Genomic DNA, 57,671 nt, shown 5'->3' with positions numbered 1-57,671 from the left:
CGGCGAGGCCGGGCCCGGCCGCACCGTCAAGGTCCAGCTGGCGTACGAGGAGAACAACCCCTGGATGGAGGCGCGGATCGACGCCTGCGAGCCCCCGAACCGGCTGGCCCTCTCCACGGTCGACGAGGCCGGCGCCTGGCACCTGGAGCTGCTGCTCACCGCCGTCGGCGGCGAGACCGAGCTGCGCTTCGTGCACCACCTGACGACCACCGAGGGCGTCGGCGAGGTCGGCCCGGGCTGGGAGTACTACCTCGACAACCTGGTCGCCGCCCGCGACGGCCGGCCCCTGCCCGATTTCAACGACTACTACCCGTCGATGAAGCCGTACTTCGAGGCCCTGCGGGAGTCCTGAGGCTGCGACCCTAGGATGGCGGTCATGACCAGTGACAAGACCGCTGACCAGCTGCGCCAGGAACTCAAGGACGTCGACGAGGAGCTGGCCGAGCTGCGCCGGCTGGCCGGCGACGTCACCGCCCGCCGCGGGCGGGACAGCGACACGTCGATCGAACTGCAGGAGCCGGAGGAGATCGCCACCGAGCTGACCGGCCTCGCCGAGACCGAAGCCGTCATCGACACCCTCGAGCAGCGCCGCGAGCGCATCGAAGCGCAGATCAAAGAACTGGGCTGAGGGAACGCCGGGCAGGGCGGGCAGGGCAGAGGGGCAATACGACCTTAAAGCGACCTTAAAGATCATCCTGGATGGGGTGGATCGGCGGGCTGCTTCCAAGGATGGGCTGGTCCGGCTCACTACGGAGGCAAGTCAGAGATGCGTCGCCAACGAAGTTTCATCCTGTCCGGTGTGGTCGCGGTCGTGGTCGGGATCACCACCTGGATCGCCCTCCCGGCGTCGGCCGCCGCGGCGACCGCCACGCTGCGTACGGTCTCCGACTGGGGTTCGGGCTGGCAGGCCGAGGTCACGATCAAGAACACCGGCGCCGACGCGATGTCGTCGTGGAAGGTCGAGGTCGACCTCCCGGACGGCGGCGCGATCGGCAGCTACTGGGACGCCGACCTGGTGACCGCGGGCAGCCATCGCACCTTCACCAACCGGGGCTGGAACGGCAGCGTCGCCGTCGGGTCGACCGTGACGTTCGGCTTCGTGGGCTCGGGCGGCAAGCCGGCCAACTGCAAGCTCAACGGCGCGCCGTGCTCGGGCGCAGGCGAAGCGACCCCCACGACGGCGCCGACCGTCGCGCCGACGACGAAGGCCCCGACCACCACCGCGCCCACCGTCGCGCCGACGACGAAGGCGCCGACCACGGCGCCCACGACCAAGCCGGCCGATGTTCCGCCGGCGGGCAGCACGCTTCCGGTGGCGGTCAGGAACGAGACCGGGCGGGGCGACAACGTCTTCCTGTACGTGCTGGGCACCAACCTGACGACCGGCAAGCTCGGCTACGTCAACGCGGCCGGCGCCTTCACCGCGTGGACCGGCGGCGGGCCCGTTCCGGCGCCGGCCCCCGACGTAGCCATCGCCGGCCCGGCCGACGGCGCGACGACCACACTGAAGCTGCCGAAGAACCTCTCCGGCCGCCTCTACATGTCGTTCGGGCAGAAGCTGGACTTCCGGCTCACCACCGACGGCCTCGTGCAGCCGGCGCCGTGGGCCGGCGGCGACCCCAACCGCGACATCCTGTTCGACTGGAGCGAGTTCACCCTCAACGACTCCGGTCTGTGGCTCAACAGCTCGCAGGTCGACATGTTCGCCGTGCCGCACGTGGTCAGCGTGACCGGCGGCGACGGGCGCACCGCGAAGACCGGGGAGGTCAAGGCGGGCGGCCGGCAACGGGTCATCGACGCGGTCAAGGCGTCGCCGGACTTCGCCCGGAGCGTTGTCACCCGGGGCGACGGCACGGTGCTGCGCGTGCTGGCGCCGGGCAAAGCGGCCGACGCGGGGCTGATGAGCCCCACGTACCTGGACTCGTACATCACGAGCGCCTGGAACGCGTACGCGGGAAAGAACTTGACTGTCGTGCCGTTCACCGACCGGCCGGACACCAGGTTCCTGGGCCGCACGACCGGCAACGTCATGAACTTCACCGACAGCGCGGGCCGGACGGTCGCGTCCTTCACGAAGCCGTCCACCGCCAACGTGTGGGGCTGCGACGGCGCTCTCGGGGCTCCGAACGACCTGGTCGTGGGGCCGATCGCCCGGACGCTGTGCGCGGCGCTGACCCGCACCACGCTGGGCCGGCTCGACACCCAGCCCAGCGGCACGGCGGCCGACTTCTACCAGGGCAACCCGGCCAACCTGTACGCCAAAGTGATCCACGACAACATGGTGGACGGTAAGGCGTACGCGTTCGCCTTCGACGATGTGCAGAACCAGGAGTCGCTGGTCCACAGCGGCGACCCGCGAACCGCCGGGATCACGTTGTCGCAGTTCTGATCCGGTGAGTCGTCTGCGATCCGGCACCGTCGCCGTTCCGAGCGTGGGGTTCGGGACGACGAGGGGAAGGTTGCCGTCCTGAGCGTGGGGTTCGGGACCGACGACGGGAACGCAGATGGATGAGACGGGAGCGCCGGCACCACCGTTGCGGGAGGGGACCGCACGGTGGCCGGCGCTCCCTTTGCCTATCTGACCGGTGAAAGGTAGGTCGTGAGCCAGTCGACCGTCTCGCGCAGGTAGTCCGCGCGCGACGAGCGGTGCAGCAGCTCGTGGCCCTCGCCGGGGAAGAGCAGGTAGCGGTGGGGCACCCCGCGCTCCTGCAGGGCCCGCACGACCTGTTCGGCCTCGATCAGCGGAACGTTGCTGTCGTTCTCGCCGTGGACGACCATCAGCGGCGTCCGCAGCCGGTCGATGCGGGTGATCGGCGAGAGATCGGCCAGCAGCTCGCGGTGGGCGACCGGGTCGCCGTACTTCGAGACGGCGGCGGCCGCGATCCACGGCTCGGTGTGCTCGTAGAAGGTCGCGAAGTTGGACATGCCGCAGACGTCGATGCCGACCGCAAACAGGTCGGGGAACGTGGTGAGGGCGGCCAGGGTCAGATAACCCCCGTACGAACGGCCCATGATCCCCAAGGTGGAGGCGACGCCGGACTCCGTCAGGTAGCGGGCGCACGACCGCACGTCCTCGATCGCCGCGTAGCGCAGCCCCAGGTTGTCGGCGTTGACGAAGCTGCGGCCGAAGCCCGACGACCCCCGCACGTTCGGGGCGAAGACGGCGATGCCGCGGTCGGTCAGCGACTGGAAGAGCGGCCCGTGACCCGGCCTCTCCTGCGCCTCGGGGCCGCCGTGGAACCACAGCACAGTCGGGTGCGGCCCGTCGCCCGCCGGCCGGAACAGCCAGCCGGTCAGCATCAGCCCGTCGTGCGCGGCGAACGTCTCGAGCGTGGGCCGCACCGCGTTCGGCGCCGCCGGATCGGCCGACACCGCCTCGACGCCGGTCGCCGACGAGACCCATACGCCGTGCGGCTGGCCCGGCCCCTCGGCCGTGAAGGCCAGCGCGGAACCGTCGAACGACCACGACGGGCCGCTGACGACCGAGCCCGGCAGCGGGGTCACCGGCCGCCGCGCGCCCGAGTCGAGGTCGATCAGCGTGAGTTCGGACAGCCCGCCCCGCACGTTCCACAACACCGCGGCCGTACGCCCGTCGGCTGTGATGGTGAACGACTCGACCTCGTCGGTCTCGGACGCGGCCAGCACCTCCACGCCGCCCTTGGCCACCCGGATGAGCGCCGGCAGTTCGCCGGACTCGGTGCGGGCGTACACGGTTTCGCCGTCCGGCCCGAAGACCGCCTGCTCGCCGGCCGTGACGAACTCGTCGACGCCGGTCAGCAGGTCGCGGACCACGATGTGCCGGTCGCCGCGCGGCCCCACCCGCAGCAGCGCGCGGTCGCGGCCGGGCGACACGTCGAGCAGCGAGATCAACTCGCCCCGGGCGACCACCGACCGCTCGCCGGAGACGGCGTCGATCAGCAGGGCCGTGGTGAGGTTCTCGGTCAGCGCGAGGAGCGACCGGCCGGGCAGCCAGCGCATGTTGTCGGCCGTGCCGTCGCTGAAGCCGCCCACCTGGTGCAGCTCCGAGCCGTCCGGCCGCACCAGCCACACCTCGTGCCGGGGAGCGCCGCCCGGAGCCACCAGACAGGCCAGCCAGCCGCCGCCGGTCGACCACTGCACCGCGGCCACCGGGGCCTCGCCCGTGTCGACCAGGAACGTCAGCTCGCTGCCGACCGGCTGCACCCACACCTGGGGGCGGCCGCTGCGGTCGGAGACGTACGCGGCGTGCCGGCCGTCCGGCGACAGGGCCGGCGACCAGCTTCCGGAGACTTCCGAGGGAAAGGAGCCCGTCTCACGATTCGTCCAGCCCATCGGCAGCACGGTGACGTCGACACGGTTGAACTGACCGGTCATACGGGTCCTCCCTCGTTGTCTAGATTCCTTTGTCCTGCAGCCACATCTCCAGCAGGGCGAGCTGCCACAGCTGGTTGGCGCCGAGCGTGGTGCGCGGGGTGTTCGGGTCGGCCAGCAACGCGTCGACGTACTCGGGCCGGAAGAGGCCCCGATCGCGGGCGGCCGGTGCGAAGAGTGCGTCCCGCACCTTGTCGAGCATCGCTCCTTCGAGGTGCCGGATGCCCGGAACCGGGAAGTAACCCTTGGTGCGGTCGATCACTTCGTCGGGCACCACCCCGCGGGCCGCCTGCTTGAGCACCCCCTTGCCGCCGTGCGCCAATTTCAGAGCGGGCGGGCAGGCCGCGGCCAGTTCCACCAACTCGTGATCGAGGAACGGTACGCGAGCCTCGAGGCCCCACGCCATAGTCATGTTGTCGACCCGTTTGACCGGATCGTCGACCAGCATCACCTGCGAGTCGAGTCGCAACGCCGCGTCGACCGCGGTCTCGGCGCCGTGCCGGCCGAAGCTCGCGGCGACGAACTCCCGGCTGACGTCGTCGCCGATCAGCCACTCGGGGCTCAGCTGCCGGGCGAGGTCGGCGTGCGGGCGGTCGAAGAACTCTTCCGCGTACGCGTCGACGGCCTGGCCGTAGGGCACGTGCTCAAGTGGCGGATACCAGCTGTAGCCGGCCAGGATCTCGTCCGCACCCTGCCCCGATTGTACGACCTTGACCGACTTCGAGACATCCTCGCTCAACAGGTTGAACGCGATGCAGTCGTGCGACACCATCGGCTCGCTCATCGCCGCCACCGTGCGGTCGACGGCGGGCAGGAACCGGTCCTTGCCGATCCGGATCTGGTGATGCACGGTGTCGAACTGCTTCGCCACGATGTCGGAGTAGGCGAACTCGTCGCCGGTCTCGCCGCCCGCCGCCTCGAAGCCGATGCTGAAGGTCGTCAGGCCGCGCTGCCCCTGCTCGGCCAGCAGAGCCACGATGTAGCTGGAGTCGATGCCGCCCGAGAGCAGCACGCCGACCGGCACGTCGGCCACCATCCGCCGCTCGACCGCCACCTTCAGCTTCTCGTGGATCAGCTCCGGCCACTCGGCGTCCGCGACCTCGGGCCGGCGCGTGAACGACGCCTCCCAGTAGACCTGGTCGGTCGCGGTGCCGTCGGCCCGGATCACCCGGACGGTGGCCGGGGGAAGCTTGCGGACGCCGTTGACGATCGTTCGCGGCGCCGGCACCACCGAGTGGAACGTCATGTAGTGCTGCAGCGCGACCTTGTCGATCGACTTGTCCACGTCACCGGCGGCCAGCAGCGCGGGCAGCGTCGACGCGAAGCGCACCCGGCCCCGTGTCTCGGCCAGATAGAGCGGCTTGATGCCGAGCCGGTCGCGGGCCAGCACGACCGTACCGCTGTCGTGCTCGACGATCGCGAAGGCGAACATGCCCAGGAAGTGCTGGACGCAGTCGGCGCCCCAGCGGTGGTACGCCTTGATGATGACCTCGGTGTCCGAGGTCGAGAAGAACTTGTAGCCGTACCCCTGAAGCTCCTCGCGCAGCTGTTTGTAGTTGTAGATGCAGCCGTTGAAGACCAGCGAGAGGCCCAGTTCGTCGTCGGTCATGGGCTGGCCGCCGGCCTCGGAGAGGTCGATGATCTTCAGGCGGCGGTGGCCGAGCGCGATCGGTCCGCGCGCCCACAGGCCCTCGCCGTCGGGGCCGCGCGATTCCAGGCAGGGCAGCATCCGGCGGACCGCCTCGCTGTCCGCGAGGTGCCCGTCGTACCGCAGTTCGCCCGCGATTCCGCACATGATTTACCGAACCTCCCTGTCGTCGGTTTCGATCAGGTCACCGGGCCGTAACACGCCGGTCACCCGAGCAACCAGGTGTCCTTCGAGCCGCCGCCGCGCGACGAGTTGACGATCATCGAGCCGGCCGGGGCGACCCGGGTCAGCGCGGCCGGGGCGACCACCGACTCGCTGCCGGTGAAGACGAAGGCGCGCAGGTCGACGTGCCGGGGCGCGAGCTGGTGACCGTCGAAGACCGGGTGCGTCGAGAGGTTGACGACCTCCTGGGCGACCCACCGGTGCGGCGCGGTGCGGATCTGCCGGCGTACGGCCGCCAGGTCTTCCGGCGAAGCGTGGGGGCCGATGACGATCCGGTCGCCGCCGTAGCCGTCGACCGGCTTGCAGACCAGCTCGTGCAGGCGGTCGAGCACCTCGGCCCGCTGCTCGGGCAGTCCGCACAGATAGGTCGGCACGTCGGCCAGCAGCGGCTTCTCGCCCAGGTAGTACTCGATCAGCTGGGGCACGTAGGCGTACACGGCCTTGTCGTCGCCGATCCCGTTGCCCAGCGCGTTGGCCAGCACCACCGTGTCGGCGTGCAGGGCGGTGACCAGGCTGGGGCCCAGCGGCATGCCGTCGGCGCCGGGGGAGTGGACCAGGCTGTCCTCGCCCATTCGCAGATAGATGACGTCGACCGGGTGGCGCTTGCCGTCGCGGATCCGGAACACGCGGGTGTCGTCGACGAACAGCTCGGTGCTGCGGACGACCGGGACGCCCATCTCCTCGGCCAGCATCCGGTGCTCGAACCAGGCCGAGTCGTCCGGGCCCTGGCTGAGCACCACGATCTTCGGGTTGTCGCCGGCAGCCGGTCGGGCGGCGTCGGTCAGGGCGCGGCGCAGCAGCTCGGGGGTGCGCTCGACCGAGATCAGGCCGTCCGGCTCGGGCAGCTCGGGCAGGACGCTCTGGGTGAGGCGGCGGTTCTGCATGGCGTACGCGATGCCGGACGGCACCCGCAGGTTGTCCTCGAGCACGCACCACTTGCCGTCGGCGTCGCGCACCAGGTCGACCCCGGCCACCTGGGCCCGGACCCCCTCGTGGGCGACCAGGGCGCCGCTGGGGCGCAGCTCGGGCGAGCCGTCGAGCACCCACTCGGGCACGATGCCGTCCTGGACGACGTTGCGCTCGCCGTACACGTCCTGAATGAACAGGTCGAGCGCGCGCACCCGCTGCACCAGCCCGACCCGCAGCCCAGCCCAGTCCGCCGCAGGCACGATGCGCGGCACCAGGTCGAACGGGAACAGCCGGGTGGCAGCCTCGCCGGCCACGCTGAACGTGATGCCTCGCGCGCGCTGCTCGTCGTCCTTGGCGTCCTCGCGGCGGCGGAGGCCGGCCGACCCGAGGGCCGTCAGGACATTGGTGATGCCCGCGTATGCCGGATCGACCTCACCGCCCGGGAAGGCCTCGTCACCGGCGGCGGCGTACGGGAACAGCCCGGCCGGAACCGTCTGCCCCTCGGGGCCGATGCCGGTGGCGCCGCCGCGCGTGTCGGCCACGACGAGGTCGACAACGTCGGAGATGCGGCCGCGGCGGGCCAGGGCCCGGCGCTGGCGGGCGGCCGAGCTGCCCCGGCTGAGCGCCCGCACCGACAGATCGAAGACCTGCTCCCAGTCGCCCAGCTCCTCCAGCTGAGGCCGCAGGTCGCCGACGAGCCGCTCTACGGCGACCGCGGCCGGCACCGGCTGCGGCGAGCGCGGCAGGTCGAGCAGGTCGCCCTCCAAACCGGAGCGGGCGGCGCGCCACATCGCCGCGCGGTGCACCGGCGGCCGGGTGGGCGTGAAGGGGCGACCGGCGCGGTAGTCCTGCTGGGCGCGCAGCACGAGACCCCGGAACAAGCCGGCGATCAGCACGACCGTGTCGACGTCGGGGCTGGAGTCGGTGACGCGCAGCTCGACCGTGGGCACGTGGGCCGACGGGCGCACGTCGAAATAGACCATCTTGGGGTCGGTGATGGTGCCCGAGGCGATCAGGTCGGCCACCAGCTCGTCGAACTCGGCCGCGCTGTTGAGCGGGCCCGGGTCGCCGGCGGTCGGCCAGCGCAGCCAGACCAGCGAGCGCACGCTGGCATAGCCCGAGTCCTCACCCATCCAGAACGGCGAGCTGGTGCTCAGCGAGAGCAGCGTGGGCAGCGCCGAGGCGACCCGCTGGGTGACCGCGACCGCCTCGTCCCGGTCGGGCACCCCGACGTGCACCTGGGCGCCGCAGATCAACTGCTCCCGGGCCAGCATCTGGTAGTCGTCGAGCATCCGCCGGTAGCGCGAGGTGGGCGTCACGGGGAGTGACTCCAGGTCGACCAGCGGGACCGTGCCCGAGGCGACCAGTCCCAGCCCGAGCGACTCGGCGACGGTGATCGCGGTGCGCCGGCGATCGACGATGGCGTCGCGCAGACCGTCCAGCGTGATGGCCACCGGAGTGTTCGTCTCGACCACGGAACGGTGCAGTTCGGCCGAGAAATGTGCCGGGTCGAGCCGGTCGAGGATCTCCTGCGCCCTCGGTACGAGCTCACGGGTGACCAGGTCAACGACGTGCAACTCCTCCTCGACACCGAGGTCGAGGCCGTGGCTCGCCGTAGCATCACCCGAGGTGACGCTCAAAGACTCCGTCATGGGACCGCCCTTCTCCTGGCCCAACTCTGCCTTGTCGGAGCCTCGCCATCACATGTGCCGAATCTGTCACGTGCCCGTTTCACATCAGTGCCATGCATGACTGTGACGACACAGCAGGCAGTTGCCAAGCTGTGTGCCCCGTCCAACCGCCCCGCCCACCACCCATGGCCGGACTGAAGGCATTACCTCCGGTAACCTCGGGCCGAACTCTCTCCAGGAGGTTGTTTGATGAGCAATGTCGTCGTGGTGACCGGATCCGCCGGTTTGATCGGCTCCGAGTCGGTGAGGCACTTCGCCGGCCTCGGCATGGACGTCGTCGGCATCGACAACGACATGCGCAGCTACTTCTTCGGCAAGGACGGCTCCACCCGGTGGAACCTGGACCGCCTGACCAAGGAGGTCGGCGACCGGTACACCCACCACGAGATCGACATCCGCGACCGGGACGGGCTGGCCGCGCTCTTCGCCAAGCTGGGCAGCAACATCGGCCTGGTCATCCACGCCGCGGCCCAGCCCTCGCACGACTGGGCGGCCAAGGAGCCGTTCACCGACTTCGACGTCAACGCGGTCGGCACGCTCAACATGCTGGAGGCGGCGCGCGCGCACGCGCCGAGCGCCCCGTTCATCTTCACCTCGACCAACAAGGTCTACGGCGACACCCCGAACCGGCTCCCGCTGATCGAGCAGGAGAGCCGGTACGAGCTGCCCGCGGACCACCAGTGGCACCAGGGCATCGACGAGCAGATGTCGATCGACCAGACCCTGCACTCGGTCTTCGGCGCCTCCAAGGTCGCGGCGGACGTGCTGGTTCAGGAGTACGGCCGGTACTTCGACATGCCCACGGCGGTCTTCCGGGGCGGCACGCTCACCGGACCGGGTCACTCGGCCGCCGAGCTGCACGGCTTCCTGGCGTACGTGATGAGGTGCGTCATGGAGCAGCGGATGTACCACATCTACGGGTACAAGGGAAAAATGGTGCGGGACGCCATTCACTCGCACGACCTGGTGTCGGCGTTCGAGGCGTTCCACAAGGCGCCCCGCGTCGCCGAGGTCTACAACATGGGCGGCGGCCGCTTCTCGAACTGCAGCCACATCGAGGCGTTCCAGATCGCCGAGCAGATCACCGGCCTCGAGGCGCGCACCGACTACGTCGACCAGGCCCGCACCGGCGACCACCAGTGGTGGATCAGCAGCACGGCCCGGTTCGAGCAGCACTACCCGGACTGGAAGCTGACCTACGACGTGCCGGCGATCCTGCGCGAGATGTACGAGGCGAACCAGGATGTCTGGAAGCCTTCCGTCAGTTAGCTGTGGCTTGGCTGAGCGCGCTCGCGTCGTAACTGCGCGTTAACTCTTTATGGGTACATTGCCGGAATGTCCGTCTTGAAGGCATTCCGGCATGACGTCCCGGCGTCCATCGTCGTCTTCCTGATCGCCATCCCGCTCTCGCTCGGCATCGCCGCCGCCTCCGGTGCGCCGCTGCTGTCCGGGCTCATAGCGGCGGTCGTCGGGGGCGTGGTGGTGGGCCTGCTCAGCGGGGCGCCGTTGCAGGTCAGCGGGCCCGCGGCCGGGCTCACGGTGATCGTGGCCGGGACCATCGGTGATTTCGGACTGGCCGGCACCGCCGCCATCGTCGCGCTGGCCGGTGGCGTACAGATCCTTCTTGGCGTCGCCCGCCTGGGCCGCGCCGCCCTCGCCCTCTCGCCCGCCGTCGTGCACGGCATGCTGGCGGGCATCGGCCTGGTCATCGCGCTCAGCCAGATCCACGTGCTGCTCGGCGGCGACGCCCAGAGCGAGGCCTGGAAGAACCTGCGCGACCTGCCCGCCCAGATCGCCGGCGGCCACGGCGTCTCGACACTGCTCGGCGTGCTCACCATCGCCGTCCTGCTGTTCTGGCCGCGCCTGGTGAAGACCTCCCTGCTGCCGGCCGCCCTCGCCGCGGTCGTTGTCACCACTGCCCTGGCCGCCGCAATCGGCGCCGACGTCAAGCGGGTCGACCTGCCCGACCAGCCGCTCGACGAGCTGATCCTCCCGCGCTGGCCGGACGCCGGACTCGGCCCGATCGCCGTGGCCGTGCTGACCATCGCTCTCGTCGCCAGCGTCGAATCCCTGCTCTCGGCCGTGGCCGTCGACCGCATGCACGACGGCCCGCGCGCCGACCTCAACCGGGAACTGGTCGCCCAGGGCGCCGGCAACGCCGCCTCGGGTCTGCTCGGCGGCCTGCCGATCACCGGCGTGATCGTGCGCAGCTCGACCAACGTGGCCGCGGGCGCCCGCACCCGGATGTCGGCCGTCCTGCACGGCCTGTGGATCGCGGTCTTCGTGCTGCTGTGCGCGCCGCTGCTCGAGACGATCCCGATGGCCACGCTGGCCGCGGTGCTGGTCGTGGTCGGGTTGCGGCTGATCAGCCTGGCCCAGATCCGCACCTACATCCGGCACCGCGAACTGCCGACGTACCTGATCACCGCCGTCGCTGTGGTGGCGACCGACCTGCTCACCGGGGTCGCGCTCGGGCTCGGAGCGGCGGTGCTGACGATGCTGTGGCGGCTCGCCCGCTGCGAAACCCGCGTCGTGGCGTCCGGCCCGGGGGAGTGGACGGTCACCGTCAGCGGCTCGCTGGCCTTCGTCGGCTCGGGCCGGGTCGCGCGGGCGCTGGCTCTCGTGCCGGCCGGTGAACACGTCACGATCGAACTGCACCTCGACTACCTTGACCACGGCGCCTTCCAGGTGATCGACGACTGGATCTCCACGTACGAGAAGGCCGGCGGCAAGGTCACGATGCGCGAAACCAACGACGAGTGGTTCGCCCGCGCCACGAACGGCCGCCTGGGCGACGGCAAGACGGCCCCCGCCCGCCGCTTCGGTTCGTGGACGCAGTGGCAGGACCGAGACCGCCAACGCCGCGACGCGATGGAGGCGGGAATCCGCGAGTTCGAACGCAGCGTGGCCCCGCTGGTGCGCCCCCACCTGGCCGGCCTGGCCCGCGACGGGCAGCAGCCGGAACAGCTCTTCATCACCTGCGCGGACTCTCGCCTGGTCCCGAATCTGATCACGACCAGCGGGCCGGGCGACCTGTTCTGCGTGCGGAACGTGGGCAATATCGTGCCGCCGCACGGGGCCGGGGACTCGTCGGTGGGGGCGGCCATCGAGTTCGCCGTGGGGGTGCTGGGGGTGGGCACGATCACGGTGTGCGGGCACTCGGGGTGCGGGGCGGTGCGGGCGCTCATGAAGGGTGGCTTCGCTGAGGATCAGGCGCTGGGACGGTGGCTGGCCCAGTCCGGCGCGGACTTCTCCGACTGCGCCGACGAGGAACACTGCGTGACGGCCAACGTGGCCCAGCAGCTGCTGAACCTGCGGACGTACCCGGTGGTCCGCGACGCCGAGGCCGAGGGGCGGTTGACGCTGACCGGCCTGTATTTCGACCTGGCGGAGGCCCGCATGTACGCGGTCGACCCGGATCGTGGCGTGCGCGAGCCGCTCCCCGTGAAGGCGAGCAGCCCGTAATCGTGCCCGCCGACGCCCGCAGAGCCCACCCGCAGAGCCCACACGCAGAGCCCACCCGCAGAGCCCACCCACCCAGGGGGTAGGCCCCCGCTCGACATTATCGTCGAGTTCGGCGAGATCACGTTGGCGCCCTGTGGACAGACTGACTTTGTGGACAACTCTCTGCTTCGGTCGGTCAGGCGAGTTGATCGACGCCGGGGCCGCTGAGGTCGGGCAGGGCGGCGGGGCGGCCGGTGATGGCCAGGCCGAGGGCTTCGATCGGGCCGGTCACGGTTGCGCCTGTGCCGCTGGTCCAGTCGGTGTCGGTGGCGATCAGGTGCAGGCCGGTCAGGCGGCCGGGCGGCACGAGGGCGGGCGCGGCGCCGGGCGAGCAGAGGTAGTCGAGCAGCAGGCGCCAATGCTCGATCGGCACGTCGGCGGCGAGACCCAGCGGCCGGGCGATGTCGCGCAGGTGCACGCACGTCTCGGCGAACGGTCCCATCGGCCCCACCCGGGGCGGGTTGACCCGGTCGCCGGCGTGCGCGCGCAGCAGGGCGATCAGTTCGGCGCGCGGACGCCGGGCCAGCTTGCGGGTGAAATGGTCGACCGTCCGGTCGGTGTCGCCGCGGAACCGGAGCGACGCGAGGAAGAACTGCCCGAAACCGACCAGCATCGGCTGTACGAAGTGGGCGGCGAGGTGTCGTACGGTCCAGCCGCGGCACAGCGTCGCCGATTCCCACTGCGCGTCGTCGAGGCTGTCGAGCAGATCGGCGATCATCAGCCGGTTCCGGCGGGTCAGCTCGTAGATCATCGCTCGCCTCCGGCCCGCCGTCGCACGTCCCGGTTGAGGCTCCGCAGCACCTTGACCGCCGCGGAGATCTCGTCGTCCGTGCATTCGGCGGCCATCGCTTCCAGGCGCCCCAGCTCGTCGGCGCGGATCCGCTCGAACCGGGCCGCTCCCGCCGCCGTCAGCGCGATCAGCACCGACCGGCGGTGCGCCGGATTCTCGCGCAACTCGATCAACTTGAGCGCGCCGAGATCGTTGACGTGCCGCTGAATCCCCTGCCGCGCCAGATCGAGCCGCTCACCGATGGCCGGCACGGTGGCGGGCCCGTGCTCGGCCAGAATTTCGAGCACGGCCCGCATGCCCACGGTCAGCCCGTCGGCCGCGAGGTCGGCCTCGACCACCCGAGCCGAATTGAGCACGAGCGGACGCACGTTCCGCAGCACCTCGTAGAGAAGCCTGCCCCGTTCCCCAACATGACAACAATGATGTCATATTGAGGTTCGCCGGGCCGCCCGCGGACGACGCCGACACGGTCAGGCCTTCGCGGGCGGCGGCGATCTCACCAGCCGCGGTCCACCGATCTCCGGCTCAGGCTGCCGAGCCTTTGCTCAGGAGTTCCGCGAGTGTCGTTGCGGGATGCCCGGTCAGGTCGGGGACGGCCGTGCTCACCGCCGCCAGCTCGCCCTTCGCGATCGCGGTGTAGGTGCTCACCCACGCCTCGACCTGCCAGTCCGGCGCGCCGTAGGAGGCCCTCGACGCGTACGCCTCGGGAATCGACTCGGCGTGATAGCGGACCTGCCGCCCGGTGGCCGCGGCGATCTCCGCCGCCACCTCGGTGAGGCTCAACGCGGCCGGACCGGTCAGGTCGTACGTACGCCCCTCATGCGCACCCGGGTCGCGCAGCACAGCCAGCGCGGCGTCCACGATGTCGTCCTGAGCGACGACCGCCGCCCGCCCGTCCCCCGCCGGCCCGCGGATGACGCCGTCCTCGCCCACCATGAACGGCAGGAAGTCGGCATAGAGGTTGTCCCGCAGAAACGTGAAGGCGAGCCCGCTGTCCCGGATGTGTTCCTCGGTGGCCCAGTGGTCGCGGGCCAGCGTGAAAGAAGCGTCGGCCGCCGCTCCCATGAACGACGTGTAGACCAGGTGCCGCACCCCTGCGCGCACGGCCGCATCCACAAAACTCCGATGCTCCGTCACCCGATCCGGCGCCTCGGCCGCCGACACCATGAACACGGTCTCGGCGCCCTCCAGCCCTCGCCGCACGGCGTCCCCATCGCGATAGGCCGCCACAGCCACGTCAGCGCCCTCAATGTCCGGCGCCCGCCCCGCATCCCGAACGAGCAGCCGCTTGGCCCCGTCCAGCCTGCGAGCCACCCGTCCGCCCAACCGCCCACTGGCCCCCGTGATCACCATCAAACCCATCCCCCTTTTGTACGCTGCCCAGCCACCCGCCGCCCCGCGGACGCTCAGCCGCCCACCGCCACCGCCCCGCGGGCGCTCAGCCGCCCACCGCCTTGCGGACGCTCAGTCGCTTGACCGCCGAACCTGAAGGACGTCGGCCGTTCGGGCGGATCTTGAGCGCGGATGGTGTACCCCGTCCCGTTCGGGCCGCGGAGCGTCGGGAAATCCGATTTGGTGACCAGGACCGTTCAAGGGCGTTTGTCGGCGGCTCTCCGCGACCGCCCCGGGCGCGGTGGCATCGGCTCCGTTGACAGCAGGAACGAAGGAACATGATGAGCGCTTCTCTCCGGCGTGGATTGGCCACGCGGCAGTTCGCAGTGGCGGCGGTCTCCCTGGTGGGCGGATTCGCCGGCCTGTCGACGGGCCTGCCGCCGGCTGCCGCAGCGCCCAAGACCACGATCCCCGGGAACGGCACCTACCTGGTCAACAAGGATTTCCAGGCCGGCGTCTACCGCTCGGTCGGCAACAGCGCCTGCTACTGGCAGCGCGCCACCAACACCACCGGCGCGACGAGCAGCATCATCGCCAACGACATCGGCGACGGCCAGCGGATCGTCTACGTCAAGCCCACCGACAAGGTCTTCAAGACCAGCGGCTGCAAGACCTTCACGCGCGTGACCCCCGCCGCCATGAGCACGAAGTCCACCAGGACGACGATCCCCGGCAACGGTGTCTACTTCGTGGGCTCCGACTTCGTCCCCGGCACCTACCGCTCCTCGTCCAACAAGGAGTTCTGCTACTGGGAACGATCCCGCTCGGCCGACGGCGCCTCCAGTAACATCATCGCCAACGAGATCTCTCAGGGGCAGCTGCTGGTCACCATCCCGCCCGGCGGCATCTTCAAATCCAGCAGCTGCACCACGTGGACCAAGATCACCTGACATCACCCGCGCCGGTCGGGCAAGGCGTCCCGGCCCGCGGCAGGTGGTAACGCGGCCGGCGAACCTCTTGATCAGGTGCCGAGGTAGCGCAGGACCGCCAGGATGCGGCGGCTGTAGCCGGTGGTGTCGGCCAGACCGAGCTTCTCGAAGATGGCGTTGACGTGTTTCTCGACGGCGCTCTGCGAGACGAAGAGGCGGTCGGCGATGGCGGCGTTCGTGTAGCCCTCGGCCATGTGGCGCAGGACATCGCTCTCGCGGGCGGTGAGCCGGCTCAGCGGATCGGTGTGGCTGGTCGCGGACATCAGCTGCCGCACGACCTCGGGGTCGAGCGCCGTGGAGCCGGCGGCGACCCGGGCCAGGGCGTCGAGGAAGTCCTCGACCTGGGCGACCCGGTCTTTGAGGACGTAGCCGACGCCCTCGGAGCGGTCGGCCAGCAACCGGGCGGCGTAGCGCTTCTCGACGTACTGCGACAGCACCAGCACGGCCATGCCGGGCCAGCGGCGGCGGATCTCGAGCGCCGCGCGCAGCCCGTCGTCCGTGTTGGTGGGCGGCATGCGGACGTCGGTCACCACGATGTCCGGCTGGTGTGTCCCGACGGTCTCGACGAGCTGGTCGGCATCGGCGACCGCCGCGACAACCTCGTGGCCCTCGTCGCCGAGCAGCCGCACCAACCCCTCGCGCAGCAGCGTCGAATCTTCCGCCAGCACTATGCGCACGGCAACAACCGCCGAACCGCCGAGAATCGCCCGTCGCGGAGCGGCCTATGTGGGACGCGGCAGGTCGTCTCGGGTGCGACGGGGAGGCATTTGCCCGCACGCGGGGCAAGGCTGGGTCGCGGGGCAAGGCTGGGTCGCGGGGCAAAGCTAGGTCGCTGGGCAAGGCTGGGTCGTGGGGTGAAGCGGGGCCGCGGGGCGTTGCCGGTGTGGGACGTCAGTGGCATGGCAGCGTCACCTGGATCGTGGTGCCGGCCGCCTCGGGGCTGGTCAGGGTGAAGTGGCCGTCGAGCGCGGCCACGCGGCGGGCCAGGCCCTGCAAGCCGCTGCCGGTGGGGTCGGCGCCGCCCCGGCCGTCGTCGCGGAGCGCCATCGCGATTCGCCCGTCGTCGCCGGTGATGTCGATGTGGATCACGGTTGCGCCGGAGTGCTTCGCGGCGTTGGTAATGGCCTCGCAGGCCACGAAGTAGAGCGCGGTCTCGACCTGTGGCGGCGGGCGATCGGCCAGGCGGTAGTCGATGCGGACGGGAACGGCCGAACCGTGCGCGACCATGCCGAGCGCGTCTTCGAGAGTGCCGTGGTCGAGCGCCGACGGGTAGACGCGCCAGGCGACCTCGCGCAACTCGTCGAGCGCTCGCTGCGCGTCGTCGTGGGCCTGGCCGAGCAGCCGGGTCGCCTGTTCGGGATCGTGGCTGCGGCGGGCCCGGCCCAGCACCATGCCGAGGGCGACGAGCCGCTGCTGAAGTCCGTCGTGCAGGTCGCGCTCGATGCGCCGGCGTTCCGCGTCGACGGCTGCCATCACGCCCGCGCGGGTGGTGGTGAGCTCGGTGATGCGCTGCTCGAGATCTTCGCGGTCGCCCGGTTGGAGCAGGTTGCCGGCGAGCCACCGGTCGAGCCGCAGCACGCTGGCGACGGCCTGGATGTTCAGGGCCAGCAGCGCCGAGCCGATGACGATCTGCATGACGAGCTCGGCCCCGCTCATCTGCCCGGTGACGACGGCCTGTGTCACGATGCCGGCCAGCACCAGCCCGACCAGGAGCAGCCCGGCGCTGACCGCCCCGAGAGCGGCCGGCAGCAGCCGGGCGACCAGGTAGCCGAGCATTCGCGGGGCATCGGCGCTCATGGGCGGAAGCGACAGCCGGCGCAGCTCCCAGGCGACGATCTGCCGAGCGCTCTCGAGGACGCCGGCCCGGCCCCGTGACCGCCACGCCAGCCCGGCCACGACCAGGAAGAGGACCTCGCCGGCGCCGCTCAGCGCCCCGAGCGACACCACGGCCAGCGGCTGCGCGGCCCGGATCAAGAGGCGAAGCCCTCGGCTCATCGCGTGGTCACTCGGGCGAGCGGCCAGGTCGGAGCCCGCCGGCCCGGACGGGTGAACGCGAGGAAGCATCTCGGTCACCGTACGCGATGGCGGCGAGTCAGACGGACGGCGACGAAGGCGGCCACGGCCACCGCGCAGGCGACGATCACGGCCTTCTGGAAGGTGGAGGCGTAGGCCTCGACCTCGTGCCAGTTGGCGCCCAGGTAGTAGCCGGCCAGAACGAAGGCCGAGTTCCAGATCAGGCTGCCCACGGTGGTGCAGAGCAGGAAGACAGGCAGCGACATGCGCTCGACGCCGGCCGGGATGGAGATGAGGCTGCGGAAGATGGGAATCATGCGGCCGAACAGCACAGTCTTGGGGCCGTGGCGATGGAACCAGGCTTCCGTCCGGTCGATGTCGCTCAGCTTGATCAGCGGCAGGCGGGCGGCGATCGCCCGCAGCCGCTCGCGGCCGAGCAGCACGCCCGCGTAGTAGAGGGCGACCGCGCCCACGACCGAACCCAGCGTGGTCCAGGCGATGGCGCCGATCAGGCTCATGCGGCCCTGGCCGGCGGCGAAGCCTGCCAGCGGCAGGATCACCTCGCTGGGGATCGGCGGGAACAGATTTTCCAGCGCCACGGCGAGGCCCGCACCGGGCCCACCGAGGCGTTCCACGAGGCCCGTCACGAAGCCGGTGAGGCCGCCGTCGGCTGCATACGTCGAGGTCATGGCGAAAACGCTAGGGATCGGCGGCCGGCTCGGCCATGAAGCCGGCCGCCGAAGTCACCTGCGGAAAACCACACCCCGATTCGGGTGCCGGCCCCAGTCCGGCCGACCGGCCGAAGGAGCAGAGTGGCGAGCGGGAAGGGCAGGTGACTCAGGAATGAGGGCAGGTGTCGCGATAGTCGGAGATCGTCGTGCCGACCCGGGGCGCGGGGCAGAGGAACTGCTCGTAGCGCACGTCGTCGTCCACGAAGCGCTTCAGCCACGAGATGCTGTATTGCGCGATCGTGGTGTTGCTCGAGTTCGGCGCGAAGTGCGAGGCGTTGTTCAGCTCGAGATAGGCCTTGTCCAGCGAGGCGGGCAGGCTGTTGTAGAACGGGATCGCGTGCGACGAGACGCCGGCCACCGAGTCGTTCTCGGCGCCGATCACCAGCGTGGGCGTCCTGACCTCGGGCCAGGTCTTGTCGAGGTTCCACGGCGTCAGCGGGACGGCCGCCTGCAGCTCGGGGCGAGACTTGGCGGCTTCCAGGGTGCCGCCGCCACCCATCGAGTGGCCGACCACGGCCAGGCGGCTCGCGTCGATGCGGGTGCGGACGGTGCTGCGCTGGGTCAGGTAGTCCAGCGCGGCCAGCAGTTGGCGACCCCGGCTGGCGGGCTGGTCCGAACGGGTCAGGGTGTCGATGTTGAAGACCACGAAGCCCTGGGAAGCGAGCCGCGGCGCGAGCCACGCCATGCTCGACCGGGAAGCGGTGTATCCGGGGGCGATCGCCACCGCGCCGAACGTGCCGGCGCTGGTGCTGGTCGGGTAATAGATGTCGCCGCCGCCGAATCCGCTCGCCGTCAGCGACGAGACGCTCGTCTGCGAGACGGCGAACGAGCCGCGGGTGGCCTGGATGCTCGACAGGGTGGGGGCCGGGCCGCGCTCGAACGGGTTCGTGGCGGCCTGGGCCGACGGCACCAGGGTGACGCCGCCGACGGCCATCGTCACCGCGGCGGCCGCGCCGACCAGGTTGCGCGGGCGAAGCAGGCGGCGGGGCCGCCGGGCGGTCTGAGTGGGCTGCATGAGGGCTCTCCTCGTCAGTCCCGCGGACGAGCGGGATCGGATCGTGCCGAAATCGATCCTGAGGGCCCTCCGATCCGTATTTCAAGGCGAGCGGAAATCGTGAGACGGCGGTCGCAGCGAAAGTCTTCGATGTCCGGGCGGCAGGGCAAAGACATCTGCCGGCGGAACGGGCAAAGACGTCTGGCGGCAGAGCAAAGACGTCTGCCGGCGGAACGGGCAAAGACGTCTGGCGGCAGAGCAAAGACGTCTGCCGGCGGAACGGGCAAAGACGTCCGGCGGCCTTGCGGGCAAAGACTCCGGCGGCATTACGGACAAAGGAGCTGGTGGGGATGAGATCCGGCGAAAGGAAACCGCACATCACTTCGGAAGATTGGTACAGTGATCATCGGGTCGGATGCGGGCGATGGTGACGGTAGTGGGCGATGAAAAGGCGAGCCGCCGGGTTGTCACTCGCGAACAGGTGGTGCGGGCCGGGGTTGAGCACTTTCTCAGCCGATCCACAATAGACATGGAAGATCTGGCCGTTTCCATGGCCATCAGCCGGGCCACGCTCTATCGGGTCGCCGGCAGCCGGGACGCCCTGCTCGACGACGTCCTGCGGGCGCTCACCGAAGCGATGTTCGCCGAATCCCGGGAGGCGCGCACGGCCGCGGGCTTCGACGGTGTGGTCGAGATTTCCCGGCATTTCGGCGAGCTACTGCGGTCGCCCGTCCTCGAGACCTTTCTGCGCCAGGAGTCCGAGGCGGCATCGCGAATATTATTCACACCAGCTGGCGGCGTGCACGAGAGTGCGGTCGCCAATCAGCTCGCGGTATTCCGCGAGACCGGGCTGACTGACGAGTTGCCGCCGGGCACCGACCTTCCGCATCTGGCTTTTCTCTACGTCCGCATGGTCGGCGCGTTTCTCTATGCCGAGTTCTTCACCGGCAAGAAGGCGGATTTCGACGAACTCGTCCCCGCCCTGCGCTCCCTGCTGAACGCGGCCCACTGACGGGTCAGCCCGGGATTCCGATCTCCGTGCGTACGGCGTAGAGCTCGGGGAAGAAAGTCAGGTCGAGCGCTGCCTTGAGGAAGCCGACCCCGCTGGAGCCGCCGGTGCCGCGCTTGAAGCCGATCGTGCGCTCCACCGTCTTCAGGTGGCGGAACCGCCAGAGCTGAAAGTTCTCCTCGATGTCGACGAACTCTTCGCAGGCCTCGTACGCTTCCCAGAACTTCTCGGGGTCGTTGTAGATGCGCACGAACACCGGCACCAGGTCTTCGTTGTAGCGCCAGGGCAGAGTCACGTCGCGCTGCAGCAGCTCGCTCGGCACGTCGTGGCCGTGGCGGTGCAGGTAACGCAGGAACTCGTCGTACACGCTGGGCGCCTCGAGCGCCTCGGTCAGCATGGCGAGGGCGCTCTGGTCGTCGTTGAACAGCGACAGCATCCGCCTGTCCTTGTTGCCGAGCAGGAACTCGACCGCGCGGTACTGATACGACTGGAAGCCCGACGACGTGCCCAGGAAGCTGCGGAACTCGGCGTACTCGCTGGGCGTGAGCGTGGCCAGCACCGACCACTGCTCGGTGAGCGTGCGCTGGATGTGTTTGACCCGGGCCAGCCCCTTGAGCGCGGGGCGCAGGTCGTCCGCGGCGATCCGGCGGGTCACCGCGCGCAGCTCGTGCAGCACCAGCTTGAGCCACAACTCCGAGGTCTGATGCTGCAGGATGAACAGTAGTTCGTCGTGGTGCTCGGGCACGCTCACCGGATGCTGGGCGTTCAGCAGCTCGTCGAGGTGCAGGTATCGGCCGTACGAGAGGTTGACCTTGAAATCGCGGACGACGGAGTCCTCGATCGGCCGTTGGTCGCCTTCCACGGTAATCCCTCCTCAGATCCTCACCTGAAGAGAATCACACCAGCTCAGGCATTGGACAATGAGCCGTCGGCCAGGATCGGGCCCCAGTACGCCCACTGCCCGTCGGAGCGGACGAAACGGCTGCGCTCGACCATGTCGCCGGGCTTGCCGTGGTCCTTGTAGTGGGCCCGGAACTCGACGATGCCCTCGGTGTCGAACAGGCCGCCGCCGCTGGACTCGATGATGTCGAGGCCCGTCCAGCGCAGCCGCGAGTCGGGTTCGATGCGGGCCGGCCGGGTCTTCGGGTGCCACGATCGGAGCACGTAGTCGTCGTCGTCGAGCGCGAAGGCCGAGTAGCGCGACCGCATCAGCGCCTCGGCGGTGGCCGGGGGAGTGCCGAGGTGGGCCGGTTCGCAGCACTCGGCATAGGGCAGCCCGCGGCCGCAGGGGCAGAGCTTCGTCTTCGACGCCATGCGCTTATTTTCTCAGGTCACCACCCCGTGCCGGACGGCGATACCGAAGCGCGCGGGACCACGTGGCCGGCGCAAGCGAACCGCGACACCGGAACGTCGGGCGAACGGAGAGTGACGACTTAAACGCGTCAGCAAACACGGCCCGCAATCATGCGGAACAACCTGCAAGACCGAACAGCGGATGCCGAACGTCGTGAAAGCGCGCGTTCGAATTTTGCAGACATTTGACGTACGCTGCCTGCGTGACCAAACGTCTGGCCGAGGTGGCCAAGAAGGCGGGCGTCAGCGAGGCGACCGTCAGCCGGGTGCTCAACGGTCGCAACGGTGTGAGCGAGGCGACCCGCGCGTCCGTTCTGACCGCGCTCGACGTCCTGGGCTACGAGCGCCCGACCAAGCTGCGGGGTGAGCGCGGCCGGCTGGTCGGTCTCGTCCTGCCCGAGCTGCAAAATCCGATCTTCCCGGCGCTGGCCGAAGTGGTCACCGCCTCGCTGGCTCAGCGTGGCTTCACCCCGTTGCTGGCTGCCCGCACGATCGGCGGCGTCCCCGAACGCGACTACATCGAGATGCTGCTCGACCATCAGGTCTCCGGGGTGGTCTTCGCCGGCGGCTCGTATGCCCTGGCCGATGCCGAGCACGGCCATTACCGGGCGCTGACCGACCGTCGCATGCCGGTCGTCATGGTCAACGCGGGCGTCTCCGACCTGGGCTTCCCGCACATCTCGACCGACGACGCGGTGGCTGTCGAGCAGGCGTACGGGCATCTGAGGTCACTGGGTCACGAGCGCATCGGCATGGTCATGGGCCCTGAGGACCACGTGCCCTCGCGCCGCAAGCTGGCCGCCCTCGAGGGCAAGCAGTTCCTGGTCGAGCGCACGAGCTTCTCGATGGAGAGCGCGCGCCTGGCCGCGGCCAAGCTGATCGACCGCGGCGTGACCGGCATGATCTGCGCTTCCGACGTGCTCGCGCTGGGCTCGATCCGGGCCGCCCGCCGGCTCGGCCTCGACGTGCCGGGCGACGTGTCGGTCGTCGGCTTCGACGATTCGGCGCTGATGACGTGCACCGACCCGCCGCTGACGACCGTCCGGCAGCCCATCGAGCTGATGGGCCAGTCGGCCGTCGACCTGCTCGTCAACCAGATCGAGGGCAGCGGCGTCGAGCCCGACGAGCTTCTTTTCGAGCCGGAGCTGGTGGTGCGCGGCTCCACCGGGCCGGCACGAAAGCGCGACTGACCAGCAAGTTTCTTTCCTGAAGGGCGGGCCCTGGGGCCCGCCCTTTGTCGTGCGCGCCCACAGCGATGTTAGTCGCGTTTTTTCTTTCTTCAGTCGGCTTCTTGCGGTGAACCGGTTGGACTTTGTATCGTCACGTCCACGAAACATGCGAGACCCAAGTCACATGATCACGCTTGAAAACGATGGCCATGGATAACCGTTCCCGAAGGGATGGACAGATGTCCGTACCGCAGTACCGGAAGGCAGCGGCGCTCGCGCTCGTGGCCGGCCTGGGGCTCAGCCTCACGGCGTGCTCCACGAAGAGCGACGACGACGGCGGGACAGACGCCGCCGGCAAGGTCACCATCACGGTCGACTGCCAGCCGGTCGGCGCACAGAAGGAACTGCTGGCGAACTGGAACGCCGATGTCGCGGAGTTCCAGAAGCAGAACCCCGACATCACGATCAAGAGCGTCAGCGTCGGCGAGCAGTGCAACAACCCGCCGGACTTCACGGCCCGCCTGGCCGGCGGCACGATGACCGACGTCTTCTACGGCTACATGACCGATCTGCAGCAGGTGCTCGACAGCGGTCAGGCCATGGACATCACCCAGTACGCGACCAAGGACACCATCCCGACCTGGGACAGCGTCGATCCCGCCCTCAAGGAGGTCTTCACCGAGGAGGGCAAGCTCTACGCCGTACCGGTGAAGAACTACTCGATGGGTCTGGTCTACAACAAGGCCCTCTTCAAGAAGGCCGGGCTCGACCCGGAAGCCCCGCCCAAGACCTGGGCCGAGGTTCGCGCCGCGGCCAAGAAGATCGCGGGGACCGGCGGCGGCGTCGCCGGCTACTCCGAATACAGCGCGGGCAACACCGGCGGCTGGCACTTCACCGCGTTGAACTACTCGCAGGGCGGCAAGATCCTCAGCGAGGACGGCAAGAAGGCCGAGTTCAACAACGCCCAGGGCAAGCAGGTCCTGCAGAACCTCAAGGACATGCGGTACGGCGACAACAGCATGGGCAGCCGTCAGCTGCTGCAGTGGGGCGACCTGCTGACCAACGCCGGCGCCGGCAAGGTGGGCATGTTCATCGGGGCGCCCGACGCGACCCAGGCCATCGTGAGCCAGTTCCAGGGCAAGTACGAGGACTGGGCGATGGGTCCGATGCCCGGTCAGGACGGCCCGGCCAAGGGCACGCTGGGCGGCGGCGAGGGCTACTTCTTCAAGAAGGACCTCACCGGAGAGCAGGTCAAGGCCGGTCTGAAGTGGATCGCGTACCAGAAGCTGACGCCGGGCAAGGGCCAGCTCGACTACGTGCGGGCGAAGCCGCAGAACTACCCGGTCGGCCTGCCCCAGCCGCTGCTGTTCACCAACGGCAGCGAGGCTCAGAAGCAGGAGCTCGAGCTGCGCAAGGCCAACGCGAACGTCGACACCGCGAACTTCAAGGCGTTCGAGGAGAACCCGGTGCCGATCGTGGGTGAGCCGCGGAACGCGCAGGCCATCTACGCGGTCCTCGACTCGGCGATGTCGGGGGTTCTGACAAACCCCAATGCCAACATCGACTCCCTGCTCAAGACGGCCGAGACGAAGGTCAACCAGCTTCAGGCCGCCGGTAGCTGATCACGGAGCGCGGGAGCCGGACCTCCGGTTCCCGCGCCCTCAACCCAGGAGCACCAGTTGGCGATCATGACTGCGCCGGGCGTCACCACGCAGACCGTGCCGGCGCCGGCCAAGCCCAGCGGCAAAGCCGCACGCCGAATCAAGGACAACCTCACCGGGCACGCTTTCCTGATCGGGGCGGTCGTCTGCTTCGCCCTCTTCATGTGGTACCCGATGATCCGCGGCATCGTGATGAGCTTCCAGCGCACCCGGCGCGGCGAGACCACCTGGGTCGGCTGGGACAACTACACCCGGATCGTCGCCGACCCCAGCTTCTGGATCGCCTGGAAGAACACGTTCCTGTTCACGATCCTGGCCCTCGTCGTCGGCTATGTGCTGCCGTTCTTCGTGGCGATCCTGCTCAACGAGTTCCGGCACGCCAAGGGCTACCTGCGGATCCTGGTCTACCTACCGGTGATGCTGCCCCCGGCGTCCGCGCTCTTTCTCTTCAAGTACTACGCGTACGACCCCAGCGAAGCCGGCCTGTTCAACGCGATCCTCAAGTTTCTGCACCTGCCCACCTCGGAGTGGATGCAGTCGCCGACCATGACGATCCCGGCCATGGTGATCGCCTCGACCTGGATGAACCTGGGCAGCGCCGTGCTGATCTATCTGGCGTCGCTGCAGAACATCCCGGGCGAGCTGTACGAGGCGGCCGAGCTCGACGGCGCCGGCATCTGGCGCCGCATCTGGAGCGTCACCATCCCGCAGACCCGGCTCATCCTCGCGCTGCTGGCCATGCTGCAGATCGTCGCCACCATGCAGCTGTTCATCGAGCCGCTGATCCTGGCCAACGGCGCCGGCACCCAGGACTCGGCGACCTCGGTGGCCTATCTGATCTATCAGCACGGCTTTTTCCAGAACGACCTCAACGGCGCCGCCGCCCTCGGCGTGATCATGCTGATCGTCCTGGCCGCCTTCTCCGCCGTCTACGTGCGACTGACCACGAAACAGGACTAAGAGGATGAGCCGAACTCTTATCTCGCAGGCGCAACTCCGCCGGGGCCGTGGCCGGTTCCTCTACTGGGCCGTGCTCGCCGTCGTGGTCGCCGGTTTCACGCTCGTGTTCCTCGGGCCGCTCTACTGGATGGTCACGGGCGCGCTCAAATCGGGTCAGGAGATCGCGCAGACGCCGCCCACGCTGTGGCCGCGCGACCCGCAGACGCAGAACTACGTCGACGCGTGGAACAACCTCGACCTGGCCAAGCTGATGTTCAACACGTTCTACTACGCGGCCGGCGCGGTCTTCTTCCAGCTCGTCTTCGACACCGCGGCGGCGTACGCCCTGTCGAAACTCCGCCCGGCCTTCGGCAACGTGATCCTGGCGGCGATGCTGGCCACGCTGATGATCCCGGCCATGGTGCTGATCGTCCCGCAGTACGTGACGGCGATCGACCTGCCGATTATCCACGTCAACCTGCTCGACTCGCCCTGGGCCATCTGGCTGCCGCTGATCGCCAACGCGTTCAACATCTTCCTGCTCAAGCGGTTCTTCGACTCGATCCCGGAGGACCTGATCGCGGCCGCCCAGGTCGACGGGGCGTCGCCGCTGCGCACGCTGTGGTCGATCATCCTGCCGATGTCGCGGCCGATCCTCGGCGTGGTCTCGATCTTCGCGGTGACCGCGGTCTGGAAGGACTTCCTCTGGCCGAAGCTGGTGATGCCGTCACCGGAGACGCGCACGCTCAGCGTCGGCATCTACGCCTTCTCGGGCGGCACGCCGCAGAACGTGGTGATCGCCGCCTCGGTCATCGCCGCGATCCCCACGGTGATCATCTTCCTGCTCTTCCAGCGCAACATCATGTCAGGCCTGACGACCGGCAGCTTGAAGGGCTGACCAGGTTCCCGAAGAAAAGGGGCGGTCCGCACCAGGACCGTCGGACCCACTGTGCACAGAAAGCGGGTTGCAGTGTCTCTCAAAGACTCCCAGTGGTGGCGCGACGCGGTGATCTACCAGGTCTATCCGCGCAGCTACGCCGACGCGAACGGCGACGGCGTCGGCGACATCGCGGGCATCCGCGCTCGGCTGGGACACCTGCGGGACCTCGGCGTCGACGCGATCTGGATGAGCCCGTGGTACCCGTCGCCGATGGCCGACGCCGGCTACGACGTGGCCGACTTCCGCGACATCGACCCGGTGTTCGGCTCGCTGACCGAGGCCGAGGCGCTGATCGAGGAGGCGCACGCGGCCGGCATCCGCATGATCGTCGACATCGTGCCCAACCACATCTCCAGCGAGCACCCGTGGTTCAAGGCGGCGCTGGCCGACCCGGACGCGAAGGAACGCGACTACTTCTGGTTCCGGCCCGGGCGGGGCGAGAACGGCGACGAGATGCCGACGGACTGGCGAGGGGAGTTCGGCGGCACCACCTGGACCCGTACGCCGGACGGGTCCTGGTATCTGCACTTGTTCACGCCCGAGCAGCCGGACCTGAACTGGGACCACCCGGACGTGCGAGCCGAGTTCGAGAGCATCCTGCGGTTCTGGTTCGACCGCGGTGTCGACGGCATCCGCATCGACTCGGCGGCGCTGCTGCTCAAGGACCCGGCTCTGCCCGAGGTGCTCGAGGACAGCCCGCACCCGTTCCACGACCTCGACGGCGTGCACGAGGTCTACCGCTCGTGGCGGCGCATCGCCGACTCGTACGGCGGGGACCGCGCCCTGATCGGCGAGGTGTGGATGCCCGAGGTCGAGCGGTTCGCAAACTACCTGCGACCGGACGAGCTGCACGCGGCGTTCAACTTCGACTTCCTCGGTTGTGCCTGGGATCCGCGGCTGATGCGGGAGTGCGTCGACCGTACGCTGCACGCCCACGCCGCTGTCGGAGCCCCGGCGACGTGGGTGCTCTCCAACCACGACGTCACCCGTCACGTCACCCGCTACGGTCGCGAGGACACCACCTTCAGCTTCGACAACAACCTCGACGGCACCCCGGTCGACCTCGAAGTGGGCACCCGCCGGGCCCGCGCGGCCGCGTTGCTCTCCCTGTCGCTGCCCGGTGCGACCTACATCTACCAGGGCGAGGAACTCGGGCTCTGGGAGAACGAGAACATCCCGCCCGAGGAGTTCCAGGACCCGATGTGGGGCCGGCGCGGGCACAGCCGCGACGGCTGCCGGGTGCCGCTGCCCTGGACCGGCGACGAGGCGCCGTTCGGCTTCACCACCGCCACCCCCTGGCTTCCCCAGCCGGCGGAGTGGAAGGACCGCACGGCCCAGGCCCAGACCGGCGACCCCAACTCGATGCTCGAGCTCTACCGCTCGGCGATCGCCCGCCGCCGCGAGGAGTCGTTCTCGGACTTCGCCTGGCTCGACCTGGACCCGGCGGTGCTCGCCTTCTGCCGCGGCCAGGACTTCGCCTGCGTCGTCAACATGTCGGGCGCCCCCGTCGCCCTGCCCGCCCACCAGTCCGTTCTGCTCGCCAGTGGCCCTCTCGACGGTGACCGCCTCCCCCCGGACACCGCCGTGTGGCTGCGCATGACCTCGTAACACCCCGGGGGCTGGCCACCTGAGAAAGGGATTCCCCATGGCCAACCGCAGATTGTGGTGCGCGCTCGCTGCCCTCACAGCGAGCACCGCCATCGTTTTGAACGCGCCGTCGGCGCAGGCCGCCGGCCTGTCCCCGTTCGACATCGCCGGTCGCGGCGCGACGGTTCCCTTCGTCGAGCAGGAGGCCGAGAAGGCCGCGCACACCGGCACCTCCACCGGCACCAGCCGGGTCTACGGCCGGCTGTCGTCGGAGGCTTCCGGGCGCGAGGCGATCACCCTCGACGCGGCCGGCGAATACGTCGAGTTCACCCTGACCAAGCCGGCCAACGCGGTGACGTTCCGCTACAGCATTCCGGACAACGCCGCCGGCACCGGCCGCGACGCCACGCTCGACGTGCGGACTGGCCCGACGCTGATCAAGACGGTGCCGGTCACCTCGAAATACAGCTGGTACTACGGCTACTACCCGTTCTCCAACAACCCGGGCGACCCGCTGCCGCACCACTTCTACGACGAGGCCCGTACGCTCTTCGGCACCACCTATCAGGCCGGCACCAAGATCCGGCTGCAGGTGTCCTCGACCGCGCAGTCGCCGACCTTCACCATCGACCTGGCCGACTTCGAGCTCGTGCCCGATCCGATCGCGAAACCGTCCGGCGCCATCGACGTGGTGGCCGACTACGGCGCCGACCCGAGCGGCGCCACCGACTCGACAGCCAAGTTCCAGGCCGCCGTCAACGCGGGTGCGTCCTCGGGCCGGGTCGTCTATGTCCCGCGCGGCAACTTCACCCTGTACAGCCACGTGATCGTCGACCGGGTAACGCTGGCCGGCGCCGGCCCCTGGTACAGCGTCCTCGGTGGGCGGCACCCCACCCAGCGCAACCTGGCCGCGGGCATCTACGGCAAGTACAACAACGAGGGCGGCCCGAGCCAGAACGTGGTCGTCCGCGACCTGGCGGTGATCGGCGACATCCGCGAACGGGTCGACAACGACCAGGTCAACGCGTTCGGCGGCGCCATGTCCAACTCGACCATCGACAACGTGTGGATGCAGCACACCAAGGTCGGCGCCTGGATGGACGGGCCGATGGACCGGTTCACCATCAGGAACAGCCGGATCCTGGACCAGACGGCCGACGGCGTGAACTTCCACATCGGCGTCACCAACTCGACCGTCACCAACACCTTCGTACGCAACACCGGTGACGACGCGTTGGCGATGTGGGCCGAGAACGTGCCCAACGTCGGCAACTCGTTCACCCGCAACACGATCGTCGCCCCGATCCTGGCCAACCACCTGGTCAGCTATGGCGGCCGCGACATCGTGATGACCGACAACGTGGTCAGCGAGTCGGTCTCGAACGGCGGCGGCCTGCACGTCGGCAACCGCTATCCGGGCGTCACCGGACCGACCGCGGTCGCCGGCACGTGGACGCTGGCCCGCAATACCCTGATCCGGGCCGGGAACTCCGACTACAACTGGAATTTCGGGATCGGCGCGCTGTGGTTCTGGGGCGACCAGGGGCCGATCACCGGCGCCGCCATCAACGTCACCGACACCGACATCCTCGACAGCTCGTATGCGGCCATCCAGTGGATCGGCAACCAGACCACCGGGCTGAACCTGACCAATGTGAACATCAGCGGCGCGGGCACGTTCGCGCTGCAGGCACAGGCGCCGGCCTCGGCGCGATTCACCAACGTGCGAGCGGCGGGGATCGCGCAGAGCCAGACGGTTTACAACTGTGCCGGCGCCGGGCTGCAGATCGCCGACGGCGGCGGCAACTCGGGATGGTCGACCGCCAACTCGTATTGCGGCCCGTGGCCCGCCCCGCAGTACGGCACCACGCCGACCTCGCCTCCCACCACCCCGCCGACGACTCCGCCCACCACCCCGCCCGCCGGCAACCTGGCCGCGGGCCGTCCGGTCACGGCGACCAGCCAGACCGACGTCTACGGGCCGGGCAACGTGACCGACGGCAACGCCGGCACCTACTGGGAGAGCCGCAACAACGCCTTCCCCCAGTCGATCACCGTCGACCTCGGCCAGAACCGCTCCATCGCGCGGCTGGTCCTCAAGCTCCCGCCGGCCACGGCGTGGGCGACCCGCACCCAGACGCTGTCGGTGCTCGGCAGCACCGACGGCAGTTCGTTCTCCACCCTGAAAGCGAGCGCCGGCTACGTCTTCAACCCGGCGAGCGCCAACACCGCCACCGTCACCTTCCCCGCGTCGACCGCGCGCCACGTGCGGCTGACCTTCACCGGTAACACCGGCTGGCCCGCCGGCCAGCTCTCCGAGTTCGAGGTCCATCCCTCCTGAGCCCGTCCCGCTCTGCCTCTCCTCGAAGAAAGGTGCGCCCCCGCATGTCCAGATTGAGAAGACGACTGCTCGCCGTGTTCGCCGCGGCCGGCATCGTGGCCACCGTCCTCGTCGCCCCTTCACCCGCCAACGCGGCCGGCCCCAACCTGGCCGCCGGCAAGACCTTCAGTGCCAGCAGCTTCAACGACGTCTACGGCGCCGGCAACGCCGGTGACGGCAACGCCAGCAGCTACTGGGAGAGCAACAACAACGCGTTCCCCCAGTGGGTCCAGGCCGACCTGGGCACCGCCACCCAGGTCAACCAGGTCGTCCTCAAGCTGCCCCCGGCCACCGCGTGGGCCACGCGGACGCAGACGCTGTCCATCCAGGGCAGCACCGACGGCTCGTCCTTCTCGACCCTCAAGGCCAGTGCCGGCTACGCCTTCAACCCGGCCAGTGGCAACACGGTGACCATCGACTTCACCGCGGCCGCGGCTCGCTTCGTGCGGGTCACCGTCACCGGCAACACCGGGTGGCCTGCCGCGCAGCTGTCCGAGGTCGAGGTCTACGGCCCCGTCTCGGGCGGCGACACCCAGGCGCCCAGCGTGCCCGGCAATCTCGCCTTCACCCAGCCCGGCACCGACCAGATCCGGCTGACCTGGTCGGCGTCGAGCGACAACGTCGGCGTCACCGGCTACGACGTCTACGCCAACGGCGTGCTGCGCACCAGCGTGGCCGGCAACGTGCTCACCTACACCGACTCGCAGCCGGCCAGTGCCACCGTCTCGTACCAGGTGCGGGCCAAGGACGCCGCCGGCAACACGTCGGCGCTGAGCACCACGGTCACCCGCAACGGCACCTCGGGTCCGGGCACCAACCTGGCCCAGGGCAAGCCGATCGAGGCTTCGTCCACTGTGCACACGTTCGTGGCTGCCAACGCCAACGACAACAACACCGCCACCTACTGGGAGGGCGGCGGTCAACCGGCGACGCTGACCGTCAAGCTCGGCTCGAACGCGTCGGTGTCGTCGGTCGTGGTCAAGCTCAACCCGGACAGCTCGTGGGGCGCCCGCCAGCAGACGTTCTCGATCCAGGGACGCGAGCAGAGCGCGAGCACCTTCACGACAATCACGGGCGCAGCCTCGTACAGCTTCAACCCGGCCGCGGGCAACACCGTGACCATCCCGGTCAGCGCGACCACGGCTGACCTGCGGCTGTCGTTCACCGCCAACTCGGGCGCACCGAGCGGTCAGGTCGCCGAACTGCAGGTCATCGGCGTCGCGGCGCCCAACCCCGACCTGACGATCACCGCCACCGCCACCTCGCCGGCTTCCCCGGTCGAGACCGACGCGGTCACCCTGTCGGCCACCGTGCGCAACGCGGGCGGCGTCGGCAGTGCCGCTTCCAACGTCAACTTCTATCTGGGTACGACGAAGGTCGGCACGGCCACCGTCGGTGCCCTCGCGGCGGGCGCCCAGGCGACCGTCTCGGCCACCATCGGTGCTCGCGACGCCGGTTCGTACCAGGTCGTGGCCAAGGTCGACGAGTCGAACACGGTCATCGAGTCGAACGAGGCCAACAACTCGTACACCAGTCCCACGAACCTGGTTGTGACCCCGGTCAGCAGCTCCGACCTGGTCGCGTCGGTGGTCAGCTGGTCGCCGGGCACCCCGGCGGCGGGCCAGACGGTCACCTTCTCGGTCACCCTGAAGAACCAGGGCTCGGCGGCCTCGGCCGGTGGCGCCCACGGCATCACCCTCACCGTGCTCAACGGCTCGTCGGTGGTGCGCACGCTGACCGGTTCGTGGACCGGCACGCTCGCGGCGGGCGCGTCGTCGCCGGCCATCAACCTGGGCACGTGGACGGCGGCCAACGGGCGTTACACCGTACGCACGGTGGTGGCCAACGACGCCAACGAGCTGCCCGTGAAGCAGGCCAACAACACCAGCGAGAAGCCCTTCTTCGTCGGCCGCGGCGCCAACATGCCCTACGACATGTACGAGGCCGAGGACGGCCAGACCGGCGGCGGCGCGGCTGTCGTCGGGCCCAACCGGACGGTCGGCGACCTGGCCGGCGAAGCCTCCGGGCGGCGGGCCGTGACGCTCAACCAGACCGGGGCGTACGTGCAGTGGACCACCCGGGCCGCGACGAACACCGTGGTCGCGCGGTTCTCGATCCCGGACGGCACGAACAGCTCGATCAACGTCTACGTCAACGGCACGCTCAACAAGACGCTGCCGCTCACCTCGAAGTACGCCTGGCTCTACGGCAACGAGACCGCGCCGCAGAACTCGGGCACCGGACCGAGGCACATCTACGACGAGGCGAACATCCTGCTCAACGGTTCGTTCCCGGCCGGCAGCACGATCAAGCTGCAGAAGGACGGGGTCAACTCGGGCAGCATCGCGATCGACTTCATCAACCTGGAGCAGGTCGCGCCCAAGGCCAACCCGGACTCGGCCCGCTACGTCGTGCCGACCGGCTTCGACCAGCAGGCGGTGCAGAACGCGCTGGACACCGCTCGCCAGGACACGACCAAGCTCGGCGTGTACCTGCCGGCCGGTGACTACCAGACGTCGAACAAGTTCCAGGTGTACGGCAAGTCGATCCGCGTGGTCGGGGCGGGCCCCTGGTACACCCGCTTCTACACGCCGTCGACGCAGACCGAGACGGACGCGGGCTTCCGGGCCGACAGCACCGCCAACGGGTCGACGTTCGCCGACTTCGCGTTCTTCGGCAACTACACGATCCGCATCGACGGCCCCGGCAAGGTCTTCGACTTCGCCAACACGGCCAACATCACCATCGACAACATCTGGACCGAGCACGTGGTGTGCCTCTACTGGGGCGCCAACACCGACAACATGGTGATCAAGAACAGCCGGATCCGGAACACGTTCGCCGACGGCGTCAACATGACCAACGGCAGCACCGGCAACCTGGTCGACAACAACGAGGCCCGGGCAACCGGCGACGACAGCTTCGCGCTGTTCTCGGCGATCGACGCGGGCGGATCGGACGAGATCAACAACGTCTACTCCAACCTCACGTCGATCCTGACCTGGCGGGCCGCGGGCCTCGCGGTCTACGGCGGCTACGCCAACACGTTCAAGAACATCTACATCGCGGACACCCTGGTCTACTCGGGCATCACGATCAGCTCGCTGGACTTCGGCTACCCGATGAACGGGTTCGGCGCCAACCCCCCGACGGTCTTCGACAACATCTCGATCGTCCGGGCCGGTGGCCACTTCTGGGGCGCACAGGTCTTCCCGGCCATCTGGGTGTTCAGCGCGTCGAAGGTCTTCCAGGGCATCCGGGTCTCGAACGTCGACATCATCGACCCGACCTACTCCGGAATCATGTTCCAGACCAACTACGTGGGCGGGCAGCCGCAGAACATCGTGAAGGACACCATCTTCACGAACGTCACGATCACCGGTGCTCAGCGCAGCGGTGACGCCTACGACGCCAAGTCCGGCTACGGCATCTGGGCCAACCCGATGCCCGAGGCCGGCCAGGGCCCCGCGGTCGGCTCGGCGACCTTCACCAACCTGCAGATGAGCAACAACTACCGGGACATCGAGAACCCGACCTCCACCTTCACCATCATCCGTAATTGACCCTGCTGTGAACGAGGGGCCCGCGTCCGTCCACGCGGGCCCCTTCGGGTCGGCCCTGGCGTTCCGCCAGCGGCGCGCGCGTCGCTTGCGTACATTCGTCGGCGTGGAACGCATCGTCCTGCCCGACGGCCGTACGCTCGAATACCTCATCGAAGGCCCGCCCGGCGGCCTGCCGCTGGTGCTGCATCACGGCACCCCGTCCGGCGCTGTCCGCTACGGCCCGCTCTTCGAGTCCGCCCAGCGGCACGGCCTGCGCCTCGTCGAGGCCAGCCGCCCCGGCTACGGCGGCTCCAGCCCCCACCCCGGACGGCGCGTGGCCGACGTCGCCGCCGACACGGCGGCCCTGCTCGACAGCCTCGGGGCGGCCCACTTCGTGACCGTCGGCTGGTCCGGCGGCGGCCCCCACGCCCTGGCCTGCGCGGCCCTGCTGCCCGGCCGCTGCGTCGGCGCCGCGACCGTCGCCGGTGTGGCGCCCTACGACGCCAAGGGCCTCGACTGGCTGGCCGGCATGGGCGACGAGAACATCGCCGAGTTCCAGGCCGCGGCGGCCGGCGTCCAGCCCCTCGACAAATTCCTCACCGGCATGGCCGGCGATTTGTCCCGAGTCACCGCCGACGACGTGGTCGCGGCCTTCGGCGACCTGCTGTCCGAGGTGGACAAGCGCGCCCTGACCGGCGGCCTGGCCGACTACCTGGCCGAGTCGACCCGCTACGCCGTCTCGGCCGGCATCGCCGGCTGGCGCGAGGACGACCTGGCCTTCCTGGCCGACTGGGGTTTCACCCTGGCCGACATCCGGGTGCCGATCGCGGTCTGGCAGGGCGAACAGGACCGCATGGTCCCGCCCACCCACGGCCACTGGCTGGCCCACCACGTGCCCGGGGCCGAGGTGCACCTGAGCCCCGACGAGGGCCATCTCTCCCTGATCGCCGATTTCGACCGGATCGTCGACAACCTGCTCGCCCACATCGCCGTCTGAAGTCCGCTTCACGAGGGCCGCAGCCCCGTGTCCACAAATGAGCCGTTCTCAGCCGCGGCCCGGCTTGTGCCACCGCTTTCCGTTCGGAGACAGGGGTCGGCGGCCCAGGGCCTCGGCAAGCGTGTTCCCGCGGCCCAGCATGGCGGCGGCGCCGGGCGCGAGGTATTCCGCGACCTCGTAGATGCGGTTGCGGTCCGCCTCGAGGTGACGTGTGTGAATCGGCTCGTGATGCATGATGCGATTGCGGAACAGCCGGAGACTGTTGAGGTGGAAGTGCATCTCGCGGCGTGACCTGCGGTAGCCGGGACGGAAGGCGCGATAGAGGGCGGGCCGCCACATGGCCGATTCGTTGCTGCGGCTCACCAGCGAGACCCAAAAGCCGAACGGCATCGCCGCCACGACGTCATCCGATTTGGGGACGCGGCCAAGGGTCCGGTTGAGCCGCCGGTAGGCATCGGTGATCAGGTTGGCGCCTTCGCCGGCAGGCTGGGCGGTCGTCCACCAGTTGGATCGCGCATAGTGGAATTTCAGCTCGTCGTGAAGGGCATTGCGCAGGACGATCTCCAGGCAGTGGAGCGCCGAGTAGAAGGCAGCCGAGACGTCGACGTTCCACCCGTAGAGGTGCACCGCTGCCGTCTCGTCGCCCTCGCATGTTCGAACATATGGCTCGAATCGCGGCAGGGAGAGAGACCTCTTGATCCACTCGGCGTTGAGCTCAGGTGCGGGCACGTGCTTCCTCCGGGAGGTTCAGAACTGGCCATCGCTGTGCTAACCTTTCGGACGTGCGCCCCGGGATCCGCCTCTGCTTGCATGCGGCCCGGGGCATAGCTATTTCTTGCTGAGTCGTTGTCCAGCAAGGCTTTGAGCGTGTGGGGGCCGGGCTGCCCTCCTTGTTCGATCGCATCGTCCGAGATCCTCGCGCCTAGTCGCTTGCTTACTAGTCGCCTGCACTCTAGTCGCTTGTAACTTCGTTGGCACGTGCGTACAACTGGACATCGAAACGCGCGCCCTCCCGGACGGGTGAGCGCGCGCTTCTGTTGTCGAGCGGTCAGACCTCGACCGGGGAGAGCTCCGGCAGCGTCTCGGGGCTTCGCTCGGGCTCGGGTCGCGAGGCTCGAGCCGCCGGCACCAGCAGGGCGACGAGGAAGGCGGCGGCGGCCACCGCGGTCAGCACGAGGAACGCCTCGGTGTAGCCGGACTCGGCGGGCAGGCCCTGGGGGCCGGGGTGGCTGGTGATGATCGAGCTGACCACGGCCGTGCCGATCGAGGCGCCGATCGTGCGGATGTTGGTGTTCATGCCGCTGGCCACGCCGGTCTGGTGCCGGGGGACGCTCTGCACGATCAGGTTGACCAGGGACGAGTAGACCAGGCCGAGGCCGATGCCGAAGACGCCGCCGGCCACCGCCACCTGCCACGGGGCACCGTGGCGCAGGGCCAGAGCCAGCGTGGCGATCGTGCTCAGGGCGGCGCCCCACAGTAGCTGCGCCTTGCTGCTCGCCCAGCGGGTGAGCGGGCCGCTCAGGGAGCCGAAGACGGCCATCGTGACCAGCATGGGCAGCATCAGCAGGCCGGCGCCGGTGACCGTGGCGCCGAAACCGAAGCCGGACTCGCGGGGGAGTTGCATCAGCTGGGGCAGGAAGGCGAACACGCCGAACATCGCGGCCCCGAAGAGCAGGGCGACCAGGTTGGCCGTCCACACCGCGGGCAGGCGCATCATACGCATGTCGATCAGGGGCTCGGACGACCGGAGTTCGGTCAGCAGCCACGCGGTCAGCAGCACGACCGCGGCGGCGAGGAAGCCGAGCGTACGGGCCGAAGCCCAGCCCCAGGCGGTGGCCTTGCTCAGCGGCAGCAACAGCGCGACCAGCCAGCCCGACAACAGGGCGGCCGACAGCCAGTTGACGCGGCCGGGGGTGCGTACCGGGGAGGCTGGAACCAGCCGCCAGGCGAGCAGCCCGACCGCGATGACGACGGCCAGCGGCAGCCAGAACAGCCAGCGCCAGTTCAGCGCGCCGACGATGGGGCCGGCCAGCACGATGCCGAGGCCGCCGCCGGTGGCGATGACCGCGGCCAGCACGCCGATGGCCGAGGTGACCCGCGCGGGCGGGAACTCGTCGCGCAGGATGCCGAACGAGACGGGGAAGATCGCGCCGCCGAGGCCCTGGATGACCCGGGCGATGATCAGGACGGCGACGTTGGGGGCGACCGCGGCCAGCAGGCAGCCGACGGCAATCGCGGCCAGCGCGACCAGCAGCGCCCTGTCCTTACCGGTCATGTCGGCGATGCGGCCCATCAGCGGGGTGGCGACCGACGCGCTGAGCAGCCACGCGGTGAGCACCCAGGTGACCGTGCCGGGGGAGGTGTGCAGGTCCTGCTGGATCGTCGGGAGGACCGGCGTGACCAGCGACTGCATGAGCGAGAAGGCCGCCGCGGCGGCGGCCAGGACCGCGAAGGTGGTTCGCGGCGAACGCTGGTAAAGTCGAGGCATGCCTCCAGATTAGTGGAGGGGTGCCTCCGGTTGGCAAGCCGGTTATTTGTGAGGAGCGTCTCCATGGCGGTTGCCCTACGCCGTCCGCAGCGTGCCGACGCGCGCCGCAATTTCGAAGCGCTGCTGGTCGCGGCGCGCGAGGCGTTCGCCGAGAACGGCACCGAGGCCTCGCTCGAAGACATTGCCCGGCGCGCCGGCGTGGGCATCGGGACGCTCTACCGCAACTTCCCGACCCGGCAGGATCTGTTCGAGGCGGTCTACGTCGAGGAGATCAACCAGCTCGCCCGCGTCGCCGAGGAGGTCGCCGGCCGACCGCCGTGGGAGGCGCTCACCGCCTGGCTCGACCAGTTCGTCTCGTACGTCGGCACGAAGCGAGCGGTCATCGAGGCGCTCAACCGCGAGTCCGAGATGTTCCGTTCGTGCCGCGCGACCATGTACGAGGCCGGCGAGCCGCTGTTCACCCGCGCCCAGCAGGCGGGCGAGGTGCGCGCCGACGCCAGCTTCGACGACCTGCTGCGCCTGGTCGCGGGCTTGACCTCGGGCACGTACGTCGATGACGCCCAGCGCGACCGGGTGCTCGGCATAGCCCTGAGCGGCCTGCGAGCCTGACCCGCCCGGCAAGCGCGCCCGCCCGGGTTCAGAGCCTGATCGTCTGCCCGCTCCGCGCGCTTTCGCGGGCCGCGTCGAGCACGGTCATGTTGCGTACGACGTCGGCCGGGTCGACCGGCAGCGGACCCTCGCCCCGCACGGCCGCCGCGAAGGCCGGGTAGTAGAGATCCCAGCGGCCGCGCTCGCTGCGCACCCGCGTGCCGTCGTCGCCGCGGTAGATGTGGCCCCAGTTGGCCTCGGGTTCCACGCCCCAGTCGTCGCCCACGGCGGCCGGCGACCGGCCCGCCTTGAGCGCCGCCTCTTGGCTGTCGACGCCGGCCACCACGAACGTGCCGGTGGTGCCCGCGACCCGGTAGCGGGGGCCCGGCGCGCCCTGGCGCCAGCTGCCCCACAGGTGTGATTCGACGCCGTTGACGTGGTGCAGCGCGAGGAAGAAATCGTCGTCGAGCTCGCCGCTGCCGCGCACCTCGGCGTAGACCCGGACGGCCGGCCCGTTGAGCAGCAGGGCCTGGTCGACCAGGTGGGAGCCGAAGTCGAGCAGCGTGCCGCCGCCGGCCGGGCCGGGCTTGCGCTCGGGCGCCCAGCGCTCGAAGCGCGACTCGAACCGCCGGACCGTGCCGAACTGCCCGTCGTCGATGAGCCGCCGCAGCGTCCGGAAGTCGGAGTCGTAACGCCGGTTCTGGTAGACGCTGAGCAGCACGCCCTTGGCCTTGGCGGCGGCGACGACATCGCGGGCGCGCTCGGCCGTCAGGGTGAACGGCTTGTCGCACACGACGTGCAGCCCGTGCGCAATGGCCTCGAGCGCGAGGTCGGCGTGCGTGGTGACCGGCGTCGAGATCGCCACCGCCTCGGCGCCGGCCTCGGCCAGCGCGGCGATCGAGTCGAACGCGGCCGCCGCGGGGTGCTGCTCGGCGAGCTGCTTGCGGCGTTCCTCGTTCGTGGTGACCACGCCGAGGAACTCGACGTTGGCCGCCGAGGCGATCAGGGGAGCATGAAAGGTTCGCCCACCCGAGCCGTAGCCGACCAGCCCGAACCGCACCGCGTCACTCATGTCTCGAAACCTTGCCACATCCGCGCCCTGTTCACGCACGCTCCCCCGGGCCTGTGGACAACGCGCATCGCGCCGGGCGGGCCTGTGGACAACACGAGTCGGGGTCGGCTCTCACCGCCTTCGTCACCTACGATCGGCGGTTGCTCGAGGCGGCCAAGGTCGCCGGGCTACCCACCGCCAGTCCGGGTCAGGACTGATCGGCGAGGCAGCGGACCGTGAGGCTGCCTGTCGGATGGGTGACGGGTGCTTCAGCGGAGAGCTTCTGATGCGTCAGCATTCGTCCCATGAAGCCCGCGCAGATGGAACGCACGCCGTTCGCCGACCTCGATCGGCAGCCTCGTGAGATGACGGCGATGCTGCTGGCCGCTCTCGACGAGATGGGGCGGCATCCCGAGATCCGGCGGGTTCGCCGTACGGCGATGGACGCGTTCCGGCCCGAGCCGGGCTGGCAGGTGCTCGACGCGGGTTCTGGCGCCGGCGATGTGGCCCGCCGGCTCGCCGGAGAGGTGGGCCCGGCCGGGGGCGTGACCGCCCTGGACTATTCGGCCGCCATCATCGCCGCCGCCGTCGAGCGGCACGACGGCAGCAACGTGCGCTACACGACCGGTGACGTCTCGGCGCTCGGCCTGCCGGCCGACAGCGTCGACGGGGTCTGGTGCGAGCGCGTGCTCCAGCACGTCGACGACGCCGACCTGGCCATCGCCGAGCTGGTGCGGGTGACCCGGCCCGGTGGGCGGATCTGCCTGATCGACACCGACTGGAGCTCGCTGGCCTTCGACGGGGTGCCACCGGCCCTGGCCCGCGCCGTCGTGGCCGCCATGCACGGCCGGCTCACGCCGAAACAGGTCGACATGGGGCGCACGCTGCGCCGCCGGCTCGTCGGCAAGGGTCTGGCGGACGTCAGCGCGACCCCGGTGACGTGCCTGTTCGGCGACCCGGCGTCGGCCGCGGTGGTGCTGCCGATGGTCAACGCCGGGGTGCCGGCCGAGGCGTGGACGACCCCGCCCGGCGTACGGGAGAAGTGGTTCTCGCACGTCGACGAGGCCGGCGCCCGCGGTGATTTCCTGGCCGTCCTGACCATCTGGACGGTGACCGGCACCGTTCAGGAGGCGCGACGCCAGTACTGACGCTTCTTCTCGTCCCGCACCACGAACCCCAGCCGGCCCAGCTCCTCGCGCAGCTCCCGGACGTCATCGTCGTCGCCCGAGCTGAGCGCCTTCTGCCGGGCGGTGAAGACGGCGTCGGGCAGATCGGGCAGGCCGGGAACCCAGCGCCGGTACGCGTCGAGGTACGGATCCTGCTCGGCCCAAGCCACGCCCCGCGAGCCGAACGCCGCGCTCAGCTTCTGCTTCGACAGGTGGGAGGGCTCCCGGGCCAGCTCGCGACCGGTGCGCCCGAGCAGCACGAGCTGGTCACGGTCGGGGAAGGCCAGCGCGATCTCGCCCTTGGGCACCGCCCGCCGATGACCGGGCCGGGTCAGCACCACCTCCATCGGCGTGATCCGCACGGTCAGCGACTCGGCGTCGACCAGCGCCGCGAGGATCAGCCCGAGAACGAAGCCGATCCCGAGCGCGGCCACCAGGTCCCACGGCTCGGGCAGGTCCCTGATCAGGTTGAACGGTCCGCCGAAGGGCAGCCGGTCGATCACCCACAGGATCCCCCACAGCAGCCCGGCGCCGGCGACCGGCAGCAGGAGCCACACGAGCATCCGCGACCACCAGGGGGTGGGCACTGTCGTTTCCTGTTCCAGCACGTCACCGAGTCTTCCGCCGCGTCCGGGCCGCCGATACCGACTCGGGTCGACGCGGCGTAGACCAAAGTCGACTGCCCCCCGGGATGCGGCGCCGGTAGCGTCGAACCATGCGGAGATTGCTGGTCGAGCTGTCGGTGGCCCTGACGGCCGTCGCGCTGGGCCTCTTCTTCCTCGTCAACACGATCAGCGAGGGCGACGGCGCGCCGGTGCCGGTCGAGGTCGCGACCGGCGTGGTCGCCGTGGCCGGCCTGATCCTGTTCCGGCGCACCCGTCCGGTCACGCTCGCCCTGGTGCTGATCCCGCTCGGCATCCTGTTCGCGCTGCCGATGGGGGCCACACCGATCGCCCTGTTCGCCGTCGGTCTGCGCCGCCGCGCCGGGGTGGCGGCCGGCCTGGTCGCCCTGCACGCCGCGCTGGTCGCCTCGATCTACTTCATCGCCCTGGGCAACACGCGTCTCTACTACGAGGTGGTCGTCTTCCTCGTGCTGCTGCACGTCAGCCTGGTCGCGATCGCCATGTTGATCCGCTCCCACCGTCAGCTGGTCGCCTCGCTGGCCGAGCGGGCCCGCCAGGCCGAGGAAGGCCAGCGGCTGCGGGTCGAGCAGGCCCGCTCGTCCGAGCGCGAGCGGCTGGCCCGCGAGATGCACGACGTGCTGGCGCATCGGCTGTCACTGCTGGCCGTCCATGCCGGCGCTCTGGAGGTACGGCGGGAAGCTTCCGGCGACGAGCAGCGCGCAGCCGGCGTCATCCGCGAGACCGCCCACGACGCCCTCGAAGACCTGCGTTCGGTGATCCACATGCTGCGCGCGCCCGCGGACGACCGGCCGCAGCCCACTCTGGGTGACGTGCCCGCCCTGGTCGAGCAGTCCCGGTCGGCCGGCGCCGACGTGGGCCTGACCCTCGACGGGGGCGACGGCGTGCCCGTGACCGTGGGCCGGCACGCCTACCGCATCGTGCAGGAGGCTCTGACCAACGCGCGCAAGCACGCACCGGGCGCGCCCGTAAGGGTGGCGATCAGCGCCTGCGCCGAGCACGGCCTCGACGTTGCAGTGCGCAACGCGCTGGCCCCGGGCAGCGCCGCGATGCCGGGCGCCGGCTCGGGCCTGGCCGGCCTGCGTGAGCGGGTCCAGCTCGTGGGCGGCCGCCTGGAGCACGGCCCGACCACGGGCGGCGAGTTCCATCTGAAAGCCTGGCTGCCGTGGCCGACGTGAGCGACCAGGGCCGGCGTGCCGACGAGAGCCGGGGCGGGATGACGACCAAGGTTCTGCTCGTCGATGACGACGCCCTGGTCCGGGCCGGGCTCACCATGATGCTGGACGCGTTCGACGACATCGACGTGGTCGGGTCGGCCACCGACGGCACCGAGGTCGCGGCCGCCGTCAACACCCACCGGCCCGACGTCGTGCTGATGGACATCCGCATGCCGGGCCTCGACGGCCTGAGCGCCACCGAGTCGCTGCGCCGCCGCCCCGGCGCGCCCCAGGTGATCGTGCTGACGACGTTCGACACCGACGAGCACGTGCTGCGGGCGTTGCGCGCCGGGGCGGGCGGCTTCCTGCTCAAGCACACCCCGCCGCGCGACATCGCCGACGCCGTGCGCCGGGTGGCGGCCGGCGAGCCGATGATGTCGCCCGAGGTGCTGCGCAAGATGATCGGCATGGTGTCCGGCGCCGATCCGGGCCGCGACCGGGCCCGTACGGCGCTGGAGCGGCTCAGCCCGGGCGAGACCGACGTCGCGCGGCTGATCGCCCAGGGCCGCACCAATCAGGAGATCGCCACGGAGCTCCTGATGAGCACGGCCACCGTCAAGGCGTACGTGTCGAGGATCTTCACGAAGTTGTCGCTGACGAACCGGGTGCAGATCGCCCTGCTGGTGCACGACGCCCGCTGACCTTCCGGGCCGTCGGCGCCATGCGGGCCAGCAGCGCGTCCAGCGGCATGCTGGCGAAGCCGATCCGCACGTCGCTGGCCCCGTACGGCATCCAGAAGCGACCGTCGTGCACGAGCCCGCCGCACGAGTAGAGCACGTTCGGCACGTACCCCTCGCGCTCGATGTCGTCCGGCTCGATCAGGCCCTCGGGCAGGTCGGCGATCACCTTGGACGGGTCGTCGAGGTCGAGCAGCATCGCGCCGATCGCGTAGCGCCGCATCGGCCCGACGCCGTGGGTCAGCACCAGCCACCCGGCCTCGGTCTCGATCGGCGAGCCGCAGTTGCCGACCTGGATCAGGTCCCAGCCGCGGTGCGGCATGAGCAGCGGCACCGACTGCTGCCACCGGTGCTGCTCGTCCCGTACGGCCAGGCCCAGCGTCTCGCCGTCCGAGCGGCAGAGCGCCATCTTCTGCCCTTTGATGTAGCGGGGGAACAGCGCCACGCCCTTGTTGGCCGCGGCCGGCCCGCTGAGCCGGGTCACCTCGAAGTGCCGCAGGTCGCGCGAGAAGATCACCCGGCCCGAGATCTGCCGTCCGTCGTACGCGGTGTAGGTGGCCTGGTAGACGTGCCGGCCGTCCGGGTCGGTCACGCGCACGAACCGCGCGTCCTCCATGCCGTTGCTCTCGGCCGGCGTGGCTGGCCACATGACCCGCTGGTGCAGCGGCACCGCGCAGGGGAACGTGAGCGCGTAGTCCTCGGAGACGATGTGCCGAATCCGGTCGATCGTCTCCTGCGCTTGCGGCCGGGCCAGCAGCTCGCCCGGCACGTGCGCGATGACGTCCTCGAACTCGACGTCGGTGAATCGCTCGGGTAGCACCGAGACCACGTACGAGGACGCCTCGTTGTCGACCTCGGCGTCGATCAGCGCCGCGGCCAGCTGGTTCTTCCAGTGCGTGGCGCCGACCCGCTGGCCGACCGTGAGCGGCCCGTCGCGGTCCTCCATGCGCAGCTGGTCGCCGGGGCCGAGCACGGCCGAGCAGAACCCGATGGACGAGATGTGCCCCTCGCCGATCTGCCGCAGGCTGATCGCCACCCGCAGCTCGCCCGGCTCGAGGCCCGCCTGGTCGGGGTGCTCGACCATCGACGGGTTGCAGAGCGCGGCCGCCTCGACCGCGAACTCGTGGCTGAAGTAGGCGCCGATCAGCGTGCGCGCGGTCGGCGACAGCTCCAGTTCGGGCGGCACCCGGTGCTGCACCAGGTCGTAGTGGTGCTGGAACGTGCCCAGCAGGTCGTGGTGCCGGCCGGCGAAGCGGGTCAGCACGTCGTCGAGCAGCCGGCCGATCTCGGCCTCGTCGAGCTGCAGAATGCGCTCGATCAGGCGGCCCGCCCGGTTCTTGACGGTCTGCGAGTCCTCGCCCGGGACGAACAGCTTGATCACGACGCGCCGGCCGTCCGGCTGCATGACGACGTCGTGTCTGGTGATCGTGTCTTGTGTATTCATGGTTGCGGTCACGCTAGGCCGCCTGACGGTCGGGTCGCGCTCCGGGTCGCCAGCGTGCGGGCATGCTGCAGCGTGGAGACGAGCGCGAGGGTGGATTCGGCTCCTTGGTTCACATTAGGACCAGTTGCCGTCAGTCCGTCATAACATCCACCGGTTAGCGGGTCGTACATCGGTTTCTGACCGTCGTTGTCGCCCAGAAACCACGCGATTGCCCGGAACAGTTGCTCGTCCCAGCGTTCGTCACCGGTGACCGCGGCCGCGGTGGCGCAGGCGTCCGCGGTGGCGGCGGCCTCGATCGGCTGCTGGTCGAAGCGGTGCTTGGGCACGCCGGGCCGCCAGCCGCCGACCGGCACCACCGACAGCCGCCCGCCGTTGTCCTGCTCCCGGCACAGCCAGGCCAGCATCTTGAGCCCCGACCGCAGCAGCGTCTCGTCGCCGAGCAGGTCGCCCGCGGCGATCAGCACCTCGGGCAGGGCCGGGTTGGCGTAGGTGAGCTCGGGCTCGGGCCAGACCCAGTCCGCCTCCTTGTTCGACGGCAGCCCGATCACGGTGGCCGCGTCGGCCAGCAGTTCGGTCGCCGCGACGGCCCGCGGATCGGTCCGTAGCACCTCGGCCGCGCCCAGCCCGGCGAACGCCATCGCCCGCGACCAGGGCGACCGCTCCCGGCAGCCGATGAGGAACGCGTTCATCGCCTCGCGGCGGATCCACGGCACGGTCGAGCGCGCGGCGGCGGTGCCCAGGCCCCACAGCGCCCGGCCCCACCAGTCGCCCACCGACGGCTCGTCCTCCCAGCGCCGGTCGAACGAGAACCGGTTGCGGAAGCCGCCCTCCGGCCCCTGGGCGTGGGTCAGGAACGCCAGGTAGCGCTCGGCCAGCCCGACGAGCTGGGCCGTCGGCCGTGGCTCGCGGCTGATCAGCAGCAGCCCGCGGGACACGTCGTCGACGCAGTAGCCGTGCTCGCGCCGGACGATCGCGTTGCGGGCGTGCTCGAGCAGGCCGGTGTCGTCGGACAGGCGCGCGACGTGACTCCAGTCGGGCGGTGGGGCGTCGGCGAGCTGGATCGGCGGCGGCACGAGGCGGAGGCCTCCGGCGGCCGTGGTCACGCCGGAACCGACGCGGCCAGCGGGGAACCGGTGGCGAGCAGGCCGTTGGCCAGGGCCTGGTAGCGGGCGGCGACCGCGGGCCAGCGCAGGGTGGGGCCGCCGGTCAGGCCGGTGAGCCGCCCGGGCAGGCCCGGCTCGGCCAGCACGTGCCGGATCGCCGCGGCCATCGCCTCCGGGTCCTGGTGGGGCACGAGCAGGCCGGGGCCGTCGGCCAGCAGCTCGACGGCGTGCGGGAACTCCGTCGCGACGACCGGGATGCCGGCGCCGACCGCCTCGATCAGCACGCCCGAGGTGACCTGCTCGGTGGAGTCGTACGGCAGCACCACCACGTCGGCCGAGCGGATCAGCCGGGTCAGGTCGTCCTCCTCCAGGTACGCGTCGTTCCAGCGCACCGCGCCGGACACCCCGAGCGAGGCGGCGAGGGCCCGGAGCGAGTCGCGGTAGGCGTCGCCGAACTGCTCGAGAACCTTCGGGTGCGTACGCCCGGCGACCGTGTAGACCGGGGCCGGGTTCAGGTCCCCGAGCTGCGCGAGCGCACGCAACGCCCACTCGATGCCCTTGCCCGGGCCGAGCAGGCCCCAGGTCAGCAGGTGCGGGCGGTCGTGCTCCTCGCGCGGGCCGGTGCCGCGGCTGCCCGCACCGTGCGGGATCACCGAGATCTTGCGCGGGTCGACGTCGTACCCGCCGGTCAGCCGCTGCCGGGCGGTGTCGGTCATGGTGACCACCGCGTCGGCCGTCGCCGCGATCTGTTCGAGCACCTGACGTTGCAGCGGGTCGGGCGAGCTGAGCACGGTGTGCAGCACCACGATGGAGGGCACCCGGAGGGCGCGCAGCAGCGGCAGTACCTCGTTGCCGGCGTCGCCGGGATAGATGCCGTACTCGTGCTGGAGGATCGCCACGTCGAAACGGTTGAGCGCGTTGGCCGCGGCCCGCCAGCCGCCCGGGGTGTCGGTGTGCCAGGTGTGCACTGTCCTCGGAGCACCCCGATCGAGTTCGATGCCGCCGCTGACACTGTCGCAGGAGAGCAGCCGGACGACTCCTGAGCCGCCGTTCGTGTTCAGATGCGTGGCCAAAGCTGCATTGAAGGTCGCCAAACCACATTGGGTGGGCGGGTACGTGCTCAGAAAACCGTACGTCGCGGGCATGACTAGGCCTTTCTCGCTCTGCGGACGCCTCCCCGCAGCACGGCTCAGCGCACCCGGGCAGGGCTGTGCCGGGCGCGCGCAATCGCCATTGCGGAGATCCGGGAAATGACCCGGATTAACACGCCATTCACATTACGACGTTAACAAGAAGGACCATTCACCTGACGATCTTCCGGTAAATCGACAGGTAGTCGTCGACCATGCGGTCGCGCGAGAACCGGTCCCGGGCCCGGCGCGCGCAGGCCGCGCGGTCGAGGTCGCGCACCCGCTCGACGGCTTCGACGGCTTCGTCGGCATTCGCGACGAGACATCCGGTTACCCCCTCGTCGACCACTTCCGGCATCGACCCCTTCCGGTACGCGATGACGGGCGTCCCGCAGGCCATCGACTCCACCACCGACAGCCCGAACGGCTCGGCGAACCGGATCGGGTGCAGCAGCGCCAGCCCGGACCCGAGGATCGCGCCGCGGTCCTCGGGCCCGACCGAACCCAGATAGACGACCCGGTCGCCGTCGATCCGCGGTTCGATCAGCTCCTCGAAGTACGCCCGGTCCTGCACGATCCCGCACATCACCAGCCGCCGGCCGGCCCGGGCGGCGATGTCGATGGCCAGGTCGGTTCCCTTGTCGGGGTGGATGCGCCCGAACAGGATCAGGTCGTCCCGGGGTTCCAGGTGAACAGGCAGGGCGCTCATGTCGATGCCGTGGTGCACGGTGCCCAGGTAGTCGAGGTCGGCGGAGCGGTCGCTGTCCGAGATCGAGACGTACGCCGACCGGCCGCGGCGGTAGGCGGGCAGGATGTTCGGGCCCGAGAAGCCGTGGATCGTCGTCACCATGGGCGCCGCGCAGTGCTGCGAGAAGGCGAGCGGCAGCCAGTCGAGGTGGTTGTGCACGAGGTCGAACTCGCCCGAGCGGGCCAGCGCGTGTGCGACGTGCAAGGCCTCCCACACCCGGCCGTCCAGGTCGGGGTTCTCCTCGTAGCCGCTCGGCGCCACCCCGTCCAGGGTGGCCTTGGTGATCGAGTCGAGGGTGGCGAAGAGCGTCACGTCGATGCCGCGCTCCACCAGGCCCTCGGTGATCAGGCTGGTCACCAGCTCCCACGGGCCGTAGTGCAGCGGCGGCGTACGCCAGGCGATCGGTCCCAGCATGGCGACCTTCATGACAAATCGCTCGTACAGGTAGTTAACACGTGCTTAGTATGCCCAGCGGTTTGATCCGGCAGTCTCGTGTTAGAGAAGACCTATGACGGATCTCTGGTGGAAGAGTGCGGTTGTTTACCAGATCTACCCGCGCAGCTTCGCGGACGCCGACGGCGACGGCATGGGCGACCTGCGCGGCATCATCGACCACCTGGACCATCTGGCCGGCCTCGGTGTCGACGTGATCTGGCTGTCGCCCATCTACCCCTCGCCGCAGGACGACAACGGCTACGACATCAGCGACTACCAGAACATCGAGCCGGTCTTCGGCACCCTCGAGATCTTCGACGAGCTGCTGGCCGGGGTGCACGCCCGCGGCATGAAGCTGATCATGGATCTGGTCGTGAACCACTCCTCCGACGAGCACCCCTGGTTTCTCGAGAGCCGGTCCAGCAAGGACAGCCCGAAGCGCGACTGGTACTGGTGGCAGCCCGCCCGCGAGGGCCTCGAACCCGGCGCCCCGGGCGCCGAGCCGACCAACTGGGGCTCGGTGTTCGGCGGCTCGGCCTGGGAGCTCGACGAGAAGACCGGCGAGTACTACCTGCACCTGTTCTCGAGGAAGCAGCCCGACCTCAACTGGGAGAACCCGGCGGTCCGCCACGCCGTCTACGAGATGATGAACTGGTGGCTCGACCGGGGCATCGACGGCTTCCGGATGGACGTCATCAACATGATCTCCAAGGTGGTGCCGCTGCCCGACGGCCGGCTGACCGCCGGATCGCTCTACGGTGACGGCTCGGCCGGCTTCATCAACGGCCCCCGCCTGCACGAATACCTGCAAGAGATGCACCGCGAGGTGTTCGCCGGCCGCGCGGCGATGCTGACCGTGGGCGAGATGCCCGGCGTCACGGTCGACGAGGCGAAGCTGTTCACCGACCCCGAGCGGCACGAGGTCGACATGGTCTTCCAGTTCGACCACGTGTGGGCCGACCGCGGTGACGACCCGTGGCTGCTGATGCCGTTGCAGCTGACCAACCTCAAGGCCATCTTCAACCGGTGGCAGGCCGGGCTGGCCGAGGTGGGCTGGAACAGCCTGTACTGGAACAACCACGACCAGCCGCGGGCGGTCTCCCGCTACGGCGACGACAGTCCCGCCCACCGTGTCGCGTCGGCCAAGATGCTCGGCACGGTGCTGCACCTGCACCGCGGCACGCCGTACATCTACCAGGGCGAAGAGCTCGGCATGACCAACTACCCGTTCCGGGCGATCGACGAGTTCCGCGACATCGAGGCCCTCGGCCAGTACGCCCAGGCCGTCGAGCTGGAGGGCCGGTCACCCGAGGACGTGCTGACGGTGCTCCGGGCCCGCGGGCGGGACAACGCCCGTACGCCGATGCAGTGGAACGCCTCGGCCCATGCCGGCTTCACCACCGGCACGCCGTGGCTCGCGGCCAACCCGAACTACCCCGAGATCAACGCCGAGGCCGCGCGGGCCGACCCCGACTCGGTCTACCACTACTACCGCAAACTGGCCGACCTGCGGCACACCGAGCCGGCCGTGGTCGACGGCGACTTCACGATGCTGCTGCCCAACCACGAGCAGCTGTACGCGTACACCCGCCGCCTGAACGACACCGAGCTCCTGGTGATCGGCAACTTCTCCGGCGATTCCGTACGAGCCGAGGTGGACGAAGCCTGGACCGGCGCCGAGCTGCTGCTGACCAACCTGCCGACGCCGCCCGAGAACTGGACCCTCGCGCCGTGGCAGGCCGTCATCTACAAGCGCTCACTCGCGTAGGGCTTTCCCGAAGTTCCACGAGCCGCGATAGCTGATCATCAACCAGTTGCCGGCGCCGGGAATGACGACGAGGGTGACCTGCTTGGTGATCGGACGCCGGTAGGTCACCCCGCCCCGCACCATTCGTACCCGCGCGCTGTAGGACACGGCGATCGTCAGCCAGTTGGTCTCCTCGTCGATGTAGAGGACCGACTGGCCGACCTTCTCGTCGACAACGTACGGCCCCGTCTTCGCGAAGGTGTAGGTCTTGTCGCTCAGGTCCCAGAAGGCCAGGACCTCGACGTCGCCGACATCGTCCTTGTTGCCCTTGAGAGCCTTGCGAACCGAGTCGCGCCAGTGGTCGCGCGTCGGCGGGATCATGTGCCGGGAGACCGAGGCGAAATCCGACACGACGTACTTGCTCTTCGGCCGGAGCCGATCCAGGTCGAAGCTCTCCGTTCGCAGGAAGGCGACGACGTCCTGATAGGTCTTCGTGACCCGCGCGGCCCCGAACCGCTTGGCCACGTCCTTGCCGAGGATCGGCTCGCCGATGTCCGGCGTCGTGGAGTAGGGCGCGAGTTTCTGGTTCAGGTCGCGTGGCCCCGATCCCGTTGGCGACGGGGCGGCGGGCGGGGACACCGACGCGGGGGCGGACCCGGAGGCGCTGGGGGCCTGCCGGGCGGTGGCTGCCTCAGGGGCCGAACAGGCGGCCAGGCTCAGAACGAGCGCAGCGGTCACCAGGTGTCCATATCGGACGGCATGAATCGACACGGTGGGTGAATCTTTCTCGCGATGGGGGCGCACCATGAGAGCACACTCCCGATCGGATTCATCCACGGGCCTCGTCGAGCCGGTGGGCGTCGCCGGCGGCTCGGGCCGTGAGCCGGCCCGAGCCTGCGGCGCTCAGTTGGTGATCGTGTCCCAGGAGAAGGCGAGCAGGGCGAACGCGGCGCCCAGCAGCGCCAGGCTGATGCCTCGGGACGAGATGGGCAGCGCGGCCAGCACGAGCAGGATGACCGCGATCAGATAGAAGATGCCCTGGATGGACATGGAAGCTCCTCGATAGTGGGGTGGCGGCGCTGCCAGTACCCCCACCGCGAGGCGGGCTAAACCAAGGTCAACACGAACTCGGAGCCGGCGCCGATCGTGGTTTCCGTGGGAACGAGGCGGGTGGCGCGGCCGGGTGGCTCGCCGGTGCCGTAGTTGCGCAGGAAGCGGGGATGCGCGCCGCCGCTCACCTGTAGCCGCAGGCGGTGGCCCGGGCGGAAGACATGCGCGGTGTGTCCCATGTCGACGACCGTCCGGGGCTCGCCGGTCATGCGGGTCAGGCCGTCGCAGACGTTCAGCGAGCGGCCGTCCGGGTCGACGTCACACAGCCGTACGAAGAGGTCTCCGCTCGCGGCGGTCGTCGTGGCGTCCAGCTCGGCCCGCACCGGGCCCATCAGCGTGAGTGGCCGCTCGACCGGGTCGCTGGTGAACAGCAGCACGTCGCCGCGCTTCTCCAGCGGGGCGTTGTCGACCTGGCCCTGCGTCGACGACTGCAGCGGGCCGCCGATCGACGGGGTCGGGTCGGCGGGGTCGTACCGGAAACGCCAGCCACGCTCGGCGGTGAGCGAATCGAATCTCAGGCGCTCGGCCCGGGTGTCCGGCGGGGGCCAGTCGGGCAGGTCGCGCCACTCGTCCGTGCCGCCCACGTGGACTCGTACGCGATAGGCCGGAGGCTCGCCGCGCAGCCGGCGCATCGCCTGGGCGAACACCTCGGGCCAGCCCTTCTCGAGGGCGGACGTGTGGGTCCAGGGGCCGATCAGCAGGTCGACGTCGCGGCCCGCGGCACGCAGCCGGGCGTACTGGTCGAGCACCTGGGCCGGGCTGAGATCCCACCAGCCGAGCGTCAGGCTGACCGGCACCTCCATGGCCCCGGCCACCTCGGCCATGTTCGCCTCGCGCCAGAAGTCCGGTGAGGAATGGGTGAGCCACTCCTCGAGCGCCGGCCGCCGGCCCCCGAAAACCTGCGGATAGGCGTCGAGGAGTGGCAGTCCGAGGATGGCCCGGCGCAGGCGGAACCTCATGCGGATCACCGTGCGCAGCGCCTGGCCGGAGGTCACCCCGCCCTGCTTCAGCATGACGCCACCGACCAGCGCCCGTTCGAGCCCGAACGCACCACTGGCCCAGAAGAAGTCGTACGGGTCGGTGTGGCCGAGCTGCATCACCGCGCCGCGCCATTCCGGCGGCGGGTCGGCGGCGAGCGCGGCCTGCGTGTACGCCATGTAGCTGGCGCCCAGGGTGTAGAGCTCGCCGGTGAACCAGTCCTGCTTGCGCAGCCACTCGACCGCGGCCACGCCGTCGGCCGCCTCGTTCTGCCAGGGGTGGAACGTGCCGCCCGAGCCGCCGGTGCCGCGCGAGCTCTGCAGCAGGACGTGGAAGCCCTGCTCGGCGAAGCGGACCCCGTAGATCAGGTTCCAGGGAAAACCGCTTCTGATGTACGGGGCCCGGATGAGCACGGTCGGGCAGGGGTCGCCGCCGACCGGGGCGTAGTGGTCGGTGAGCAGCGGACTGCCGTCGGCGCCGGGCACGGGCACGGCCGTTTCCCGCTGGACGGAGTAGGGCCCGGGGGCCCGGCGGCTCAGGAGTCGGAGGGACAGTGGCAGTCTTCGCATAGTTCCACCCCCGCATTTTTCGTACGTCGTACTAGAAATAGTAGCAGGAGGCATCGATGGCTCGCGGACGCCCGCCCGCGCACACCCGTGACCAGGTCGTGGACGCCGCGATCGGGATCGCCGACGCCGAAGGGCTGGGGGCGGTCACGATGCGCCGCATCGCCCAGCAGATCGGCGCCGGGGCGATGTCGCTCTACACGTACGTGCCGGACAAGGACCGGCTGGTCGACCTCATGGTCGACCGGGTCGGGGCGACGCGGACGCCCGTCGAGCTCACCGGCGACTGGCGCACGGATCTGCTGGCGCTGGCCCGTTCCCAGCGCTCGCTCATGCTGGCGCACCCGTGGCTGCCCGCGGCCCTGCCCAACCGGCGGCTGACCGGGCGCAACATGCTCGCGTACCTCGAACAGGGGCTCGCCGCGCTCGCGCCGACCGGTCTCGGCGGGCCGGCCAAGCTCGAGATCGTCGCGCTGGTCACCGGACTGACGGCCACCTTCGTCACGGCCGAGCTGGCGGGGTCCACGCCCGTTCCGGAACAGGTCGCGCTGATCGGCGAGGCGGTCGCCAGCGGGGAATTCCCCCAGCTGGGGGCCGTGCTGGCCGAGGGTGGACAAGGCAGCGGCGAGCCGGATTTCGACCGGCTCGCCGCGTGGACCATCACGGGCCTGGTGTCTCAGGCCATCGGGTCCCTCAGCTCTTGATGCAGATGTCGAACGGGTGACCTTCCGGGTCGAGCAGCACGCGCCACCGCTCGGGGGTGGGCTGCTCGTCCGGCTTGGTCGCGCCCAGGGCCAGGGCCTGTTGCTCGCCCTGGTCCAGGTCGTCGACGTACAAGTCGAAGTGATAGCGCTTGGGGGCGCTCTCCTTCGGCCAGCCGGGCGCCGAATAGCCGGGCACCTGCCCGAAGCCGATGCTCGTCGAGCCGTCGCCGATCATCGCGTAGTCGTCCTGGCTGTGCAGGATCTCCCAGCCGAGCACAGCGGCGTAGAAGCGGGCCTGCACGGCCGGGTCGGACGCGTCCAAATTGATCATCGCCAGGGTTGCGAATCCACTCATGGACGCGATCCTTCCCGCCAAGACTGACATCTCCTGTCAGTTACTTCAGATAGACCAGGCCGTCCAGGGCCACGCCCGGCCGGCCCGGCGTTCCCTCGACCACGATGCGTACGGTGTGCTCGCCGCCCTGCGGCCACCAGCGCGACCAGACCACCTGGCGGGGCAGCGGGCGCGTCGAGCGCAGGTCGACCATGCCCTGCGGCCGCCCGTCGAGGAACACCCCGATCCGGCCGGCGCGCGGGCCCTTGCTGAGCACCAGCGCGACCGAGCTGCCGCTGAACCGCCACGACGCGCTCGTCCCGCGGATGCTGCCACCGACCGCCGTGCCGCCGAGGTAGGAGCCGTTGCGCAGGGGCCGCCACGTTCCGCTGCGCTGGGCCCCGGATTCGGAGACGACCACGGGCGTACGGGTGACCGAGGCGCTCACGAAGTTGAAGGCCCGGTCGGTGGCGCGCACGGTGAACGTGGCCGGCCGGTTGGCCGGAGCGCCGACGTTGCGGGTGCGAGCGGTGACCCCCAGATTGACGGTCGCGGGCCGGGTCAGCCGCACCGAGCCCAGGCTGGCGTTGTCGCGGACGGTCCAGTCGAGGTGCATCGGCACGGCGCCCAGGTTGACCGTGCCGGGCCGCAGCGCCACGTCGGGCTCGCGGCTGAAGACCGGCGCGCTCGTGTCCGCGAAGACCCGGCTGTTCACGACGGTCGACCGGCCGGACAGGTGCAGCGCCCGCACGGTGACGGTGTGCCCGCCCGGTGTCAGCCGGACCGGGACCGACCGCCTGCCGGCCGGCGTGGCGACGCGTAACACGCCGTCCACCCACACCTCGAACCGGTTGATCAGGCCGAGCGGGGTGGTCACCGACCAGGCGGGCTGGATGACGCCCTTGGTGAAGTACCAGTTGCCGGCGCGGGCCGAACCACCCATGCCGATCATCCGCAGCCCGGCCGGGGCGGCGCCGGCGATCGCCCGGATGGAGGGGAGCTGCCCGTAGAGGGCGTTGCCCGGGCAGGCCGTCTGGCCCGCGTCGCGATGCCCCGAGATCCGGAAGAGGGGCACTTTACGGCCCAGCGGGAAGCGCTCGCTCCCGCCGGACGTGACCACCACCCGTCCGGCCGGCGGACTTCCGTACGCGCCGAGCTTGTAGGCCGCCATGGCAGCGATCACCGTGCGGACCCGGGTGGAGACGGCCCGGCCGCCGTAGGAGCCGATCACCGCGACGGAGCTGGCGTTCGCGTTGAAGCCGAGCGTGTGCGCGCCGAGCACGGTGCGCCCGATCCCGCCGCCGCGCCCCTCGAAGACGGTCCCGCACTTGTCGATGAGGAAGTTGTAGCCGATGTCGTCCCACCCCCGGCTCCGCACCTGATAGGCCTGGATGCCGCGGACGATGCTCGCCGACTGGGCGCAGCTGTAACCGTTGCCGGTAGCCGTGTGATGCACGAAGAAGACCTGCGTGGGACCGGTGTACTCGGGGGCGCCCTTGACGATGGCCTCGTTGGCCCGCCACCCGGCCCGGGTCACGATCCGCGGCGCCGGACGCGGCGGTAGGGGCACGGTGACTCGCGCCTTGCTCGGCGAGCCGCCGGTGCTTCCGCCGCCGGCCGTGCTCGCCGCGACTCGCCGGGGCGTGACGGCCTCCTGGGACTCGGGATTGATCAGGTCCATGCGCAGGCCGGCCGGGAGTGCGCTCCGGGCACCGGTCACGCGGGCCTCGACACCATCCGACGGGCCCACCCAGAGCGGGTCGGACGAGCCGCGTACGTCGGAAGGGGCGCGACCGTCCGTCTCGAGCGTCCGCCACGGCGACCACCGGCGGGTGTCGAGCGCGCGGGTGCGCACCTGAACGGAGCCGGTTACCCGGGCTGCCGGGTCGGCCCAGGTCACACCGATCAGGCTGAACGGCTTGAGGGCCGGGCTGGTGGTGCCGGCGGCAATTCCCGCGCTCGCGGCGTCCTCCGAACTGGCGCCGGCTCCCGGGTCGGCTGAGTTCGCAGCGCTCATGGTCCGCGTGAAGGCGATTGTCTGCAGCGCCGGATTGGTCGCGGTCGCAGCCTGCTGCTCGGCGGCCGTGGCCGGGCTGCCCCCCGCGCTCGCCGCCAAAGTCAGAAGCGCCGCCGCAGCGCGCGTCAAGGTCCGATTCCGGTACACGTGTCCCCCTGTGGTCTGGTTGATCGACCACGTGCCACCTTCGCCGCCTGCGAACCCGCGCGTCCCAGGAATCCGGAAGAAGCCCGGCATATCCGACGAACGGCGCTGCGAAACGTCCGAAAGTCCGGCGTGTCTTGCGCGCGAAGCTGAGACTGGCCCTGGCCGTGCCGGCGCGTTCGGGGCGCAGGCCGGCAACGCGGCCGCCGACGGCGTTGAACATGAGGAACCAGCCGTCCAGATCGCCGGGGTCGGGGACAGTGAACAACGCGCCGTAGCCGCCGAGCGGGCGGATGCCCTCGCCGCCGAACAGGGTGGCCGGCATCGACGCCAGGCGGCGGCCGCGCTCGTCGACCAGGGCGAAACCATGCTCGTCGACCCGGTTCGCCAGCGCCGCGGGCATCAAGGCCCATGGGGAGCTGCGCCCGGGCGAGCGGGTGCCCTCGGCCCGGTCGATCACCCGCGAGTGGGGCGCCGCCCGGCGAGCTGGCGGGCCGGCCTCGAGATCGTCGCCCGCGAACAGTGGGCGGCGTTCCAGCGCCATCCGTGGCTGGGACCGTCGATGTCGTTGACCCGCCCGCAGATCGCGCCCAACGGGTACGCCTCAGCGAGTGGGTGCTCGGCATCTTCGACGACACGACGCTGACGGCCACCGAGCGCATGTACGTCCAGATCATGGTGCTCACGTTCGTCCGCGGGCTGGCCGCCGCCGTCGAGCTGGAGCACGAAGCCGTACGCGAGACGGGCCTGACCAGCGACCAGTGGCTGGACACCCAGGCCGGCAACCTGGCCGGCCTGATCGATTCCGGTGCGCTGACCCACTTCCGGGAGCTCACCGAGCACGGTTTCGACTTCGACCTCAACCAGCTCTTCGAGTTCGGCCTGGCCCGCCTCCTCGACGGCCTGACCCTCTTCGTCGAGGCCCGCGGATAGCCGGCCCGCGCCCGCTCCCATCAGGGGGCCAGCCGGAGCACGACCTTGCCGTCGCTGTGGCGGGACTCGACCACGCGGTGGGCCTCGACGATCTCGTCCAGGGGGAAGGGCTGCACCGGCATGAGCAGCTCACCCCCGGCGGCCAGGTCGATCACGTGTGTCAGGCGTTTCGGGTCGCGGCCGGCTCGGACGACGCGGGTGCCGTGGTCGGCGGCGGCCTTGTCGTCGACGATCGTGCCGACGCGGTCACGGGGGATGCCCAGCTCGACGGACTGGGCGATCGCCTCGCCGCCGGCGGCGTCCAGCGCGGCCGTCGGCTGCAGACCGAGATCGCGTACGGCCCGGACCAGATCCTCGCCGTAGGTCACGGGAACGGCGCCCTGGCGGCGCAGTCGGTCGTGGTTGCGCGGGCTGGCCGTGCCGATCACGGTGGCGCCGGCGAGGCGGGCCAACTGGGTGGCCACGGTGCCCACACTGCCGGCGGCCGCGTGCACCAGCAGGACGTCGCCCGCACCGACGGCCAGTTCGAGCAGCGCCCCGCTCGCCGTCTGGGACGCGGCGACCAAGGCGGCGGCGGCCGGGAAGTCGAGCGCGGCCGGCTTGCGGACCACGTTCTCGGCGGCGACGCAGAGCAGTTCGGCGGCGCCGTTGAGCATCGTCGAGCCCAGGACGGGATCGCCGGGCTGGAACTCGTGCACACCTTCGCCGACGGCGTCGATCACGCCCGCGTACTCCTGGCCGATGGTCTGCGGGAACTGGATCTTCGCCCACGGCATCTGGCCCTGGCGGACGGCGACGTCGAAGGGCTGGACGCCGGCCGCCAGCACGCGGACCCGCACCTCGCCCGGGCCGGGCTGCGGATCGGGCACGTGGACGACGTGCAGCACCTCGGGCGGACCGAACTTGTCGAACACGGCAGCTCTCATGTGGCGAGTCTGCAAGCTGAACTCAGGTTGAGGTCAAGGGCGCTGCACGCGGACTGCACGCGCGGGGGCCGAGGGTGGTGGGCATGACTGTTGAAGCAGAGAATCTGAGCGGACGGCTCCTGACCGCGCTGGTCGGCGCGACCGAACTGTTCACCGTGGAGCTCGGCCGTGAGCTGGGCCTCTACGCCGCCCTGCGGGACCGGCCGGCGGGCGCCGCGGAGCTGGCCAAGACGGCCGGGATCGATGAGCGATACGCCCGGGAATGGCTGGAACAGCAGGCCGCGGCCGGGTTCCTCACGGTCGACGGCGACGAGTTCGCGCTGGCCGCGGGGGCGGCCGAGGTGCTGCTCGACGAGGGCGGCCCGGGGGAGTTCGCGGCCGGGCTGGGGATGGTCTTTCCGCGGGTGGTCGCGGCGTTCCGCACCGGCGCGGGCATTCCGTACTCCGACTACGGGCAGCACATCCGGCACGGCATCGCGGCGTTCAACCAGCCGATGTTCGATCACCTGCTGACCGCGGAGTGGCTGCCGGCCCTGCCCGAGGTGGAGGCGCGACTGCGGACCACGCCGGGCGCGCGGGTGCTCGACCTGGGCTGCGGCGCCGGCCGCTCGTCGGTGGCTCTGGCCCGGGCCTACCCGGCGATCACCGTACGCGGAATCGACCTGGACGAGGCCTCGATCACGGAAGCGCGGGCGGCCGCGGCCACCGCCGGTGTGGCCGATCGGGTGAGCTTCACGCTGGGCGATGCCGCCCGGATCGACGGGGAGTACGACC

General features: G+C 70.2%; 49 protein-coding genes (2 of these 49 cut by a window edge). 23 read left to right on the top strand and 26 right to left on the bottom strand.

The features are described 5' to 3' along the window. The 3 genes from KXC43_RS43685 to KXC43_RS43675 form a co-directional block, all read left to right on the top strand. Positions 1-352, top strand: partial view of an SRPBCC family protein gene (locus tag KXC43_RS43685; RefSeq protein ID WP_221382163.1) — the 3' portion only. Its footprint begins 134 nt before the window's first position; the window shows 352 of its 486 coding nt (coding positions 135-486); the start codon falls outside the window, past its left edge; the stop codon is at positions 350-352. 24 nt (positions 353-376) lie between these two features. Then, the gene (locus KXC43_RS43680) at positions 377-628 is read left to right on the top strand and encodes a hypothetical protein (RefSeq protein WP_221382162.1); all 252 of its coding nucleotides are present in this window, start codon (positions 377-379) and stop codon (positions 626-628) included. 138 nt (positions 629-766) lie between these two features. Beyond that, positions 767-2,389, top strand: a complete 1,623-nt coding sequence (locus tag KXC43_RS43675; protein WP_221382161.1) for a beta-1,3-glucanase family protein — start codon at positions 767-769, stop codon at positions 2,387-2,389. Between the two features lie 185 nt (positions 2,390-2,574). On the opposite strand, the gene KXC43_RS43670 is transcribed toward KXC43_RS43675, so the two are convergent. From KXC43_RS43670 to KXC43_RS43660, 3 genes are read right to left on the bottom strand one after another with little or no spacing between them, the layout of a single operon-like run. Further along, positions 2,575-4,353, bottom strand: a complete 1,779-nt coding sequence (locus KXC43_RS43670; RefSeq protein ID WP_221382160.1) for a S9 family peptidase — start codon at positions 4,351-4,353, stop codon at positions 2,575-2,577. Positions 4,354-4,372: 19 nt separating this feature from the next. Then, the gene (locus KXC43_RS43665; protein WP_221382159.1) at positions 4,373-6,145 is read right to left on the bottom strand and encodes an N-acetylglutaminylglutamine amidotransferase; all 1,773 of its coding nucleotides are present in this window, start codon (positions 6,143-6,145) and stop codon (positions 4,373-4,375) included. Between the two features lie 59 nt (positions 6,146-6,204). After that, entirely contained in the window at positions 6,205-8,781 is a 2,577-nt protein-coding gene (locus KXC43_RS43660) for a carboxylate--amine ligase/circularly permuted type 2 ATP-grasp protein (protein WP_221382158.1), read from the bottom strand. 228 nt (positions 8,782-9,009) lie between these two features. On the opposite strand from KXC43_RS43660, the gene KXC43_RS43655 reads away from it, so the two are divergent. Beyond that, a complete protein-coding gene (locus KXC43_RS43655) occupies positions 9,010-10,089 on the top strand; it encodes an NAD-dependent epimerase/dehydratase family protein (RefSeq protein ID WP_221382157.1) in 1,080 nt (359 codons plus the stop codon). A 66-nt stretch (positions 10,090-10,155) separates the two neighbouring features. Next, complete coding sequence (locus KXC43_RS43650; protein WP_221382156.1) at positions 10,156-12,285, top strand: SulP family inorganic anion transporter; 2,130 nt, start codon at positions 10,156-10,158, stop codon at positions 12,283-12,285. Between the two features lie 175 nt (positions 12,286-12,460). On the opposite strand, the gene KXC43_RS43645 is transcribed toward KXC43_RS43650, so the two are convergent. The 3 genes from KXC43_RS43645 to KXC43_RS43635 form a co-directional block, all read right to left on the bottom strand. Continuing rightward, positions 12,461-13,075 carry a maleylpyruvate isomerase family mycothiol-dependent enzyme gene (locus KXC43_RS43645; RefSeq protein ID WP_221382155.1) on the bottom strand — a complete coding sequence of 205 codons (615 nt, stop codon included), beginning with the start codon at positions 13,073-13,075 and terminating at the stop codon, positions 12,461-12,463. Beyond that, the gene (locus KXC43_RS43640) at positions 13,072-13,482 is read right to left on the bottom strand and encodes a MarR family winged helix-turn-helix transcriptional regulator (protein ID WP_221382154.1); all 411 of its coding nucleotides are present in this window, start codon (positions 13,480-13,482) and stop codon (positions 13,072-13,074) included. The genes KXC43_RS43645 and KXC43_RS43640 overlap by 4 nt, the downstream gene beginning before the upstream one ends. Before the next feature lie 157 nt (positions 13,483-13,639). Beyond that, positions 13,640-14,476 carry an SDR family oxidoreductase gene (locus KXC43_RS43635; protein ID WP_221382153.1) on the bottom strand — a complete coding sequence of 279 codons (837 nt, stop codon included), beginning with the start codon at positions 14,474-14,476 and terminating at the stop codon, positions 13,640-13,642. 311 nt (positions 14,477-14,787) lie between these two features. Here KXC43_RS43635 and KXC43_RS43630 point away from each other — a divergent pair, with 311 nt between their 5' ends. Next, positions 14,788-15,396 carry an Rv1352/Rv1906c domain-containing protein gene (locus KXC43_RS43630; protein ID WP_221382152.1) on the top strand — a complete coding sequence of 203 codons (609 nt, stop codon included), beginning with the start codon at positions 14,788-14,790 and terminating at the stop codon, positions 15,394-15,396. 71 nt (positions 15,397-15,467) lie between these two features. Here KXC43_RS43630 and KXC43_RS43625 read toward each other — a convergent pair whose 3' ends face one another. The 4 genes from KXC43_RS43625 to bdeA form a co-directional block, all read right to left on the bottom strand. After that, entirely contained in the window at positions 15,468-16,112 is a 645-nt protein-coding gene (locus KXC43_RS43625; protein ID WP_221382151.1) for a response regulator, read from the bottom strand. A gap of 214 nt (positions 16,113-16,326) precedes the next feature. Beyond that, entirely contained in the window at positions 16,327-17,499 is a 1,173-nt protein-coding gene (locus KXC43_RS43620) for a sensor histidine kinase (protein WP_255645823.1), read from the bottom strand. Between the two features lie 5 nt (positions 17,500-17,504). Next, on the bottom strand, positions 17,505-18,137 hold the full coding sequence (locus KXC43_RS43615; protein ID WP_221382150.1) for a DedA family protein: 633 nt from the start codon (positions 18,135-18,137) through the stop codon (positions 17,505-17,507). 148 nt (positions 18,138-18,285) lie between these two features. Next, positions 18,286-19,194 carry a bis(hydroxyethyl) terephthalate hydrolase gene (gene bdeA / locus KXC43_RS43610; RefSeq protein ID WP_221382149.1) on the bottom strand — a complete coding sequence of 303 codons (909 nt, stop codon included), beginning with the start codon at positions 19,192-19,194 and terminating at the stop codon, positions 18,286-18,288. Positions 19,195-19,588: 394 nt separating this feature from the next. Between bdeA and KXC43_RS43605 the strand changes: the two genes are divergently transcribed. After that, the gene (locus KXC43_RS43605) at positions 19,589-20,185 is read left to right on the top strand and encodes a QsdR family transcriptional regulator (RefSeq protein ID WP_221382148.1); all 597 of its coding nucleotides are present in this window, start codon (positions 19,589-19,591) and stop codon (positions 20,183-20,185) included. 4 nt (positions 20,186-20,189) lie between these two features. Here the strand turns inward: KXC43_RS43605 and KXC43_RS53015 are convergent, their stop codons facing one another. Both KXC43_RS53015 and KXC43_RS43595 read right to left on the bottom strand, forming a co-directional pair. Then, complete coding sequence (locus KXC43_RS53015) at positions 20,190-21,044, bottom strand: tryptophan 2,3-dioxygenase (RefSeq protein ID WP_221382147.1); 855 nt, start codon at positions 21,042-21,044, stop codon at positions 20,190-20,192. Positions 21,045-21,088: 44 nt separating this feature from the next. After that, entirely contained in the window at positions 21,089-21,496 is a 408-nt protein-coding gene (locus KXC43_RS43595; RefSeq protein ID WP_221382146.1) for a YchJ family protein, read from the bottom strand. A 242-nt stretch (positions 21,497-21,738) separates the two neighbouring features. Here KXC43_RS43595 and KXC43_RS43590 point away from each other — a divergent pair, with 242 nt between their 5' ends. The 8 genes from KXC43_RS43590 to KXC43_RS43555 all read left to right on the top strand — a co-directional run bounded on the left by KXC43_RS43590 (position 21,739) and on the right by KXC43_RS43555 (position 34,750). Further along, the gene (locus tag KXC43_RS43590) at positions 21,739-22,725 is read left to right on the top strand and encodes a LacI family DNA-binding transcriptional regulator (protein WP_221382145.1); all 987 of its coding nucleotides are present in this window, start codon (positions 21,739-21,741) and stop codon (positions 22,723-22,725) included. Positions 22,726-22,943: 218 nt separating this feature from the next. Next, positions 22,944-24,326: an ABC transporter substrate-binding protein gene (locus KXC43_RS43585; protein ID WP_221382144.1), complete on the top strand. Its 1,383-nt coding sequence runs from the start codon at positions 22,944-22,946 to the stop codon at positions 24,324-24,326. Between the two features lie 57 nt (positions 24,327-24,383). Next, positions 24,384-25,325 carry a carbohydrate ABC transporter permease gene (locus KXC43_RS43580; RefSeq protein ID WP_255645821.1) on the top strand — a complete coding sequence of 314 codons (942 nt, stop codon included), beginning with the start codon at positions 24,384-24,386 and terminating at the stop codon, positions 25,323-25,325. A gap of 4 nt (positions 25,326-25,329) precedes the next feature. Then, positions 25,330-26,202, top strand: coding sequence for a carbohydrate ABC transporter permease (locus KXC43_RS43575; RefSeq protein WP_221382143.1), 873 nt, complete (start codon positions 25,330-25,332; stop codon positions 26,200-26,202). Between the two features lie 72 nt (positions 26,203-26,274). Further along, positions 26,275-27,852 carry a glycoside hydrolase family 13 protein gene (locus tag KXC43_RS43570; protein WP_221382142.1) on the top strand — a complete coding sequence of 526 codons (1,578 nt, stop codon included), beginning with the start codon at positions 26,275-26,277 and terminating at the stop codon, positions 27,850-27,852. A 37-nt stretch (positions 27,853-27,889) separates the two neighbouring features. After that, positions 27,890-30,172, top strand: coding sequence for a discoidin domain-containing protein (locus tag KXC43_RS43565; RefSeq protein ID WP_221382141.1), 2,283 nt, complete (start codon positions 27,890-27,892; stop codon positions 30,170-30,172). A 44-nt stretch (positions 30,173-30,216) separates the two neighbouring features. Continuing rightward, entirely contained in the window at positions 30,217-33,774 is a 3,558-nt protein-coding gene (locus KXC43_RS43560) for a galactose-binding domain-containing protein (protein ID WP_221382140.1), read from the top strand. Between the two features lie 103 nt (positions 33,775-33,877). Further along, positions 33,878-34,750 carry an alpha/beta fold hydrolase gene (locus tag KXC43_RS43555; RefSeq protein WP_221382139.1) on the top strand — a complete coding sequence of 291 codons (873 nt, stop codon included), beginning with the start codon at positions 33,878-33,880 and terminating at the stop codon, positions 34,748-34,750. A 48-nt stretch (positions 34,751-34,798) separates the two neighbouring features. Here KXC43_RS43555 and KXC43_RS43550 read toward each other — a convergent pair whose 3' ends face one another. Both KXC43_RS43550 and KXC43_RS43545 read right to left on the bottom strand, forming a co-directional pair. Next, entirely contained in the window at positions 34,799-35,377 is a 579-nt protein-coding gene (locus KXC43_RS43550; protein ID WP_221382138.1) for a hypothetical protein, read from the bottom strand. A gap of 421 nt (positions 35,378-35,798) precedes the next feature. Then, positions 35,799-37,238, bottom strand: a complete 1,440-nt coding sequence (locus KXC43_RS43545) for an MFS transporter (RefSeq protein WP_221382137.1) — start codon at positions 37,236-37,238, stop codon at positions 35,799-35,801. Between the two features lie 63 nt (positions 37,239-37,301). On the opposite strand from KXC43_RS43545, the gene KXC43_RS43540 reads away from it, so the two are divergent. Then, complete coding sequence (locus tag KXC43_RS43540) at positions 37,302-37,847, top strand: TetR/AcrR family transcriptional regulator (protein WP_221382136.1); 546 nt, start codon at positions 37,302-37,304, stop codon at positions 37,845-37,847. Between the two features lie 28 nt (positions 37,848-37,875). Here the strand turns inward: KXC43_RS43540 and KXC43_RS43535 are convergent, their stop codons facing one another. Beyond that, complete coding sequence (locus KXC43_RS43535; RefSeq protein ID WP_221382135.1) at positions 37,876-38,898, bottom strand: Gfo/Idh/MocA family protein; 1,023 nt, start codon at positions 38,896-38,898, stop codon at positions 37,876-37,878. 284 nt (positions 38,899-39,182) lie between these two features. Here KXC43_RS43535 and KXC43_RS43530 point away from each other — a divergent pair, with 284 nt between their 5' ends. After that, a complete protein-coding gene (locus tag KXC43_RS43530) occupies positions 39,183-40,025 on the top strand; it encodes a methyltransferase domain-containing protein (RefSeq protein WP_221382134.1) in 843 nt (280 codons plus the stop codon). On the opposite strand, the gene KXC43_RS43525 is transcribed toward KXC43_RS43530, so the two are convergent. Then, the gene (locus KXC43_RS43525) at positions 40,001-40,651 is read right to left on the bottom strand and encodes a YqeB family protein (protein WP_221382133.1); all 651 of its coding nucleotides are present in this window, start codon (positions 40,649-40,651) and stop codon (positions 40,001-40,003) included. The genes KXC43_RS43530 and KXC43_RS43525 overlap by 25 nt on opposite strands. A 107-nt stretch (positions 40,652-40,758) precedes the next feature. On the opposite strand from KXC43_RS43525, the gene KXC43_RS43520 reads away from it, so the two are divergent. Both KXC43_RS43520 and KXC43_RS43515 read left to right on the top strand, forming a co-directional pair. Then, a complete protein-coding gene (locus KXC43_RS43520; protein WP_221382132.1) occupies positions 40,759-41,862 on the top strand; it encodes a sensor histidine kinase in 1,104 nt (367 codons plus the stop codon). Positions 41,863-41,900: 38 nt separating this feature from the next. Further along, positions 41,901-42,542 (top strand): response regulator transcription factor, encoded by a 642-nt coding sequence (locus KXC43_RS43515; RefSeq protein ID WP_221382177.1) that lies wholly within the window; start codon positions 41,901-41,903, stop codon positions 42,540-42,542. Here the strand turns inward: KXC43_RS43515 and KXC43_RS43510 are convergent. The 4 genes from KXC43_RS43510 to KXC43_RS43495 all read right to left on the bottom strand — a co-directional run bounded on the left by KXC43_RS43510 (position 42,481) and on the right by KXC43_RS43495 (position 47,429). Beyond that, positions 42,481-44,022, bottom strand: coding sequence for a glycoside hydrolase family 130 protein (locus KXC43_RS43510; protein WP_221382131.1), 1,542 nt, complete (start codon positions 44,020-44,022; stop codon positions 42,481-42,483). The two genes, KXC43_RS43515 and KXC43_RS43510, sit on opposite strands and share 62 nt — an antisense overlap. Positions 44,023-44,030: 8 nt before the next feature. Continuing rightward, positions 44,031-45,125, bottom strand: a complete 1,095-nt coding sequence (locus KXC43_RS43505; protein WP_221382130.1) for a glycosyltransferase — start codon at positions 45,123-45,125, stop codon at positions 44,031-44,033. After that, complete coding sequence (locus tag KXC43_RS43500) at positions 45,122-46,270, bottom strand: glycosyltransferase (protein ID WP_221382129.1); 1,149 nt, start codon at positions 46,268-46,270, stop codon at positions 45,122-45,124. The genes KXC43_RS43505 and KXC43_RS43500 overlap by 4 nt, the downstream gene beginning before the upstream one ends. A gap of 157 nt (positions 46,271-46,427) precedes the next feature. After that, positions 46,428-47,429 carry a glycosyltransferase family 4 protein gene (locus KXC43_RS43495; RefSeq protein ID WP_221382128.1) on the bottom strand — a complete coding sequence of 334 codons (1,002 nt, stop codon included), beginning with the start codon at positions 47,427-47,429 and terminating at the stop codon, positions 46,428-46,430. Between the two features lie 82 nt (positions 47,430-47,511). On the opposite strand from KXC43_RS43495, the gene KXC43_RS43490 reads away from it, so the two are divergent. Further along, positions 47,512-49,206, top strand: a complete 1,695-nt coding sequence (locus KXC43_RS43490) for a glycoside hydrolase family 13 protein (protein ID WP_221382127.1) — start codon at positions 47,512-47,514, stop codon at positions 49,204-49,206. Here KXC43_RS43490 and KXC43_RS43485 read toward each other — a convergent pair. The 3 genes from KXC43_RS43485 to KXC43_RS43475 all read right to left on the bottom strand — a co-directional run bounded on the left by KXC43_RS43485 (position 49,195) and on the right by KXC43_RS43475 (position 51,842). After that, a complete protein-coding gene (locus KXC43_RS43485; RefSeq protein WP_221382126.1) occupies positions 49,195-49,923 on the bottom strand; it encodes a hypothetical protein in 729 nt (242 codons plus the stop codon). The two genes, KXC43_RS43490 and KXC43_RS43485, sit on opposite strands and share 12 nt — an antisense overlap. Before the next feature lie 165 nt (positions 49,924-50,088). Further along, positions 50,089-50,235, bottom strand: a complete 147-nt coding sequence (locus KXC43_RS43480; protein ID WP_221382125.1) for a hypothetical protein — start codon at positions 50,233-50,235, stop codon at positions 50,089-50,091. Between the two features lie 56 nt (positions 50,236-50,291). After that, positions 50,292-51,842, bottom strand: a complete 1,551-nt coding sequence (locus KXC43_RS43475; protein ID WP_221382124.1) for a CocE/NonD family hydrolase — start codon at positions 51,840-51,842, stop codon at positions 50,292-50,294. 56 nt (positions 51,843-51,898) lie between these two features. On the opposite strand from KXC43_RS43475, the gene KXC43_RS43470 reads away from it, so the two are divergent. Then, positions 51,899-52,543: a TetR/AcrR family transcriptional regulator gene (locus KXC43_RS43470; protein ID WP_221382123.1), complete on the top strand. Its 645-nt coding sequence runs from the start codon at positions 51,899-51,901 to the stop codon at positions 52,541-52,543. On the opposite strand, the gene KXC43_RS43465 is transcribed toward KXC43_RS43470, so the two are convergent. Both KXC43_RS43465 and KXC43_RS43460 read right to left on the bottom strand, forming a co-directional pair. Next, complete coding sequence (locus KXC43_RS43465; RefSeq protein ID WP_221382122.1) at positions 52,533-52,898, bottom strand: VOC family protein; 366 nt, start codon at positions 52,896-52,898, stop codon at positions 52,533-52,535. The two genes, KXC43_RS43470 and KXC43_RS43465, sit on opposite strands and share 11 nt — an antisense overlap. 40 nt (positions 52,899-52,938) lie before the next feature. Continuing rightward, a complete protein-coding gene (locus KXC43_RS43460) occupies positions 52,939-55,023 on the bottom strand; it encodes an N-acetylmuramoyl-L-alanine amidase (protein ID WP_255645820.1) in 2,085 nt (694 codons plus the stop codon). A gap of 561 nt (positions 55,024-55,584) precedes the next feature. On the opposite strand from KXC43_RS43460, the gene KXC43_RS43455 reads away from it, so the two are divergent. Continuing rightward, the gene (locus tag KXC43_RS43455) at positions 55,585-55,971 is read left to right on the top strand and encodes a TetR/AcrR family transcriptional regulator C-terminal domain-containing protein (protein ID WP_221382120.1); all 387 of its coding nucleotides are present in this window, start codon (positions 55,585-55,587) and stop codon (positions 55,969-55,971) included. Positions 55,972-55,991: 20 nt separating this feature from the next. Here the strand turns inward: KXC43_RS43455 and KXC43_RS43450 are convergent, their stop codons facing one another. Beyond that, positions 55,992-56,897, bottom strand: a complete 906-nt coding sequence (locus KXC43_RS43450; RefSeq protein ID WP_221382119.1) for an NADP-dependent oxidoreductase — start codon at positions 56,895-56,897, stop codon at positions 55,992-55,994. Positions 56,898-56,980: 83 nt separating this feature from the next. On the opposite strand from KXC43_RS43450, the gene KXC43_RS43445 reads away from it, so the two are divergent. After that, positions 56,981-57,671: the 5' portion of a class I SAM-dependent methyltransferase gene (locus KXC43_RS43445; RefSeq protein WP_221382118.1), read on the top strand. The gene runs 335 nt beyond the window's last position; the window shows 691 of its 1,026 coding nt (coding positions 1-691); the start codon lies at positions 56,981-56,983; its stop codon lies off the right edge, out of view.

Source organism: Paractinoplanes polyasparticus (genome assembly GCF_019710575.1).
In the GTDB taxonomy this organism is placed as follows: Bacteria; Actinomycetota; Actinomycetes; order Mycobacteriales; family Micromonosporaceae; genus Actinoplanes; species Actinoplanes polyasparticus.
The sequence above is the reverse complement of the archived record's forward strand: the minus strand, read 5'-3'. Positions and strand labels throughout refer to the sequence as shown.

Coding starts and splice junctions, on each gene's coding strand:
- KXC43_RS43680 (WP_221382162.1), top strand. CDS start 377: ATGACCAGTGACAAGACCGCTGACCAGCTGCGCCAGGAACTCAAGGAC.
- KXC43_RS43535 (WP_221382135.1), bottom strand. CDS start 38,898: ATGAGTGACGCGGTGCGGTTCGGGCTGGTCGGCTACGGCTCGGGTGGG.
- KXC43_RS43465 (WP_221382122.1), bottom strand. CDS start 52,898: ATGAGTGGATTCGCAACCCTGGCGATGATCAATTTGGACGCGTCCGAC.
- KXC43_RS43500 (WP_221382129.1), bottom strand. CDS start 46,270: ATGCCCGCGACGTACGGTTTTCTGAGCACGTACCCGCCCACCCAATGT.
- KXC43_RS43620 (WP_255645823.1), bottom strand. CDS start 17,499: ATGCTTCCTCGCGTTCACCCGTCCGGGCCGGCGGGCTCCGACCTGGCC.
- bdeA (WP_221382149.1), bottom strand. CDS start 19,194: ATGCAGCCCACTCAGACCGCCCGGCGGCCCCGCCGCCTGCTTCGCCCG.
- KXC43_RS43515 (WP_221382177.1), top strand. CDS start 41,901: ATGACGACCAAGGTTCTGCTCGTCGATGACGACGCCCTGGTCCGGGCC.
- KXC43_RS43475 (WP_221382124.1), bottom strand. CDS start 51,842: ATGCGAAGACTGCCACTGTCCCTCCGACTCCTGAGCCGCCGGGCCCCC.
- KXC43_RS43630 (WP_221382152.1), top strand. CDS start 14,788: ATGAGCGCTTCTCTCCGGCGTGGATTGGCCACGCGGCAGTTCGCAGTG.
- KXC43_RS43660 (WP_221382158.1), bottom strand. CDS start 8,781: ATGACGGAGTCTTTGAGCGTCACCTCGGGTGATGCTACGGCGAGCCAC.
- KXC43_RS43540 (WP_221382136.1), top strand. CDS start 37,302: ATGGCGGTTGCCCTACGCCGTCCGCAGCGTGCCGACGCGCGCCGCAAT.
- KXC43_RS43605 (WP_221382148.1), top strand. CDS start 19,589: ATGCGGGCGATGGTGACGGTAGTGGGCGATGAAAAGGCGAGCCGCCGG.
- KXC43_RS43650 (WP_221382156.1), top strand. CDS start 10,156: ATGTCCGTCTTGAAGGCATTCCGGCATGACGTCCCGGCGTCCATCGTC.
- KXC43_RS43565 (WP_221382141.1), top strand. CDS start 27,890: ATGGCCAACCGCAGATTGTGGTGCGCGCTCGCTGCCCTCACAGCGAGC.
- KXC43_RS43510 (WP_221382131.1), bottom strand. CDS start 44,022: ATGAATACACAAGACACGATCACCAGACACGACGTCGTCATGCAGCCG.
- KXC43_RS43675 (WP_221382161.1), top strand. CDS start 767: ATGCGTCGCCAACGAAGTTTCATCCTGTCCGGTGTGGTCGCGGTCGTG.
- KXC43_RS43545 (WP_221382137.1), bottom strand. CDS start 37,238: ATGCCTCGACTTTACCAGCGTTCGCCGCGAACCACCTTCGCGGTCCTG.
- KXC43_RS43615 (WP_221382150.1), bottom strand. CDS start 18,137: ATGACCTCGACGTATGCAGCCGACGGCGGCCTCACCGGCTTCGTGACG.
- KXC43_RS43480 (WP_221382125.1), bottom strand. CDS start 50,235: ATGTCCATCCAGGGCATCTTCTATCTGATCGCGGTCATCCTGCTCGTG.
- KXC43_RS43560 (WP_221382140.1), top strand. CDS start 30,217: ATGTCCAGATTGAGAAGACGACTGCTCGCCGTGTTCGCCGCGGCCGGC.
- KXC43_RS43635 (WP_221382153.1), bottom strand. CDS start 14,476: ATGGGTTTGATGGTGATCACGGGGGCCAGTGGGCGGTTGGGCGGACGG.
- KXC43_RS43490 (WP_221382127.1), top strand. CDS start 47,512: ATGACGGATCTCTGGTGGAAGAGTGCGGTTGTTTACCAGATCTACCCG.
- KXC43_RS43450 (WP_221382119.1), bottom strand. CDS start 56,897: ATGAGAGCTGCCGTGTTCGACAAGTTCGGTCCGCCCGAGGTGCTGCAC.
- KXC43_RS43530 (WP_221382134.1), top strand. CDS start 39,183: ATGAAGCCCGCGCAGATGGAACGCACGCCGTTCGCCGACCTCGATCGG.
- KXC43_RS43670 (WP_221382160.1), bottom strand. CDS start 4,353: ATGACCGGTCAGTTCAACCGTGTCGACGTCACCGTGCTGCCGATGGGC.
- KXC43_RS43520 (WP_221382132.1), top strand. CDS start 40,759: ATGCGGAGATTGCTGGTCGAGCTGTCGGTGGCCCTGACGGCCGTCGCG.
- KXC43_RS43575 (WP_221382143.1), top strand. CDS start 25,330: ATGAGCCGAACTCTTATCTCGCAGGCGCAACTCCGCCGGGGCCGTGGC.
- KXC43_RS43495 (WP_221382128.1), bottom strand. CDS start 47,429: ATGAAGGTCGCCATGCTGGGACCGATCGCCTGGCGTACGCCGCCGCTG.
- KXC43_RS43655 (WP_221382157.1), top strand. CDS start 9,010: ATGAGCAATGTCGTCGTGGTGACCGGATCCGCCGGTTTGATCGGCTCC.
- KXC43_RS43470 (WP_221382123.1), top strand. CDS start 51,899: ATGGCTCGCGGACGCCCGCCCGCGCACACCCGTGACCAGGTCGTGGAC.
- KXC43_RS43665 (WP_221382159.1), bottom strand. CDS start 6,145: ATGTGCGGAATCGCGGGCGAACTGCGGTACGACGGGCACCTCGCGGAC.
- KXC43_RS43595 (WP_221382146.1), bottom strand. CDS start 21,496: ATGGCGTCGAAGACGAAGCTCTGCCCCTGCGGCCGCGGGCTGCCCTAT.
- KXC43_RS43585 (WP_221382144.1), top strand. CDS start 22,944: ATGTCCGTACCGCAGTACCGGAAGGCAGCGGCGCTCGCGCTCGTGGCC.
- KXC43_RS43645 (WP_221382155.1), bottom strand. CDS start 13,075: ATGATCTACGAGCTGACCCGCCGGAACCGGCTGATGATCGCCGATCTG.